Origin of the sequence: Dyadobacter alkalitolerans DSM 23607 (assembly GCF_000428845.1) — a bacterium.
Taxonomy (GTDB): Bacteria; Bacteroidota; Bacteroidia; order Cytophagales; family Spirosomataceae; genus Dyadobacter; species Dyadobacter alkalitolerans.
On the sequence record NZ_AUAS01000012.1, the window covers coordinates 115,343 to 173,013 of the forward strand.

Consider the following 57,671-nt stretch of genomic DNA (forward strand, 5'->3'; position numbering starts at 1 on the left):
TGGCTCATAAACCGGTCACGGTCCTCCTTCATGGAGTAGGCCGTCATGGCCACAATCGGCGGCATAGTGTCCCGGAAACGTTTTTTCAACTCCTGGGAAGTCTCCACGCCATCCATATCAGGCATTTGGATATCCATGAATATAATGTCGTAACTCACATCCGAAACTTTTCTTTTCGCTTCAACCATTTCAATCGCCTTAAACCCGCTCTCTGCCAGATCCACGTAGCACCCCGATTTTTTCAGGATTTCGTTCGCTACTTTCCGGTTTACCGCATTATCGTCCACCAGCAGAATGGTGGGATGATAGTCTGTGAAAACATTCTCAATCGGCGTTTCCTCCATTTGCACAATGGTGCTGGCTTGCGCGATGGAAGTTTCTTTTGTTTCAAATGTAAACCAGAATGTGCTGCCCTCTCCCACGGTCGATTCCACACCAATTTCACCGTGCATCAACTCGCACAGCTGCTTGGAAATGGCCAATCCAAGACCTGTTCCGCCAAAAGATTTACGGGAAGAATTATCGAGCTGCGTAAATGAGGTGAACAGGATCTGCCGGTCCATCGGACTGATCCCTATGCCCGAATCCTGAACCTCAACTTTTATTTTATGAAACAATCCGTCCTTCTTAACTAATGTCAGGAACACGGTAACTGCCCCGTGTTCGGTGAACTTCAATGCATTGGAGGTCAGGTTCGACAAGATTTGCAACAACCTGGTTTGGTCCGCAATGATGAACTTCGGAATGTCAGGTGCAATCTGATAGGTGAGCGTATTCCCCTTGCTTTTGGCGGTCTGTCCGAAAAGTGATACGAGTTTGAGCAACAGTTCTTCCGTCGCAATCGGCGCCTCGTGCAGTTCCATCTTTCCGGCTTCGATTTTGGAAAGATCCAGAATGTCGTTCAGAATGTTCAGTAATGTTTCCGACGAGCGCTTGATTGTCAGCACATAATCCTTTTGCTCCACATTCAGCGGCGTCTCGCCCAGCAAGTCGATCATTCCGATCACACCATTCATCGGCGTCCGGATTTCGTGGCTCATATTGGCCAAAAATCCTTCCTTCACCTTTAATGATCGTTCTGCATGCTCTTTTGCTTTCAGTAATTCCTGCTCATTGCGCTTCAATTCGGTAATGTCACGCGCCAGCACAGCAATTTCGGTTGGCTTGCCTTTGTCGTTGGTGAACATCAGCATGTTGATCATAAACTGCCTTTCGGTGCCGTCTTTGCGGTAAAGCGAGATCTCGAAGTTACGCAGGCTCTTGCTCCGCCTCAACCGAATCAATGCAGAGTGTATCCGTTTTTTATCGGGGAAAAATTCAATGATTTTGTGCCCGATCACTTCGCCCGGCAGGTAACCAAGCCTTTTCAACACAGATTGGCTAATCATGGTAATCTCACCCAGGCGGTTAATGCGGCAATAAATGTCTTGCAGGTTTTCAAATATTCCCCGGAAAAGCTCTTCACTATGCCTTAACGACAGTTCAGCCTCCTTACGCCGCGTAATGTCGCGCGCAATGCCCGAAACCTCCTCAATAACACCATCCGCATAATGAATAGGGTTAAGGTAAAATTCGAGCCACATTTCGCCGTCGCCTTTCCGGTCTATTTTAAATTCAAAATATTGCGGCTCGCCTTTTAAAGCCTGCCTGTATTTTGTTTCGAGCGTCCTGCGATTGCTGTTACCCACCATTCGCCAGCCGAATTTCTCCGCGCTGGACTGCAATGAAGGCCTTATACCAAGCTGATTCTGAATGAGATCCGCGTAATTCCTGTTGAATGAGGTCAGCTGCAAAGATTTGTTAACCGACCAGATCAGGTGAGAACTGCTGTCAAAAATCGCGTTAAGACGCGCCAGATATTTGCTTAGCTCTTCTTCGCTCTGTTTCCGCGCAATCGCCATCGCGACCTGCCCTGAGATAAATTCCAGCAACTCTAAGTCCCTCGCGTCAAACATGTTAGGGTCATCGTAGGATTTTACACCAATGATCCCTGTAACACGGTCTCCTACGCGTAAGGGCACGCACAGGAGCAATTTTGGCGTTACGCCGTATAAATAAAGGCTATTGGTTTTAGCCAGTTCTTCTATTTTCTCTCCCGACAAGAAAAGCGGCTTGTTGGACGCAATGGCATATTCCGTAACTCCATTACCCAGTTTCCTCTTGGTAAACTTTACATTTCCCTGGAAATATTGATCAACATAATAAGGGAAATAAATGTAGCTTTTGCTTGGATCGTAAAGCGCGATAAAGAAGTTTTTTACGTCAATGATCTTCCCAAGTTCTTCATGAATGCTGTGGTAAAAATCATCCAGATTCTGTGTGTTAACAGTCCAGTTAGCAATGCTATAATACAGGTTCTGCGCCTTTTCAGCCCTTATTTTTTCAGTATAATCATTTAAAATACAACGGAAAGCAGTTGGTTTACCATTATCAAAACGGCAATTGACGCTTCCTGCCACAAAGACCTTTTTGCCCTCCCTACTAAGGAAAACCGTTTCAAAATTTGGATTGGAATTGCCTTGCTCGATCAGTTTCAGCTGCGCCAATGCCTGCTCTTTATGCTGCGGATGCAGAATATCTTCCATCCGCATGGACGCAATTTCGTCGAGCCCGTAACCCAGCACTTCGCGCCAGGCTTTGTTTACGAATATAAATTTCCCGTCAACCGCAACCAGCTGGATCAGATCACTCGTGTTGTCCACCAAATCCTGCAACTGCGAGTTGGATTTGGCAATGGACGATTCCATTCTGCGGCGGCGCGTAATGTCATCGCCGACCAATGTCACACATTCCACCTCGTCGTGCTCGCTGTGCATGAGCACGCTATTGATTGAAAACGTCCTTAATGTTCCTTTTTGAGCTAAAAAGGGCACTTCTCTTTGTTCCAACTTCCGCTTTCCCTGAATGCCTTCTTCCAGCATCTGCCGGATTTCATCTTCTTCTTCCTTGGGAATGAGTCTGTCAAAAATACTGTGTCCCACCAGCTCCGACTCCTGCCAACCTGTTTTCATCAAAGCGTGCGCACTGATATTCCGGATGATAAAGTCCGGGGAAAAGGTAATTCCAATCAGTTTGAGATGCTGAAGTGTAGCGTGTATAGTCTGCCAATCGGTTTGGGACAAGATCATTTCCATATTATCTCGATAATCGCACTTTTAAGATTCCTTCCTATTCTTTATTCAATAAATCTACGAATTAAGCCGTAATTTTGGTTCGTGAAAACAAATTATAAAAAGCGCGACGATTCCAAAGTAAGGGCCAAAAAGCATTTGGGCCAGCACTTTCTGAAAGACTTAAATATTGCTCAGCGGATCGTTGACGGACTCTCCGGACATAACGGTTACAGCACGGTTTTAGAGATCGGCCCGGGGATGGGCATTCTCACCCAGTTTCTGATCACGGAAGATGCATTCAGCACACATGTGATTGAAATCGACACCGAATCGGTTGCCTATCTGAAGAAACATTACGAAGACCTCACGCCCAGGATCATTGAAGGCGACTTTCTGAAATTCAATCCGGCCGATTACTTTTCAGGGCCTTTCGCCATCATTGGCAACTTTCCTTACAACATTTCCTCTCAGATTTTTTTCCGTGCATTACAAATCCGCGATCAGATCCCCGAGATCGTTTGTATGCTCCAAAAAGAAGTGGCTATACGCATTGCTTCGCCTCCGGGAAATAAGGATTATGGTATATTAAGCGTTTTATTGCAGGCATTTTATGATATAGATTACCTGGTTTCCGTGCCTCCGGGTGCATTTGATCCGCCTCCCAAAGTGCAGTCCGGCGTAATCCGGTTGCGAAGGAATGCGGTCGCAGCATTGGATTGTGATGAAAAAATGTTTTTCAGAGTTGTGAAAACGGCTTTTAATCAAAGAAGAAAAACACTTCGCAATGCATTGAAACCTATCGGTGAATTTCCTGAAAATCCGCTGCTGACCAAACGGGCGGAGCAGTTGAGCGTGGCGCAGTTCGTGGAGCTAACCAGACTTGCCCAGGATTTGCAGCCGCAAATCTGAAAGTGCCTTTTAATAGTATATAATGTAGCTAGGAGCCATTCTGCTAATGCTAGAAGCTAAGTGACCAATGACGTTTGAATTAACCAAGGATTACGTAGAGCACATTCAGGAACTGATTGAAAAAAAGGATTCTGCATCCATCAGAACGGAAACGGAGAGCCTTTTTCCTGCAGATATCACCGGTCTTTTGTCAGAGCTGGAAACAGAAAGTGCCAAATTCCTGATCACGCAGCTCAATGTGGAACGCGGGGCGGAGATCCTGGCGGATATGGATCCCAATGAACGCCGTGAGTTTTTGAAAGCATTCACTTCAGAGGAAATTTCTCATTTCGTCAACCTTTTCGATTCTGATGATGCGGTGGATTTGCTGAACGAGCAGCCTATCCGTGTTCGCGAAGAAGTGATTGCCTTGCTGGAAGACCGTGAACAAGCGCGTTTTATCCTCGATCTGCTGCATTACGACGAAGATGTGGCTGGTGGATTGATGCAGAAAGAGTTGGTAAAAGCAAATGTCAATTGGAATGTAAATCAATGTATTGAAGAGCTCCGTAAGCAGGCAGAGGATGTTGGGAAAGTGTATGCGGTTTACGTTGTGGATGATTTTGGCAAATTGCTTGGTCTTCTTTCACTGAAAAAAATCGTCCTGGCACATAAAAATACGCGCATTGAAAGTCTGTATGACAAAGATGTGATTTTCGTGGAAACATACCGCCCGGCCGAAGAAGTAGCGGAGCTCATGCAGCGTTACGACCTTGACGCACTGCCTGTTGTGAATGTGCAGGGAAAACTTTTGGGCCGGATCACCATTGATGACGTGATCGACGTGATCACAGAGCAAGCCAGCTCGGACACATTGGCCATGGCGGGTATAACGGGTGATGTGGAAGAGGACGATACGATCTGGCAGCAGACCAAAGCGCGTTTGCCGTGGCTTCTGGTGGGCATGATGGGCGGGATTCTGGCAGCGAAGTTTATCAGTTTTTTTGAAGGAGATTTGAAAATTATCCCTGCTATGGCCGCATTCATTCCTATTATTGGATCAACCGGCGGGAATGTGGGCATTCAAACCTCTTCTATTATTCTTCAAAGTCTGGCTGATAAAACTGGTCTGGACACAACGGTTGGGCAGCGATTGATCAGAATGTTTGCCGTTGCATTTATCAATGGCATTATCATCAGCACCATTGTTTTCGGCTTTAATCTTTTGATTGGCAACGATGTACAATTGGCGTTAGTCGTTTCCGCAGCGTTAATGTCCGTCGTTTTTCTCGCCTCGTTTATGGGAACCATGACACCGATTTTACTTGAAAAAATAGGCATTAACCCCGCAGTAGCATCCGGCCCCTTCATCACCACAGCCAACGACCTTATCGGCTACGGCGTATACTTCGGGCTGGCACATTTGCTGCTGAATCTTTAACATTCACTCAAACTAATCGGGATATTTACCGCTAACCCGCCTTCCGAAGTCTCCTTATAGCGATTGTTCATATCCAGGGCCGTCTCCCACATGGTATGCACCACATTGTCCAGCGAAACCTTTGCATTATCCGGGTTACTTTGCAGTGCCAGCTGACAAGCAGTAATCGCCTTGATCGCTCCCATTGTATTCCGCTCGATGCAGGGAATCTGCACCAAACCTCCCACAGGATCGCAAGTAAGACCCAAATGATGTTCCATCGCAATTTCAGCAGCCATCAGACATTGTTCAACCGTGCCACCGGAAACCTGCGCCAATCCAGCAGCAGCCATAGCCGAAGACACGCCTATTTCGGCCTGACAACCGCCCATAGCAGCCGAAAGTGTAGCTCCTTTTTTAAAAATACTCCCGATCTCACCGGCTGTCAGCAAAAACCGAAACACATCTTCATCCGTCCCTCCGCAAAAAGTAAGATGATACTGAATCACTGCCGGAATCACTCCTGCCGACCCGTTTGTTGGCGCAGTAACCACCCTGCTATATGACGCATTTTCTTCATTAACTGCTAAGGCAAAGCAACTTACCCAATCCAATGTATAACTAAACCCAGCACCGCTGCGGCGGATCGCGTCCATCCAGTCGTCACAGCCAGCACAGACAAAGTCTTTCAATAGCTTCTCGTTTAATGCTGCCGCCCGCCGCTGCACATTCAAACCACCCGGCAAAACACCGTTCGTCTGGCAACCATGGAAAATGCTTTGCTGCATCACGTGCCAGATATTCATTAAATCGCTTCTGACCAGCTTTTCGTCTTTCCAAACTTTCTCATTTTCTAAAACAATCTCCCAAATAGGCTTTTGTGAAGCATAATGCCATTTAAGCAAGTCCGCAGCCTGGTCTATTGGGAAAGGAAGATCTACGCATGGCTTCACCTCGTCCCCAGCCTTGCCTTCCTGAATCACGAAACCGCCGCCTACCGAGTAATATGATTCTTCAATCAAGCCTTTGGATTCGCAGTTTGCGATGAACGTAAGGCCGTTTGGATGAAATGGAAGTGTTTCGTTTTTATGGAAGATAATGTTCTCCTTTGGAGAGAAAACCACCTGTAAGTCACCGGGGAGCACGATGCGTTCCTTTGTGGCAATTTCAGCCAGGATCTCATCAATATGTTCCGTCTTCACCGTAACCGGATCGTAACCGCTCAGACCCAGGATCACCGCAATATCCGTCCCATGCCCCTTACCTGTTTTTGCCAGTGAACCATAAAGATGGATATCGACCGCCCGCACCTCATCCAACCCATCCTTCGCCTGAACCACCTGCAAAAACTGCTGAGCCGCCCGCCATGGCCCAATCGTATGCGAACTGGAAGGCCCAATCCCAATCTTAAAAATATCAAAAACGGATATGCGTTCTTCTTTCATTTGGAAGTATGGCTCTCGATCTCAAAAGAGATCATGTGGAAGAAGAATTCAAAAGCTTGCCTTTTCGTACTGGAAGGCTGGTCTTAGACAATGTAGCTTTTGCAATTGCGGTTTTGGCAGGAAACAAGTCTTTGTCTTCCAACCTGTCGAGACTGGCGTCATAGGAACCTTCTGCATTGCTTTCAGAGACCGATCCGACTTTCATAGCTGATTTCATGTTGGTAAAGTTATAACAATTTCAAAATGAGGAATGATTCATAATTTACATTTTTCAGAAACCGCTTCCACTGCTCTTGCTGGAAGCCATATATTTCAAAATGTAAAGCTAAGTCGTCATAGTGGCTGCTGATTATGATTTGATATAATCTTGTTCTTGATGGTGTGCTGCCTGTGAGGAAAATTCGCACTTCAGGATTTCTCTTAATGAAGTGCTCCATAATAGCAATAACGGTTGCCAGGACTTTTCCATATCCCCGTTATCTGTAACGACCTGATCATCTAATGTACCGAACTCCTCAGAATAATCTCCGAAACCCAGGTTGTAAACGTTATTTTCAATAAGCCTGAACTGGACAATTTTCTTAATTCGGCCACGCTTTCCAAGGCTAATAAATGAAAATGTATTCTTCTTACTTCCGTATTTAAATACGTAATGCGGATGATTCATGTATTGTGATAATGTGTGTTTCCTTTCAAAAGAATCGAACAAATAAAAGAAATTCGTTCGTGCTGCAATGTACAATCGTTCATTCAAGTGCGCTAACTTTGCCGCATTCTTAAATACTTAATCCAAATGATCGCAGTAATTCAGCGTGTGAGCAGTGCTTCTGTTACAATTGAGGGGAAGATTGAAGGGGAGATACAAAAGGGCTTTCTGATTCTTCTGGGCGTTACGCACCTGGATAGTCAGGAAGATATCGAGTGGCTGGGAAAGAAGATTGTTGGTTTGCGGGTGTTTGGAGATAGCGATGATAAGATGAATCTTGACCTCAAATCTGTGGGCGGAGACATTCTGCTTATCAGCCAGTTCACGCTGCATGCAAGCACAAAAAAGGGAAACCGGCCCTCCTTCATCGAAGCAGCCCGCCCCGAGATAGCAACCCCACTGTACGAAGGAATGATCACCTTCCTGGAAAAAGAATTAGAAAAACCCATCCAACGCGGAATCTTCGGTGCCGATATGAAAGTAGCATTGCTCAATGACGGGCCAGTAACCATTATCATAGATTCAAAAAACAGGATTTAAGATAAAAGGCAATCAGCAACCACATCGTCAAAATCAAATACCAGATTACTCAAACATCCACTAATTCAACATCACTCATTTAGTCATTCACCCGTCAACATTCACTCACTCAATCATTCACTTATTCAAAATTCACTCATTAACCCATGACCATCGAAGAAGCCCAAGCCCAAGTTGATAACTGGATTAAAACCTATGGCGTCCGTTATTTTTCTGAATTGACTAATATGGCGATCCTGACGGAAGAAGTAGGAGAACTGGCCCGCATTATGGCGAGGACATATGGTGATCAGTCATTTAAAAAATCGGATCTAGGCAAAGACCTGGGCGATGAAATGGCGGATGTGATGTGGGTGCTGATTTGCCTTGCTAATCAAACTGGCATTAACCTGACCGAGGCTTTTGAAAAAAACATGGCGAAGAAAACGGAACGGGATAAGGACCGGCATAAGAATAATGAGAAGTTAATTGACTAAATATGCTTGTAGTGTTGATTCTAAACTTCTCCTAAAAACAAAAAGAGAGCCCGGTTGCCCAGGCTCTCTTCATCACTTATACTGCAATGCTTGAATTACATATCAAGCAATAATCTCATTGGATCTTCCAGAAGCTGCTTCACGCGAACCAGGAAGCTTACCGAATCTTTACCGTCAATGGTGCGGTGGTCATAAGAAAGTGCCACGTACATAATCGGACGAACAACGATCTGACCGTCAACCACAACTGCACGTTCAACAATGTTATGCATTCCTAGAATTGCTGACTGCGGTGCATTGATGATCGGTGTTGAAAGCATCGAACCGAATGTTCCTCCGTTGGTGATCGTGAATGTTCCACCGGACATTTCATCCAGTCCAAGTTTTCCATCACGGGCGCGAACGGCCAAGCGAACAATTTCTTTTTCAACTGCTGCGAATGACAATGTTTCAGCATTGCGGATCACAGGCACAACCAAGCCGCGAGGCGTAGAAACTGCCACCGAAATGTCTGCATAATCATTGTAAACCAGCTCATCGCCATCCATATAGGCATTGATAACCGGGAAGTCTTTCAACGCAACGGTTACTGCTTTCACAAAGAATGACATAAAGCCTAATCCAACTTCATGCTTCTCTTTGAATTTATCTTTGAATTTCGAACGTACGTCCATAACCGGCTTCATGTCCACCTCGTTGAACGTGGTAAGCATGGCCGTTTCATTTTTTACAGCAACCAATCTGCGTGCGATGGTCTTACGCAGCGAAGACATTTTCTCACGACGCTGACCTCTTGCTCCGGCTGGTGCTGGCGCTGCGGCAGGTGCAGCAGGTTTCGAAGCAGCTGATTGTGACGGTGCAGCAGTTTCAGCTGGTTTGCTGCCTGCTTTCAATGCATCGTCTTTCATAATGCGTCCGCCTGATCCTGAACCATTCACGTCTTTCGGATCGATTCCTCTTTCCGCTAAAATTTTCGCAGCAACAGGTGAGGCGTGTTTTTCGCTGTATGCTTTATCTGATCCGCCTGTTTCCGCGGCTGGTGCAGCGGCTTGCTGAGAAGATCCTGCGGATGCTTGCGCGCCGCCGGCTCCCGGCTCAATGGTGCAAATGATCGCACCAATGGACAATGTTTCACCTTCTTTTCCAACGATCCGCAACGTTCCTGCTGCTTCTGCCGGCAATTCAAATGTTGCTTTATCCGATTCCAGTTCGCAAAGGATCTCGTCAACTTCTACGTGATCACCGTCTTTTTTGCTCCATGAAGCAATGGTAACCTCCGTAATAGACTCTCCTACTGCCGGAACTTTCATCTCATATGGTTTTCCACCTCCGGCAGGAGCAGCAGCAGCTTGTGCTGGCGCAACAGCGGCGGGTTCACCTGCTTTGTCTTCAATTTTGTCGGCAGCTGGTTCCACAGCGGCAGACGCAGCTGGTGCAGCGGCGTTGGCAGCTGGGGCAGCTTCCTGTTTCGGAGCAGTATCTTTCGATGCACCGTTCGCAGCTGAATCGATGGTTGCAATCAGGTCGCCAATGTTCAGCGTATCGCCTTCCTGCGCTTTAATGTGCAGGGTGCCTTCTGCTTCTGCTGTTAATTCAAATGTCGCTTTATCCGAATCAAGTCCACAAATGACCTCATCCATTTTCACAAAATCGCCATCATTTTTGAACCAATTCCCTATTGTAACCTCTGTAATGGACTCGCCAACGGGCGGTACTTTTATCTCAATTTCAGCCATTTTATGTGCAATCTTGTTATCGAACTAAGTGTCTAAATTTATAGGAATATCATTCAAAAGCTCTGCTAATAATCTCTGCCTGCTCTTTCGCGTGGATTTTCGAGAAACCGGTCGAAGGAGAAGCGCTTGATTCGCGGGCAATTACCTGCAATGGATTTGCGCCTTTGTACATTCTCAGCATGAATGTCCAGCCACCCATATTGAAAGGTTCTTCCTGCACCCAATATACTTTCGCATTGGTATATTGTGCCAGATGTGCGTCAATCTGCGTCTGCGGGAACGGATGCATTTGTTCAAGACGGATAATGGCAACATCGTCACGCTTGTCTGTCTGCTGCTTTTCGTAAAGCTCATAATAAAGCTTTCCTGTGCATAGCAACACTTTTTTCACCTTTTTCGGATCTGCAAAAGTGTCTCCTATCGTTTCCTGGAACGAGCCGTTAACGAGGCTGTCGATCGGCGAAACGCACAATGGATGTCTCAGCATTGATTTTGGCGACATTACTACCAAAGGCTTACGGAAAGGGAACTTCAACTGCCTGCGCATTAAATGGAAGAAGTTCGCAGGCGTTGTTACGTTTGCCACAATCAGGTTGTAATTAGCAGAAAGCTGCAAATAACGCTCCGGCCGTGCATTGGAGTGCTCCGGTCCCTGGCCTTCATATCCATGAGGCAGCAGCATTACCAACCCTGTCCAGCGATCCCATTTCGTTTCACTTGAAGTAACAAACTGGTCGATGATCACCTGCGTACCATTTGCAAAGTCACCAAACTGCGCTTCCCAGATCACCAATGCATTAGGGTTTGCCATGGAATACCCAAATTCAAAACCCAAAACGCCGTATTCTGAAAGCAGCGAGTTGTAGATCATGAACGGCCCCTGACCTTCCTGAATATGCTGTAAACTATTATAAGCTGCATTCGTTTCCACATCCCTAAGCACCGCATGACGGTGAGAGAATGTTCCGCGCTGCACATCCTGGCCGCTTAACCTGACAATGTTCCCTTCAGTAAGAATGGAACCGTAAGCAAGCAATTCGGCTGTTGCCCAGTTTACTTCTTTTTTATCAAAGATCATTTGCTCACGATCTTTGAGCAACTTATCGATCTGTTTCAGACGGCTAAAATTCTCGGGCGTGCTGATCAATGCTTTCCCGATTTTTTCCAATGTTTCCAACGGAACACCGGTTTCAGGCGATTTTTCAAAATCCTCCGGCCGCGATTTGCGCAATGTATGCCATTCCTGTTCCAGTTTCGGCATGATATATGGCAATGCTTTTTGCTTCACCATATCCAAGCGCTCCTGCAAAAGCTGCTTGAACTCTTTGTCCATGTTAGCCGCCAGTTGCGCGTCTATATCACCGCGATCTGAAAGCGTTTTTTGATAAATCTCCCGTGGATTCTGGTGATTCTCAATGGATTTGTAAAGAACAGGCTGCGTAAATTTCGGTTCGTCCGCCTCGTTGTGACCATGACGGCGATAGCAAACCATATCAATGAAAATGTCCTTATTAAACGTCTGACGATATTCGACAGCCAGTCGCATACAAAACACAACTGCCTCAGGATCATCCCCATTTACGTGCAGAACAGGCGCATCCACGATCTTTGCAATGTCTGTACAGTAAATGCTGGACCTTGCGTCAATGAAGTCTGTTGTAAAACCAACCTGGTTGTTGATCACAAAGTGAATAGTCCCACCTGTGTAGTAGCCATTTAAGGCAGACATTTGGGTCACTTCATAAACAATCCCCTGACCTGCCACTGCTGCATCACCGTGAATCAGAACCGGCAGAACGCGGTCGTAATCACTGTCGTACATGCCATCGGCACGTGCGCGGATGTAGCCTTCAACAACTGGGTTAACCGCTTCAAGGTGAGATGGGTTAGGCGCTAGTTTGAGATGTACTTTTTCACCATTCTTGGTTGTGATCTGGCTAGCAAAACCCATGTGGTATTTCACGTCGCCGTCTCCCCAGACCTGATCCGGCAAGTTACCTTCAAACTCGTTGAAGATCTGGCCATAAGTTTTTTGCATCACGTTGGCAAGCACGTTCAGACGGCCACGGTGTGCCATCCCGATCATCACTTCTACAACGCCCATTTCAGCAGCCTTGTTGATCATCGCGTCCAATGCAGGGATGGTAGTTTCGCCACCTTCCAGAGAAAAACGCTTTTGACCTAAATATTTTGTGTGAAGGAAATTTTCAAAAACAACCGCCTCGTTCAGCTTTGAAAGAATATGTTTTTTCTCATCAATTGAGAAACTCATATTCAATGCTTCCTTCTCAATTTTCTTGCGCAACCAGCTTTTTTGCTCGCGGTCACGGATGTATAAATATTCGAAACCAATGTTTCTTGTATAAATCGTTTTAAGCGAATCGACGATTTCACGCAGTGATGCCGGACGACCGAAAAGCTCAACGCCTGCTTCAAAAACCGTGTCCAAATCTTCATTCCCAAGATTAAAATCAACGATATCTAACTGAGGCTGACGATCCTTGCGCTTTTGAATGGGGTTGGTAGTTGCCAGTAAGTGGCCTCTTGACCTGAAACCACGGATTAGGTGGACAACTTCCATTTCCTTGCGGATACGGGAGGGATCAGTTTTCGAAATTGTGGCTGCTTCCTTACCATTAGCAGCGCCGTTCGCATGGCCGTTGCCGTTGACAGGATACTTTTGTGAGAAGTCAAAGCCTTCAAAAAATTTCTGCCAGCCTTCGTCTACTGAAGCTGGATTCTGCTTATAGGAATTGTACAATTCCTCTATGTAAGCGCCGTCGGAATTTGCTATATATGTGTATTTATCCATCACAAAAGTGAGTAATTCATTTACCGCACAAAGGTACGAGACTTATTAAAACATTACGAATAAATTATCCTTTTAACTTAGGCCAAAAACGATCTCTGACCGTCCAGCCGCACTAGTTTTTCTGAAACCCGTTCGGACTCGGGACAAATTTCAGCATTAGTTCATGTATGCCTTTCGGGCCGGAATAGTTGGCGTAAAGTTGCTCAACCTGGCGCGTGCTGTAAAAATATCCCAATCTGATATTCTTTCCTGCCTGCACTTCTGCCGAGATCTGCAAATAATCCACTTTTTGCGAAAAAGACTGATATCCGCCCCCAATCCGGTATGACGCCCCTATGCCGACTTTTTCATTAAACCAAAACCTGCTACCCAGGTCAAAACGCAGTGCATGGTCCTTTTCCTGGACAAACAGAACGTGCGGCAATATCATGAGATCATCATTTAAATAGTAACTGCCACCGGCCATTATATATAAGGGACGACGATAAACGCTGGTTATTGCCTGATTGCCGAAATTCTGTGTTGATAGTTCCGGTTTTGATATCCCAAAATACAGACGATCCGAACGCAGCCACGCCCCGATTCCAAAGCTTCCGAGCACAGTATTATTCCTGGGAGAGCTCAAATCCACAACCGGAAGCACATTAATTCCACCCTGCGCACCAAGCCCCAGCTTCCAATTATCCGAAATTCCGAGATGATAGGCAAACGAGCCTGAAAAGCCCGTGGTAGTGAAAAAACTCGTCTGGTCATTCAATGCCATAAAGCCTATTCCAAACTTGCCATTGGCAATGGTTCCGTCTGCGGTGAATGTCTGACTGGATGGCGAATTTTGAATGTTAAACCATTTTCTGCGGAACATTGCTGTCATATTGAAAGTCTCCCGAACACCCGTGAAGCCGGGGTTAATGGTCATCGGGCTTTGCACATATTGTTCGTAAAGGACTTCTCTTTGAGCTAAAAGAGGCTGGAAACTTGCGGCTGCCAACAGCGAAAGGCAAACATTTAATCTGATCCGGAAAAGTTGTGTGTTCATGAGATTCATTTAAATCAATTATTAACTAAAAATGGCAAGAGAGGTTATCCCTTGCCACCAATAAGAACCGTGATTTTAAAATTTATACTGATTTTTAATTAAAAATCATAGCCTAATGTCACATAAGGAACGGCCTTGTTTGTATAACCGTTGTCGACACCCCAGGCGTAATCAAACTTGGCATAAAAGCCGAATAACGTCGTTCTGGCGCCAACTCCATAACCCATTAAATACGGATTTTTGAAGTTGGTAACCGTTGCGCGGAAAGGATCTTCCTCGCTTCCAATGATTTGTGTATTCAAGCTGTTGTTTTCGCTGAATGGCCCCTTACCCGTCCATGCAGTTCCGATATCGCCAAAACCGACGATCTGGAAGTTGCGCAGGAAGCTGGAAGTGATTGCACCGCGGTAAAGATATTTTACCAATGGGATTCTCAATTCCGCATTCAACAACATATAGCTTGTTCCGGATAACCGGTTCAGTTTGAAGCCTCGCAAATTGGTTGCGAAATCTGCAAAGAAAATGTCGCGGTTGTCTTTTTGAAAATCAAGCGGGTTGTCCCCGGTGCGTACTTCCTTTTTATTTCCGATCCAGTTTTCCATCCCGCCCAGAATGTTCTGTTTTGGCGCCTTACCGCCCGAGTGACTCGCCGAAGCACGAACCGCCAGGATCAGGTCGCGGTGGATTTTTTGGTAATGACGAAAATCGAGACTTACGCGGTTGAAACTTTCATTACCATTTGACAAGCCTTGTTGCAGGTCATAACGGATCTTGAAACGCGTTCCTTCCATCATATTCATGCCGTTTACCCGCGTGTTATCAAACACATATTCACTCCGCAAACCGCCATAGCTCGATGCCAGGTCAGGATTTGGCAGTAAATACACGTCAATCATACGCGTGGAGCTAAACATCGGGGAAAGCGAGAAGCGGCTCGTCGTTGAAAATGGATAGGATGCCGTGAACATCAGCTGGTTAAACCGGTATTTCTGTGGCGCTCCTTCCGAATCAACGTAAAGGCTCTTTCTGTCTATACGAAGCCCGAAATCAATGCGGTAAGTATTATTGTTATATTCTGCAAAAAGATCGCTGTTCCGGAAGTTTGAAGAAATGAAAAGTCCTGCTTTGATGACATGGTTTTCAAGCAGATCATTCATCGAAATGGACTGAGCGTAACCAAATCCCCTGATCGGGTCGATGCGCCAGTCGGAACTGGCGTCGTTGGTAATGAATAATCCTTTGTATGGATATGGCCCTTTGATAGCAATGTTCTCCCTTGTTGCTTTCGATCTCGACAATGTGCTTGGCGATGTCGGGAATGTTCCCCGGCGCTGTTTTGATTCGAAAGCTTTCAAAACATCCTCGTCAAATTCGTAATTATCGGTGTCCACTTCGCCGTCTTTCAAAGCAATTTTAGGCGTTCCCGCAGGTTTTGCCTGCTGTGTCGAATCTGCCCGCTGGCCCGTTGTCGCACCAGCAGCTGATATTCCAGCCGGGGCAGCCGCCGCAGCACCATTGGTCAATGCCGGTGTGTTTACTGTTGCATTGATATCAAAACCATTTTTGAAAGCCGCTGTGTAATAACCGTCGTTCAAATAAGTGTAAGCCAATCCTCCACCCGATTTGGTCGTCAAATCCGCATTTCTGATGCCTTGAATGTAGTTGGTGAGCTGGGAATTTGTATTGCTTGCGCGGTTAAATTTAAACAGGTTGCTTACTCCTTTCTCATTGGAAATGTAAACAATGTCATTTTCGTCGGCGTAAACCGGCAGGATCTTGGTTTTTCCATCCGCCTCAACGAGTTTCAGCAGATTGTCCGACTTGGGCGTTCCATCATGCTCGAAAATCGTAAACGACCCCGAAATTGATTTGTAGTTTCCCTTATCGCCGGTTCCGAGCGAATCCACCGACCGGTTTGAAGAGAAAACCACCCTGCGCGACGATCCTTGCACGAAACGTGGGGAGAGATCATCATAAAGATCGCTGGTTAGTGGCAATGCAGAAGCCCGTGCAACGCTGATCAGATAAAGGTCATTTTGTCCACCCTTATCCGCACTTACGGCAAGCATTGTTCCGTCATGCGAAACATCCATATCCACGATTTGATCCAGACCACGAATATTTCGTTTCAGCTTCACCTTAACCTTTTTCGTGCCCAGGTTTTCATACTGATAAAAATTCTTACGGTCATTTTCCGTAGCCAGGATCGATAAAACATTATTACGGGACCAGCCTAAAAGCGGCGGCTGCGTTTTCACCCTTCCACCTATGAAATCAAGCTTGCCCTGACGAACAATTTTCTTGCTACCAGTCTCACTATCAAACAAATAAACCCGGTAACGACCATTCTTGATCTCACTAACGGCAGTAAATTTCTTATCCGGAGACACCTTAATTACAGCGCTTGCATCGGAAACGCCGAATTCGTTCAGCTTATATTTCCAGGTTGGAGCCGGATCAGCGTAAAATTGTTCGGCGTTTTTGTTTTGATTTAAATAATACGCCTTCCAATCGCGTAGAAAACGGTTGTAAGACTGAATTCCCAACGTACTGGTAATGCTGGTTTGCTCGGTCCTGATAATGCGGGTAAGGTTCAGGATATCTGAAATCTTGTCTTTTCCGTAGCGTTCAGCAATGTAATTCCAGATGGAGTGACCGATCAGTGTAGCGTCATTGCCAGTCATTAATGTCGGCTTACGCACATTGCGATTTTTGAAAAAATCACGCATGTAGTCGTTCAATTCCGGAGACCAGCCTTCTGCAATGTAAGCCGCGGTTCCCGACATAAACCATTCCGGGAGCGTCAGCAGCAATGAACTTTGCAGCGCTTCCTTCATATTTCCGCCATAAAGCATGTCGTAGACAAACAAAAGGCTGATGTCTTTTACCAATTTCTGGCGAAACGTAACCTGGTTTCCGGTATATGCAACTTCGACCCGTGACTGGGAAAGATCAAGTTTTTGCTCATTAAGGTTATCCAATGTGGACAGCCCCATGTTGCTCTGTTCCAGCTCGGCAGGAGAATTGTAGAGAAAGATTTTTACACGGCTATATGGAGTCCAGCCCAGGATATCGGTGATCTTATCAAATTCACTTTCAGCATATTGCGCAGTCAGCTTGGCAAGCGCAGTTCCGCCCTGGTAATGATAGATTTCGAAATTGGTTGTTCTGAATATTTTCCAGTTAAAGGTCTTGTACTGGACCCTGTTCTTTCCAAATGTTTCCTGGGAGGGGTAGCGCTGCGCTACTGATTCGGTAAATAATCCTAAAACCGCTAAAAGACCGACCGAAAAGGTTAACTTGTATATAGATTTTATGCTCATAGTGCTAAGGCTGACTTCAACGGAAATATAACGAAAAATACCGCTGAATATTAACTAGCGGATTCAATTCTTTACCGTTTTCCAAATGTTGGGCAAGCTCATTTGCGAAAAATGGCGCCAGCGTAACACCCTTCGTCCCTAATCCATTGAAAATAGCAACATTATGGTATGCAGGATGCACGCCGATCAGCGGTCTGCGATCCCTTACAGACGGCCTGATCCCCGCCACTTCCGAGCGAATATGATACCGTATTTTCAGCAGCGCACTGAGCTTTTCTTTCAGTTCAGCAGTGGCTTCTTCTGTGGGGTCCCAATCCAGCGGATCCCAGGAATAGGTGGCCCCTACCCGGCTCACTTTTTCAGCCACCGGAAACATAAAAATCCCCTGGTTTACAATGTACTCCTGCAAAGGAACTTCGGTTTCAATTTCCAGAATTTGCCCTTTCACCGGCGTAAAAGGAAGCCAGTTGAAAAAGTCATTTTCCAAAGCCTTGAATCCCTGACATAAAACCAGCTTTCCGAATGTCTTGTCTTTCCAAACTATCCCATCCGTTGAAACAGACAACGCATTGATATCGAACGCTTCATCAATAAGCATTCCGTATTCCAGAAAATAATTTTTGCTTTGATCCAATAACACAGGCAGGTCAATCCAGCCAGACCGGATCACTTCCAAACCGCCGTAATCGGCATGGATGTAATCGGATAAATCGGCGGAATCTCCGTCCTGCTTTATATAGGAAGCGATTTTCGGATCGGCTGTCTGGGCGAGATAAGTGTTTTGTTCGGCTATCGAGCGAAATGGTCGATAAATAGGTGCGGGATGCACAAATTTCTCACCAAATATTGCTTCAAGATAACCGTAAAAGCCCTTTGCATAGGGAAAGAGGTCGTCCGCGAGCCAGGTTTTTACCAGCTTTTTACCGGTTAAAGGATTAAATATCCCCGCCGCAACTTCTGAGGAAGAAGGTGCTTGTGAATCGTTTACTATTAAGATTTTTTTACCAAGATCCAACAAATGCATGGCCAGCGAAGTGCCCGCAATGCCTTGTCCAACAATCAGATAGTCGTAGTCGTGCTCTTCCATATCAGGCCCGGCTCGCCCTCCGGCGGAGTGACAACCCGATCTGCTCATCGGCCAGCCTGACAACCATTTCAACCTGCTCGTCCAGCGTCATCAGGGAATTATCGATGTAAACAGCATCTGCTGCTTGCCGCAGCGGACTTTCTGCACGGGTAGTATCAATATGATCGCGCATTCTCAGGTTTTCGGCAATTTCCGGAAGCCCTATCAGCTCTCCCTTTTCGAGTAATTCAAGTTGCCTTCTTTGCGCGCGGATCAGGGGATCAGCGGTCATAAAAATCTTCAATTCCGCTTGTGGAAAAACGACGGTCCCGATGTCCCGGCCATCCATAACAATGCCTTTGGTTTTGCCCATGCGCTGTTGCTGCGCCACCAGCGCGTGTCTTACTTCCGCAATCGCACTCACATCGCTCACCTTTTCAGACACATACATTTTGCGGATCTCATCTTCTACATTGAGCCCGTTCAGGTAAGTGTCGTTACGCCCCAGTTCGGCATGCCTGCGGAAGGAAATGTGAATGTTGCTCAGCGCTGTTTCAGTTTCTTTGGGATTGGTAAGGCTAACGTGATTTTGTATAAAATACAGTGTAACAGCCCGATACATAGCACCGGTGTCGATATAGGGGTAATTCAGCTGCTTTGCAACCAGTTTCGCAGTTGTGCTTTTGCCACAGCTGGAATAGCCATCAATCGCAACAATTATTTTGGGCATATGGATGAATCTTGTGTTTGCAAAAATAGAAGAAAGAATGGGCTGGAAGCCGTTTTTACGCAATTTTTTCCTCCGGTTGCAACATTACCCACTGCATATCAGGCTCCTTCCAGCAGAAAGATAACCAAACTTCTCGCGCCGTGTGCACCTATGACGAGCGATTGCTCAATGTCAGCCGTTTTGGAAGGTCCGGAAATAAAACAACCCCAACCCGTCGTTTCGGTTAAGCGCTCGTATGCGTCGTGCATGTTGTTCACAATCGCTTTTCTTGGAATAACAAAGGCCAGATTCTGCGTAATAAAAGGCAAAGCACGATGCGGCAAGTGCGCATCCGAAATCCAGATCGCACCATTTTCAGCCACACCAAATTCCGCTTGCAGGATTGCAATTTCAATCAGTTCCAATGCGTGCGGGTCCGGGTTATTGAGACTAAAATCGGCCCAGTTGCTCAATGCTGGAATGGTGGTTGCGCGGTTAACAACGGAAGCGTAAAGCTCGTCGGCCTTCCGCGCAAGCGCTGCTAAATCCTTCACCACGATTACTTCGGTGTAGATGGCGGTGAGCGTTTCTATGAACTTCTCTTCTGTATTTTCATATAAACTGTCAAAACGCGTCGCTTCCGGAAACGGCGTTTCGGCTGGTTTATTCAGTTTTATTTGCTGTAATATTTTTTCCCGTGACGTCATTATATTATTCTTTTCGATTGCGGATATACCAGTCGCGGAAACTTTCCTTAGGCGGCTCGGGCATTTCGCGTTGTTTGAACCAGGGATTCATTCCATTATTCACTACAAAAGGGATTGTCCGCATCAGGGAGCGCCCTAACCTGCCCGACCATTGGTAAAACCTCGGCTGAGACAAAACGACAGACATGGCCTTGATGCCCAGTTCCTTTGCTTGCGGCACATGCCCGCCTTTTACCAAAACCTGCCGCCATTTATATAGCTGATCATGAATGTCAATTTTAACCGGGCAAACATTGGAGCAGCTGCCGCATAATGTGCTTGCAAACGGCAGATCCGCATTCTTGGTCATATCCAGATTTGGCGCCAGGATTGATCCGATCGGGCCTGCAACGGCATTATGATAACTGTGCCCGCCGCTTCTGCGGTAAACCGGACAAGTGTTCATACACGCGCCGCAGCGAATACATTTCAGTGAATTTCTGAAATCGGCGCGGCCGAGTTGTGTCGTGCGGCCATTATCGACGATGATAATGTGCATTTCCTGACCTTCTCGTGGTTTTTTGAAATGGCTGCTGTAAGTGGTGATTGGCTGGCCGGTTGCGCTTCTTGCCAATAGCCTGAGAAAAACGGCAAGGTCTTTTTGTTTTGGGATTATTTTTTCAAAACCCATGCTCGCAATGTGAATGTCGGCCAGATGTGCGCCCATATCCGCATTTCCTTCATTGGTGGAAACCACAAAACCGCCCGTTTCGGCGATGGCGAAGTTTACGCCTGTTAATGCTGCTCTTCTGGTTAAAAACTTGTCGCGCAAATGTTGCCGGGCTGCTTCCGTTAAATATTGCGGATCCGTGGCGCCGGCTTCCGTTCCTAAATGCTCGTGGAAAAGGTCGCCGATGTCTTTCTTTTTCAAATGAATTGCCGGAAGCACAATGTGGCTTGGCGGTTCATTTCTTAACTGCACAATCCGTTCGCCCAGGTCCGTATCGATGACCTCAATCCCGTTCTTAGACAAAAACTCATTCATATGACATTCTTCCGTCAGCATGGACTTGCTTTTGACCATCTTGTCGATATTATTTTGCTTCAAAAGATTGAGGACGATTTCGTTATGCTCCGCAGCGTCGGCGGCCCAGTGAATGTGGACGCCGTTTTCTTTCGCCTTTTGTTCAAAAGCAATGAGCAGCTCATCCATATGCGACAGGACATAGTTCTTAATGCCCGACGCCGTTTCCCTCAATTGCTCCCATTCCGGCAATAATTTCGAGGATTTATCCCTTTTCTGGCGCACAAACCAGAGCGTCTCATCATGCCAATCTACATAGGGCTCGTCCTTGTTAAAGGTCTTTGAAGCCACCGAATGCTCAATTATCGCCTTAGACATAATTTGCTTAACAATTTGATAATAGTATTTTATAAAGAATAAGAATTGTACTTTTCACATTCATTGCACTATTCCAAGTTTGCTATTTGTTTAATAAACAACTTTTTACTTAACCTAAAAAAGCTATTTTATTGTAATGCAATATCTTATACTTTTGAATCACAAAGTTATTCGATCAGGGCATCGGAGTTTGGAACAAGTTTAGTTTAACTTTTTTTAGACACAATTAAATTTTCACTCTTATGAAAACTAAAAACACGCTTCTCATCGCAGCCTTGACTGGCTTGCTTTTATCAGGTTCAGCATTGACAGTTCATGCACAAACCGCCATCGCAACTGAAAAAACGGAAACAGTTTCTAACAAACTGACTGTTCTTCAGATCAGACCAATGCAATTCCGCGTTTCATATAATAATCCAGTTTCTAAAAATGTAGCAGTTCGCATTTTGGATACTGATAACAATGTTCTTTTTTCAGAAAACAGACGCGTTGACAACAGCTATTTGAAATATTTCGACTTATCGACTTTGATGGATGGAACTTACACATTCGAAATCACGGACGGTAAAGAGAAGGCTACACAATCGTTTGATATTCTGACTACAACGAGCCGCGTTGTTTCTTCTATCAACTAACAACAAAGCGCTTCTCAGATTCTGTGCCTCTTTGGCAAGCCTGCAAACCCTCCTTTGCGACGCGCCACCCATAAACTTTGTAAATGCCGGTTCCTATGCGGGGATCGGCATTTGTTTTTTTACGGCGCTGTTCAAAATCTCTGCGATATGCTTCACCTGCACATTGCTTTTGCTTCTTTTCAAAATCCCTTCCAAATGCAAAAGGCAGCTCATATCCGAGCCCGTAATGTATTCGGCATGATGGCGAATGTGATCAGAAACGCGATCCTTACCCATTTTCACAGAAACCGCTTCCTCACTCACGCAAAAAGTCCCTCCAAAACCACAGCATTCATCAGGCCTGTCCAGGTCAACCAATTCCAATCCTCTGACATTTTTCAAAAGTGAAACCGGTTTGGAAAACGGTGCCGCATTCAACTCCGACATTTGTGATAAATGCAGCCCGCGCTGGCCGTGACAACCCTGGTGCAAACCCACGCGATGCGGAAATTCAGCTTCGATAAAATCAACTTTTAAAATGTCGACAATAAACTCCACCAGCTCATACACTTTCTTACGCAAAACCTTGGACTCATCCGGCTTGTTTTCCACCTTCAAATGATCCTTAATGTGCAGCACGCAGCTTCCGGACGGTGACACAACATAATCACAATCAGCAAATTGATTATAAAACAACCTGTCGCAATCCTTTGTCAAATGTTCGAAACCTGAGTTAGCCATCGGCTGGCCGCAGCAAGTCTGGCTCAACGGGAATGTTACATTACAGCCCAGTTTTTCAAGCAGTTCGAGCGTTGCTATGCCCACCTGCGGATAAAATTGATCGACATAACAGGGGATAAACAATCCGATTTTCAAATCCGAGTGATTCATTTTTACCAAAATTCAATGGTGGCAAGTATGGGGTAGTGGTCCGAAACCTGCGGGTAATTCCTGATTACCTTGTAATTTCTGATCCTTACTTTATTGTTCAGCAAAGCAAAAATATAGTCGAGCCGGTCGCCGGGCAGTCCCTCGTTCCAAGTTTCCAACTGTGAACCCTGCGCGGCATCCTGCCAGTTTTTCCGGAAAGAAAAATAAGGCTGTTCATTGGGTCGCGCACCCATATCCATGCCCAGTAACACCGGCTGAACGCTGTTGACGAGCATTTGGTTGATATAGGCTGCCTGCAAAGCCCTGTCCATGACCGAGGCGTACTCTAACCGCGCATTACAAAACCGGAATGTGAGTCCTCTTGCTGGTTTTACCAATCCACACAACAGCACTTTGGGGTCCGCGCCTGCTGTTTTCGGCAGATCAATGGTTTGTGTTTTTTCAAATTCCCAGGTGGATAAAATTCCTACGCCCTGCGAGCCGTTTTCAGACTTGTCCGCAACACCATATAAATAATGCATCCCCGTCTGAACGGCAATTTGCCGGAGCTGAAACTGCACTTTCCCATCACCAACCAGGCTATCAACCGCTTGCAAGGCGATCAGGTCCGGCTTATGTTCCTTGATAATTTTCAGGATATCCCTCAGGTTCGATTCCTCGCTCCGGTTCAGCCCATGGCGGATATTAAAGCTCATCACTTTGATTTCCACAGGCTTGCGCGGCCGGGAAGAAAACAATGTGCAAGACAAACTGGCAATTAGTAACAGATAAATTAATTTACTCAAACCATTCAGAACGCTAAGTCACCAATCTTTCCTTCTTCTTTTTTATTTGAGGGCAAATATTTTATCCATTAACACCCATTTTTCGCCTGGTTTGGCGGATGGAAGGGCTTTTTGGTACTTCCACATGAGCTGTTCCCATTCCTGGACCTGCGCATTTGCGGCGTCCATCCGGGCTTTATTTTCAAAACTAAAATCGTCTTCCGTTTCCATGATCATGAAAAGGCGCTCCCCGATCCGGTAAATCTCCATTTGGCTGATCCCGGCATCCAGGATGCTTTTTTCAATTTCAGGTCTGGCTTTTTTGTGATATTGTTCATACTCGGCAATCATCACCGGATCATTCACAAGATCCACCGCAAGACAGTATTTTTTCATAAATCAAACATCAAGACTATAAAATTCCACTGCATTTTCACCCATCACTTTCTGCAATTCCGAATCCGAAAACATGCTCAGATAGTCGGTCAAAATACCCTTTGCACCTTCATACTCAGCTGCAACGAGGCAGACCGGCCAGTCGGAACCATATATTAATCTGTCCGTTCCGAATGCTTCGAAAACAACATCCAGGTAAGGCCGGAAATCTGCTTTTTCCCAGTTCTTCCAATCGGCTTCGGTGACCATTCCGGACACTTTGCAGCTTACATTGGAAAGTTCTGCGAGCTCGTGAATATCCGTTGCCCAGGGCTGCATTTCGCCGTTTTTGATCAAAGGTTTGGCAATGTGGTCCAGCACAAAATGCACATTAGGCAGCTTAACCGCGAAATTGAATGCTTCCTTCAACTGGTCCTGACGGATCAGAATGTCATAGGTAAAATCAAAAGCAACCAGCTGACCAACGCCTTTAATGAATGCAGGTTGCAGCATAAATCCTTCCGCCTCACCTTGCACCACGTGTCTGAAACCCCTCAGCTTCTCAAATTGTGAATACTTTTCAAGCTGATCATATAAATCTTCCGCCTGCAAATCGACCCAACCCACCACGCCTTTGATAAAATCATTAGCGTCAGCAAGCTGCAACAGAAATTCCGTTTCCGACCGGGACTGCGACGCCTGCACAGCCACGCAGCCATCCACGCGATTTTCTTTCAAAACCGGTTGTAGATCTTCGGGCAGAAAGTTCTTACGGATTGCCTGCATCTCAGGCGTGATCCATGCATCGCGTTCAGCGTCAAAAATCCAGAAATGCTGGTGTGCGTCGATAACCATATTATAGTGGCTTCCAGGCGATTGCTTCCTGTTTTTGCGAACCTAATTTTTCAATCCCGAGCTCAACAACGTCACCTGCTTTCAGGTAAACCTGTGGCTTCATGCCCAGGCCCACGCCTGCTGGTGTTCCGGTTGTGATCATATCGCCCGGCAGCAATGTCATGAACTGGCTCAGGTAACTGATCAGGAACGGAACCTGGAAAATCATGTCCGAGGTGCTGCTATCCTGTATTTTCTTACCATTCAATGTCAGCCAGAGTTCGAGGTCATTTGCATTGCCCACCTCGTCAGCTGTCACCAGGTAAGGCCCCAATGGTGCGAATGTGTCATTGCTTTTTCCCTTCACCCATTGTCCGCCACGCTCCATTTGGAACGCTCGTTCTGAATAGTCGTTATGGACTGCGTAACCCGCTACATAGCTCAGCGCATCTGCTTCTTCTACGTAACTTGCTCTCTTGCCAATGATCACAGCCAGCTCCACTTCCCAGTCCGTTTTCTCCGAATTTCTTGGGATAATCACCTGATCATTAGGTCCGCACAGTGCAGAAGTGGATTTAAAAAATACGATCGGCTCCTTCGGCAATTCTGTCGCGCCCGATTCGTAAGCGTGCTTGGCGTAGTTCATGCCTATGCACACGATTTTAGACGGGCGCGCTACGCAAGAACCGTAACGGAAACCTTCCACGACTTCCTGGCAGCTTGACTGATTGGCACTTAGCCATTCTGTAAGGCGAGTTAACCCGTCGGTTGCAAAAAATTTCTCATTGTAATCTTCACCAAATGCAGACACATCCAGTTTCTTACCATCGGGAAGTTCCACACCCGGTTTTTCCTGCTCAAAAGCACCAAATCGAAAAAGTTTCATAAGTTTTATATGGCTCGCAGCGGTTTGCTTTACGCCTTTTTTTAGTTATTTCTCAATGTTTCAAAAGCGTGTCGAAAACAGTCGCTTAATTATTTAGCTTCTCAAATCCCCCATCAATCAAATAGTCGCAGCCCGTGATAAATCCGGCTTCGTCTGAGCAGAGATACAATGCCATGGCACCGATTTCCTCAGGCTTGGCCATTCTGCCAATAGGCTGTGTTTTGGAAAGTTTTTCGAACATTTCCTCTTCTTTACCAGGATAATTTTTGGAAATGAATCCATCCACAAACGGCGTATGCACGCGCGCCGGCGAAATGCTGTTGCAGCGAATGCCATCCGCCAGATAATCACGGGCAACCGATAATGTCATGGAATAAACCGCCCCTTTGGCCGTAGAGTAAGCAAACCGGTCCGGAATGCCGACGGTGGCTGCAATAGATGCCATGTTCAAAATAACACCTCCGCCATTGGCTCTTAAATGCGGAATAGTCGCCATGAGGCAATTGTAAACGCCTTTCACATTGACATTAATAACGCGGTCAAAATCAATTTCAGCCGTGTTATCCGCCCTGCCTACATGCGCAATGCCTGCATTGTTAACCAGAATGTCGATTTTGTGATTGGTCGCAATGGCGTTGATCACGTTGACCACGTCGGCTTGTTTGGAGATATCGATGGCGTGTGCTTCCGCCTGACCGCCATCTGCAATGATCTGGTTTACAACCTGGTTGGCCAGATCAAAATTGAGTTCAAGAATATGGACAAATGCGCCCTGTTTCGCAAAAGTTTGAGAGATCGCCAGGCCAATGCCGCTCGCGCCTCCGGTTACCAATGCTGTTTTTCCGCTTAAATCAAACATGAAATTTTTGAATGTTATTGAAACAAAAGGGCCTTTTCAGCGGCCTTTACTTGCATTATTTCTTCTGATCTGAATTTTAATCTATTCCAACTGATATCAAATCTATTTCAATTAATCTTAAATCTATTTCTATTAAAGATCCCCGGGTTGAAACCCGGGGCAAATGATTTTGTTGATTATAAAGTCTTTTTAAATTCTCATCAATCAGCATTGCCCCGGGAGCAAAAGATTTTGTTGATTATAAAGTCTTTCTAAATTCTCATCAATCAGCATTGCCCTAGGGCAATGATTTCGTTGATTATAAAGTCTTTCTAGATTCTCTTCAATCAGCATTGGCCGGGGCAAATGATTTTGTTAATTATAAAGTCTTTCTAAATTCTCATCAATCAGCATTGCCCCGGGTTTCAACCCGGGGATCAAATAAGAGTAAATATTTTTGATCTTTGATTCTATTATTCAGTTAAGAAAATTTAGAGGGAGACGCCTCTTTTCCAGGGGATAAAATCATCCTGGCCTAGTTGCTGTGCTTTGGTCAATTCTCCGCTGGCAACCCTAATTACATATTCCAGCAATGCTTCGGCGTTTTGTTCGAGGCTTTGCGTGCCGTCGACAACCGGTCCGCAGTCAAAATCGATGACGTCGGGCATGCGGTTGGCTAATGTGGTGTTGGTTGCGACTTTGGCAACGGGGCAGATCGGGTTTCCGGTGGGCGTTCCTAATCCGGTTGTGAAAAGGATAATGTTGGCTCCTGCGGCTGTCTGCCCGGTCGTTGCTTCTACATCATTGCCTGGCGTGCACACGAGTTGCAAGCCTGATTCTGTGGCTCTTTCGGTGTAGTTTAGCACATCCGAAATGTATGCATTACCGCCTTTGCGGGCTGCTCCGGCTGATTTTATGGCGTCTGTAATGAGGCCATCTTTGATATTTCCGGGTGAAGGATTGAAGGCGAATGCGGAACCGACTGCTTCTGCCTTGCCTGCGTAATCGCGCATTAATTTTTCAAATTTTGCGGCCTTCTCTTCGGTCACACAGCGGTTAATGAGCTCTTGTTCGACGCCATTGAGTTCGGGAAATTCTGCTAATAATGTCTGTCCGCCCAGGCCAACAACGATATCCGAAAGATGTCCCAAAACCGGGTTCGCAGAAATGCCTGAAAATCCATCTGAACCGCCGCATTTAAGGCCAACGGAAAGCTTGGACAAAGGCGCGTCGCTTCTTTCGAACTCATTGATCTTGGTAACACCCATGAATGTTTCCTTAATCGCACCCGACATTAAGGAATATTCCGTGCCTTTCTGATGCTCGAATGCGAAGAATGGTTTGTTGAAATTCGGATCACGTTTTTTGATTTCGTCTTCCAGTGTCTTCAACTCAGAATTCTGGCAACCCAGGCTCAAAACCGTAATGCCGGCAACATTAGGGTGAACGGCATAGGAAGCAAAAAGAGCACAAAGCGTATTGGCGTCCGTTCTTGTGCCGCCACAGCCGCCTTCGTGGGTCAGGAATTTAATGCCGTCCACATTCTGGAACGGACGTTCCGGTTTCCTTCTTACGGGTTCGCGCTCGGTGAATGCTTCCATGCTTCTGATGGTGCGCAAGTCGCCGCTTTGATATAAATGCAGGAAATCCCTGACGTGTTCTCTGTAAATATCAGTCTGCGCATAACCCAGCTCCCGCTCGAATGCATCCTTCATAATCAGCACATTACGGTTTTCGCAAAATACCAACGGCACCACGAGCCAGTAATTATATGTGCCAACGCGGCCGTCTTCGCGGTGATATCCTTTGAATGTTCTGTTCTGCCATTTCGAGACATCCGGCTGAATGTAAGAATAAGGCTGGCGATTGGCCGTGCTGTAATCCTGAGAATCGTGTTTGAGATTGAATGTCGTGATGGGCTCGCCCTTGCGGATGGGCTGCGATGCGCGACCTACGAGCACGCCATACATAATAATAGCGCCACCGGTTTCAATGTCTTCCGTCACAAACTTGTGCTTGGCCGAAACGCCATATGGCAGCGAATAATGACTGCCTGCCCAGGCCACGTCGGCATTTACGGGCAAGTCGCGCAATGCAACGATCACATTATCAGAAGGATGTATTTTTAAAAGCTGTGACGCCATAATTAGTTTCAAATTGGTTTTATTTCGCCGGGTATTTTAAATAGAATTTATCAACAAATGAACTGAAATATTTCAATACATTGATTCGCAATACTAGCAAAGTTTTCAACTATATTGGCATATATTTCCTCTTAATAGAATCTTTTTGTAATTATTTGTGAAACCGCAATTACTAAAAGTCCCCAAAGGCCTGCAAAAATCGTTTAGTATCCGACGCGATGTGGTCCTTTACTTTTACAACCGCTGGCATTACCATCCCGAGCTCGAACTGATCCACATTGAACAGGGCTCGGGCACGCAGTTCGTGGGTGACAACATTCAGAATTTCCAAAGTGGCGACCTGCTTCTGATCGGCGCTAACCTACCCCATTACTGGCGCTGCGACGAGAAGTACTTCCAGCGCGAAAGTCAGTTGTATGCCCAAGCCACCGTCGTGCATTTTTCGCTAGACTTGTTCGGCAATGCATTTCTGGATTTGCCGGAAAACAAGGCCATTCGCAAATTACTGCTCAAAGCAAAGTTTGGAATGAAACTATTGGGCGAAGGGACGGAAAATGTGAAGAAGCTTTTGCAGGATTTATTGGATCAAAAGGGCGGGAATGCGGTGATTTCGCTTTTACAAATCCTTGAAAACCTGGCACATTGCGCTGAAACGAAAACATTGTCCCACACGCATTACCAGGAGGAATACGATCAGTACGACACGGACCGGATCAACCAGATTTACCAATATTCGATCAGTAATTTCCAGAAGAAAATTTCCATTGAAGAGATTTCGGAGATTGCGAACATTAGCCCGCATTCATTCTGCCGGTATTTCAAAAGCCGCAGCCGCAAGACTTACTCGCAGTTTTTGCTGGAACTAAGGATCGGACATGCATGCAAATTGCTTTCTGAAACCAAGCTGCCTGTTGCCCAGATCTGCTATGAAAGCGGTTTCAACAATTTCGCCAATTTCAATAAATATTTCAAAATCCACACCGGCAAGAGTCCTTTGGCTTACCAAAAGGAATTCCGAAAAATTGCCGTTCACCGGCCTAACCTGGAAGTCGCATGATGAAAATCAACCTTGTCAATATTTTTGAGAAAACCATTTCTGAGGCAGAACTGCATATTGCGGATGGAATCATTAAGGAAATCAACATTACCGGACCCGAAAATTCGTCTTTGCCTTACGCACTGCCCGGCTTCACGGACGCGCACGTACATATAGAGAGCTCCATGCTTACGCCCGCGCAATTTGCCCGCCTGGCGGTGGTGCACGGGACCATTGCAACGGTTTCGGACCCGCATGAAATCGGGAATGTGCTCGGCATAGCTGGCGTGGAATTCATGATCGAGGATGGCAAACGGGTGCCTTTTAAATTCTGCTTCGGAGCGCCCTCCTGTGTTCCGGCGACGGTTTTTGAAACGGCTGGGGCAGTGATTGATGCGGAACAAGTCGGGCAGTTGCTGGCAAAGGACGACATTGGTTACCTGGCCGAGGTTATGAATTTTCCGGGCGTGATCAATGAAGATCCGGACATGATGGTGAAGATCAATTGGGCTAAACATTATAATAAGGTTGTCGACGGCCACGCGCCCGGCCTGCGCGGGGAAGCGGCCCGCAAGTATGCATCGCATGGCATCACCACTGACCATGAATCCTTTACCTATGACGAAGCCAGAGAAAAAATCGATTACGGTGTCAAAATCCTGATCCGGGAAGGCAGCGCCGCCCGGAATTTCGCGGCATTGATCCCTTTAATAGATGAATTTCCGGAGCTGGTGATGTTCTGTTCGGATGACAAGCATCCGGATAACCTTGTGGCGGGGCATATTAATGTATTGGTTAAAAGGGCATTGTCGCTGGGTTATGACATTTGGAACATTCTGCAAGCGGCTTGTATCAATCCTGTGCTGCATTATAGTTTGAATGTTGGTTTGCTGAGATTAAATGATCCGGCCGATTTTATTTTGGTTGACAACATGAGTGATTTTAATGTAAAGGAAACCTGGATTGATGGGGCGCTTGTGGCCAAAGATTCAGTTTCAATGATTCCGGACCTGCGAAGCGCGCATCCCAACCGGTTTGTGTGCGCCCCAAAGACAGCTGCTGATTTTGTTTTAAAAAATGAAAAAAATTCTGAATCCCAGATAAGGGTCATTAAAGCATTAGAGGGTCAACTGATTACGAATGAAATCATTGCGAATGCAAAAGTGCAGGGCGGTGCAATCATGGCCGATCCGGACAATGACATCCTGAAAGTTACCGTGATCAACCGCTATGAAAACGCGCTTCCATCCATCGGATTTATGAAAAATTTCGGTTTGAAACAAGGCGCTATTGCTTCGTCCGTTGCGCATGATTCACACAACATTATATGTGTCGGCTGCGACGATGAAAGTATAGCCATGGCCGTGAATATGATCATGGAAGCGAAGGGCGGAATTTCGGCGGTAGGGAATGGAAAAACGCAATTAATCGCATTGCCGATTGCAGGAATTATGACGGATTCGGATGGCTATGGAGTGGCGGCGGCTTACACATTGCTCGACAATTTTGTGAAGGAAGAATTAATGTCATCGCTGCAATCTCCGTTCATGACGCTGTCGTTTATGGCACTGCTCGTGATCCCGCGTTTGAAATTGAGCGATAGAGGGCTTTTTGATGGAGAAAACTTCCAATTTGTTCCGATAAGTCTCTAAATGGTGACATATTTAACGAAATAGTAACATTAACCTTTGAAATAGAATTTTCTGACGAAAATATTTTTTAAATACGTTTTTTTATAAATATATTTACAAGTGTAATAATGACCCTTATTACAAATATCAATTCCTAACCCCAATCAAAATCCTTTCCAAACAATGGCTCACCTACGCTACAAGCAAGAAGAAGAACTCTGTTTTTGGGATCAGTTCAGAAAAGGCGATGAAAATGCTTATGCATGCCTGTACCGCTCTTACGTTCACATTTTGTATCAGTATTGCTCACAGTTTACTATTGACAAACCACTGATTAAGGACTGCATTCACGACTTATTTGTTGAACTATGGAAAAACCGAATGACGCTGGGTGACACCACTTCCGTTCGGTTTTATCTTATGGCGTCAATTAAAAGAAAGTTAGTTCGCCATTTGAACGCACAGCAAAAGCATACAAGCAACGAAGATATTCCGGTAGAATACTGGCATATCAACACGCCTTCTCATGAAAATCACCTGATTTCCGAAGAAGAATTTGAATCAACCAATCAGCATTTAAACGTAGCGATCAACGGGCTCCCACGCCGCCAGCGCGAGGCCATCTTTTTGAAATTTTACATGAATTTGAATAACCACGAAATCGCAGACCTGATGAAAATCAACATTCAGTCCGTGTACAACCTGGTTTTTGGTGCATTAGGCAACCTTAAAAAGCAAATGACGCTCGACAGACTGACCTTCTAACATTTCTTTATATCATTGCATTGCAAAAAGCGTGGCGAACTAAGCCACGCTTTTTTTGTTAAATATTTACGATCATTAACAAACTGAAATAAGACCATTTGAATGTCGCTGAACTCCACGCCATTAGCTGAACGCCTGCGCCCGAGGACCCTGGATGATTTTGTTGGCCAGGAAAAACTGTTAGGCCCGAACGGCCCGTTGCGCAGGGCTATTTTGCAAAATACCATCCCTTCGATGATTTTCTGGGGACCGCCCGGCGTCGGAAAAACAACATTGGCATTACTCATTGCCGAAACCACCAAAAGACAATTTTATAATCTCAGCGCCATCAGTTCGGGCGTGAAAGATCTGCGCGAAGTGTTGGCAAGACCCTCCGGTTTGTTTCCGGCAATCTTGTTCATTGACGAAATTCACCGTTACAACAAAAGTCAGCAGGACGCATTGCTGGGTGCGGTGGAAAAAGGACAGGTGACATTGATCGGTGCGACGACTGAAAACCCTTCATTTGAGATCAACTCAGCTCTTTTATCGCGGAGCCAGATTTACATCCTGGAAGCATTTGGTGAAAAAGAATTGAAACAACTGATCGAAAGGGCGCTTACCAAAGATCAGTTTTTAAAGAATAAGAATGTCACTTTCGAGTCGTATGACGCACTGATGCGCCTTTCGGGCGGAGACGGGCGCAAGCTGCTCAATCTGCTTGAACTCGTAATTTTGGGAAAAGGCGAGGAAAAAGACATTGTCATTACCGACGAATGGGTAACCGAAGTGGCGCAGCAGAACATTGCGCGTTACGACAAATCGGGTGAGCAACATTATGATATTATTTCTGCTTTTATCAAATCATTAAGAGGAAGCGACCCGAACGGCGCGGTTTACTGGATGGCGCGGATGATCGTGGCCGGTGAAGATCCATCTTTTATCGCTCGCCGAATGCTCATTATGGCATCCGAAGACATTGGAAATGCAAACCCTACGGCGATGATCATGGCCAATGCGTGCATGCAGGCAGTGAATGTGATCGGCTATCCCGAATGCCGCATAATTCTCTCACAAGTAGCCATTTACCTGGCTACTTCACCCAAAAGCAATGCGAGTTACATGGCCATTGGCGACGCTATTGAGCTCGCCAAAAACACCGCCCATTTGCCGGTTCCGCTGCACTTGCGCAATGCGCCTACCAAACTCATGAAGCAGATCGGTTATGGCAAAGAATACAAATATTCACACGAATTTGAAGGGAATTTTGCCAAGCAGAACTTCATGCCGGATGAGCTGAAAGGCAAGAAAGTGTTCGAGCCGGGATTGAATGCAAGGGAAGAAGAGATCCGCAAAAAATTGCAGCACTGGTGGGGCGACTGGTATGGTTACTGATCTTTGCTTTTGAGCTTTTCCTCAAATTTAGAAAATGACAAATCAGGAACTTTGTCCGTCTCTAACGGCTTATTCCATTCTTTTGTAAGCTTTTTCGCCATTTTTTCCAGATTTTCATCTGACTCTTTCTCGCGGACAGCATTGTTTTCGTCAGATATTGGTTTGATCTTTTTCATAAGCTGAGAGCCAAAAAGCAATACTAAAATGACAGATTGTTTAAATTACGCAAAGATGGTTTTGATAGATCAAATATCAGAAACATTGCCAAACTTTATAAGCAAATATTAACCTAAATGACCCTAAATGACTAACAACACTACTATTCCAGAAAGTATTCCATTGATTGAGCGCCAGTTACTGATCAATCAGTGCAAGATACTTTCAATTATTTGTGATGAAAAAGAAAGGGAGATTAACGAAAAACGAATCGAGATCCTGGAAAAAGGTTATACGGGTTTGTATCCGAAAGTGTTCAACTCGCTATATGAAGAAGTGCCTATTAGCGTATATGCTGAAATAACCAGTATCATGAAAATGTATGGGCGCATCAATGAGTCTATTAAAATGTTGTCAAATGAGGAGAGAGAACTGCTGGATCTTGCAAAAATCGAGTTCGAAGGTTTTGACGAAGACAGCGGCATGCACTATTATATGATGTCTTACCTGGTAGACCGGATGGACGAGCACGGAGAATATAAGGGCCGACAGCTCAAATCACATAATAGTTCATGTATGATTAAATATAACAAGATGCTTTCTGTGTACTCGGAGCTCGGAAACACGGCGGATAGTCACTTTGCACTATCTGACTTACAGCGGTTTATAGAGAGTGTTTTAGATAGCAATGAATGATCTGCGTCGCGTTAAAAACCCAATTGTAGTTCAAAACCTTGATTGAGTATGCTTTATTTAATACCCTAATTATAAAAACATATTTCTGTGTTAAAAAATAATGTTTTAAGTAAAGATTTCGTTAAATTTGTGTTGATAACCAGGCAACTGATTATCAAATAACGTTGAGTAAAATCAGACATCCCGGATACCCTGTATTTGGGATGTTTTTTTGTACCTGTCGCCAAAAAAAATGCACAGCCGGGCTGTGCATAGGGTATATAGTGTCAAGTATGAATGTCTTATATCGGGAAGCTGATCAATGCCATTCCACCTTTCTCAGCCTGGCTGCATTGCGTTTGATAAACATATGCTCGTCTACCATATAACGATCATGACCTGGTGACTTTCTCAACTGAGTGATCAGCCACACGGCACAAAATGTCGCGCCTATCAGTATGGCAATAAAAAGATATGGTCCGATTGCGTATATACTTTGAAGTAGCTGAGTCATAATTTCCAGTAGTTAGTCAGGTTTCTGATATCTTGACTGGAAATAAAAAATAATCGTACCAGACCGTCGTAATTGCCTTCCTGCGCGTAGTCGGGTGTATTTTGGCAAACTTGTAGAATTGCAGGCAGTTAAGTGGTGAAAAGTGTGGAATATCAGCCGCTACTTTCAGCGTTTCAGTATGTTTTCCTCTTTCAGATGACCGAGATATTCGCGGAATTCATAGCCCGTCATTTCAGAGATCTGCTTCGAAAAAAGCTTGTGTTTTTTGTCAGGTTCCAGTTGCGACAGGGCGTCGGAAATGAGGAATGTCAGGATGGGATTCCACCGGTTCAGGGTGTCTTCAAATCTGATTTCCGGATCGCTTAATTCTTTGCTTATAAAATGCAGTCCCTTGTCTTTTGCCAGCATTCTGAGAACTTGCAGATATACCTGCTGGTTCTCGTCATACTCAGGCTTCTTGCCGATTCCTTCATATTGAAATAGAAAATCCTGGATCTTGTAGAGATCCTGCATCGTTGAAGAATGGTCAGTCATGATTTTAATGTTAGCAAAGCGTTGGTACTTACTAACAATTAAAATCATGCCTTATTTAGTGTAATCGAAACTGCCCTGCTATTGCTGATAATTGCGGAAAAGCTTTCAGATGACGGCGTTCACCACTTTTGTATCGCAGCCTACAACGGAATTGTTGACATAGCCCACGCTGATCCCCGAGACTTTCGTAGCCTTTTTGGAAGGCAGCGGCGTCTTGATGGTTACGATCTTGGAGGTGATTACCGCCTGTGTATCGGATAGATATTTGAATTCTACCTCAATATTTTTGATGGCCGTAGGCGAGTTGTTCTCGATCACCATGCTGTGAATTGCGATCCCACCTACCGAATGCCATTCGTTTTCGAGGATTTTAATTTTGCCGATCAGCTTTTCCTTGTTTTGTGAACCCGCTGCGTTGAGCGAGTCCGCCTGGCTAATTACTTCTGTTTTAGATTTAACAACCGGCTTTTCTTTGAGGAAATCAAATTGCTTGTAATAGTAGAGGATGTAAATGAATGCGCAAACGGGAACTATGGCGCTGACCCATTTTAATAAAGGAATAAAGAACTTCTTGAACTTGGCTTTTTTGCCTCTTCTTCCTGCCATATATGTTTTGTTAACGTGTACTTAACTTTTTTGTGGTGCTGTTATACGCAAATATACCGATCCGCGGCTGCAATTTTGTTCATGTCGTTTTTTTTTGACAAGATAGTGGCATAAACAAAAACAAACCGCTGGTTTTGAGCCAGCGGTTTGTATGTGTATCGTGTTGAACAGGACTATTGTCTTACAAATCTGTGCGTCGCAATCGTGCCATTATTATGGATAATTTGTACCACATATGAGCCTGAGCTTAAATTTCTTGTGCTGATACCCGTGCTTAATGCATTTGATGCTTCAAACACCGTTTTGCCAAGTGCATTGACAACCTTCACCTGCTTAATATCAGACCAGTCGGTCAGGTTAAGGTTGACGTTTTCCGCATTACGAACCGGGTTTGGATACAGGAACGCAGTGCTTGCAAAGGAAACATTTTCGATATGCTGTAAGCAAAAGTCTCGTCCAAATCAACCATTTTCAATCTGTAAAGATTTTGGCCATTCAAAGGTTTCGCATCCTGGAAAGAATAGAATTGCTGGGTAACACTTTCATGGTTCGACTTTACAGAACCGATTTTATCCCATTTCTTACCATTCTGGCTGCGTTCGATGTCGAAACGATCGCTGTTTGTTTCCGAAGCAGTAGACCATGACAAAGAAGCCGTGGAGCCTTCGCTCGCCGCTTTGAAGCTTACCAATGTCACCGGCAGAACAGATTCAATTATAATTTTAAAAGTGGTAACCGCAGTTTGTCCAAAAGCATTTGTTGCTTCAACATCGAAGAAATAAACACCTGTCTGACTCTCATTAGCGCCTCCCGATAGACGTCCTTCCAATGATAGCGTGATGGTATTGGGCAGCGTACCAGCAGCTGTCCTTCCATTGACTGGCGTAACATTGCTAAGTCTATATGTGTAGTCAGTAAATCGTCCGCACTCAATATCAAAACCAGGCTGGGCCGGGAACTCAGGATAAGCTGCATCGAAAGAGAAGGCATCTGCACTTGAAAGATCAACCGAGATCACATCATCCGTATCGTATACGCCCAGGTCACCCCCTGTAAATGTGATGGGTGTGCGTGCACTAACTTCTAACCATAAAAATAATTCGTTTAACATTGCTTTGGTGGATCAACTCACGCTCCTTACCGATGCTTTGCGAAATGTTTTATGTCAGATACAGGAAGTAAATGCAGTAGTGTCCTACACGGACGGGAAGGAATTTATGGCTGATCATGCTATGTTCTTGCCGGACATTCTGATCATGGATTGGGCTATCAATGGCATGACTGGCCTTGAACTGCTGAACACCGCCCGAAGCGTTGTATCCAAGGACCTGAAAATCATCATCATTTCCTCGGTTACGGATGTGCAAACGATAAAACATGCGATCAGAAGGGGCGCGAATAGCTTCCTGCCAAAATCAGCTTCGCTCGAAGAACTGAAAGAAGCCATCGTTTCTGTGATAGCGGGAAAGCAATATATCGGGAAAGGCATCCGGGATAATCTTATCAACAGCGTTTTTACCGATGAGCAGGTTGTACTGCATCTATCGCCGCGTGAAAAAGAAGTGTTGCAAAAGGTGTGCAGCGGCCGGACGATCAAGGAAATTGCTTACGATCTCAAACTCAGCGCGCATACAGTCCAATATTACCACGGGTGCGTTATGGATAAACTGAAGGTGAAGAGGACCACCGATTTAATCGTTTACGCCATGCAACACGGACTCTATATACCGGAAATGAAGCAGCCGGCAAATGTTTAATTTACCGGCCGGTCCGGATGATATCAATTTTTAACGGTTAAATTTTCCGTAGAAGTCAGGCAGCGGATTCAGTGCTGTGTTTTTACGCTGATGCCAGTATGGATACGTAGGCGACTTGTCACTTGCAGCATCCAGTTTCTTGACCTGTTCAAGACTCAGGTTCCAGCCCACGGCCCCCAAATTTTGTTTCAGCTGTTCTTCATTTCTTGCTCCAATGACCACATTACTAACAGTGGGCCGTTGTAAAAGCCAGTTAAGGGCAACCTGCGCAACCGTTTTGTCCGTTTCCGCGGCTACTTCGTCCAGCACATCAATGAGGTGAAAAAAGAATTCTTCCGGGATCTCCGGTCCTTCTCCCCCGCCCTGCGCGATGCGGCCCTCAGACGGCATCGGCTGGTTTCTTCTGTATTTCCCGCCTAATCTTCCGGCAGATAAAGGGCTCCATACGATTGTCCCGATATGCTGATCCACCGCCAGTGGCATCAATTCCCACTCAAACTCGCGGCTAAGCAATGAGTAATGTGCCTGATGCGCAATGTATTTGGACCAACCATATTTTTCCGAAACAGAAAGGGATTTCATTAAATGCCAGCCTGAAAAATTTGAACAGGCAATGTATCGCACTTTGCCGGCGGTAATCAGGTCATTGAGAGCGCTGAGCGTTTCTTCAACAGGCGTATTCGCATCGAAACCGTGCATGTGGTAAATATCAATATAGTCTGTTTTGAGCCGGCGGAGGCTGTCTTCACAAGATCTGACAAGGTGAAAACGCGACGACCCGAAATCGTTTGGCCCGGTTCCCATTTTGAAAGTTGCCTTGGTAGAAAGAATGATCTTGTCCCGCAAACCGATGATGGCTTTCCCCAGAATTTCTTCCGAAAGTCCTTGTGAATACACATTAGCTGTATCAAAAAACGTAATTCCGGCATCCATACAAAGGTTCACAAGACGTGCCGCTTCGTCAGTTTGGGTGTTTCCCCAAGCTTTGAAAAAATCGCCACCGCCTCCGAATGTGCCTGTTCCAAAGCTTAACACAGGAACTTTCAGCCCCGATGCGCCCAATTGTCTGTATTCCATATTAGTAAGGTCAGTTGTCTGATTTTGAACATTGTTACAATCGAGCCAAAATTTACAAGATTATATTCTCATACAAAAAAAATGGCGTCCCTCCGGAACGCCATTTTCTCAGCTTAATTGATCCCTATATCAGCTCAATGTCGAGCAGGATTCTTTTGAAAACTTTCCCGGTCGTTTCGAAAATACCTTTGAAAGCGCCAAGAAAAACACACAAGGGAAAAATTACAGGCAGATATATAAACCACCTCAAAGCCATCGATCTGTTAAATCTTTTCATGATAACACCTCTTCAACATTGCGTAACAATCAAACCCACTAGAAGGAATTATACATGCAATATAGAAATAGTTGTGTAAAAAGTCAAGATGTAATGTCTTTTTATCATCCAGTGAAACTAGTTAGGAACGTTTGTTCCAGCTTCTTCCCGATCTTTTTTCTTACGTTTCTTGTCTTTTTTACCCGACTTGTCCTTCATCTGATTGTCGTTCATGTTGGAATTCAATGTGCTTGTTCCAGTGCTTGAATTAGCCTCAGATGGCTGTGTTGTAGTCGACTGCGATGAACCCTGCGCGTTGTTTTGATTGGTAGAATCTGGTGTTACTGCACCCGTTGTACCTGTGCTTTGTGGCCAGGCAGAAGTGCCGCCAGCGCTGCTTCCCTGCGATTGAGAGCCGGTTGTGCTTTGCGATCCGGTTGTTCCTTGTGAACCGGTTGTTCCCTGTGAACCAGTTGTTCCCTGTGAACCAGTTCTTCCCTGTGACCCACTTGTTCCCTGTGAACCACTTGTTCCCTGTGAACCACTTGTTCCCTGTGAACCACTTGTTCCCTGTGAACCACTTATTCCCTGCGAACCGGTTGTTCCTTGTGAACCGCTTGTTCCCTGCGAACCGCTTGTACTTTGTGACCCGGACGTGCCTTGCGATTGTCCGGTGCTTTCGCTGGTTCCGGTTCCCTGCATTTTACCATTTTTCCCGGTAGTATCCATGCCAGGTCTTGCTGCTCCTGCTGTGCCTGTGCTTTGTGGCCAGGCCGAAGTCCCTCCTGCACTATTTCCTTGGGGCTGAGTCGATTCCTTGGTCGATGAGCCAGATGACTTCGTGCTTTGGTTCGTTGTTTGCGCATAGGCAGTTCCGCATAATGTCAGCATGAACAGTGCTACGCTTATTTTGAGCTTTTTCATTGTATTGATTTGTTGATGAGTTAATTTTTCCCACATCATATCAATAACTGTTCCAGCAGCGCTGCTCCCCGACGTAATTACCTGACGTATAGTAAGCTCCGCTTCTCAACTGCGGCGCTTCTCGTGTCTTTATTTAAAAATTTCCCCTTCAATTTTGTAATGCGAAAATATTCGGGCGTAGCCAGGATATCGGCTTTCATGCCGGCGTTGAGCAAACTGTCGGCGAGTTCGGGGGAAGTGTAAATGTAGCACGGCTTCTTAGCTAGAAAGGCATCCAGATCCTGGCCTGTACGCACAAGCCGGACATCCGCAGGAGCATAGAATTCAAGCGAATACGAAAACGATTTGTAAGCGGCAATGGGAAGTTCAGGGTTATTTGCCCGGATCGCCCTGGCTGCACTTCTGCCCGATTGGTATTGAAGTAAAAACGGATAGAAAAACAGGAAAAGGAATATGTAAATGATGGCGGCCATTGCGTAACCATTGTACAAAATACGCTGCAACGGATTCTCAAACCGGATAATGTTGACTACGGCTACAATAAAGCAAGTCAGGCCGGTGGCGAGCCATTCATTTTTTAATCCGGTCCAATATAGTAAACCGATGACTGCTATGGCGACGAGGAACACCAGAACCTGCTGCACCTTCGCTAAAATCGAAAGCTTTATGTGCCTTGCTTTTTGATATAAAAAATAACCGGTAATGATCGAAAAATAAGGAAACAGGATTACGATGTAATGCGGAAGCTGAAACCTCGACAGCGAAAAAAGCATGAAAGTGAGTAATGTGCTGCCGTAAATAATCCAGCGTAGTGGCATTCTGTTCGTATCAAAACGGATGAGATAAACAATAGCGCTTACCAGACCCACAGACCACGGAAGAAACGCCCAGAGGGTTGTATGCATGAAAAAAGTAACATTCCCACTCCCTTTGATGGGCCCGGTGTTGAAGAAGCGGCCGAACTGGCTGTCCCAGAAAAAGAATTTTAATCCTGAAACCCCGGTTTTACCGAATACGACTTTCTCAGGATGCAGGTCAAACTGCGCGTAAAGACTGTACAACTCCGGGGTAATGAAAACGAAGCAGAGTATGAGCATTACCCACCAGCGGTAATTCAGGAACTGCCGCCACTGGGAAGTAAAAATCCAGAAAAGCACCCAGCCGCCACCGATCGTAAGCAGCACAAAAATTCCCTTTGTCATGATAGCACATGCCGCAAAAAAAGCCGCAGCAACGATATGAATGCCACTCTTTTTTTGATATACACCCAACATATGCCAGACAGCCGCAATGATACAGGTGGTGAGATAAGGTTCCGCCCGAACGTCAAAATTGGCGAGTGTGCTGTGCAGCGCTACTGCCGAGATCAGCACCGAAGTCCTGGCTACGGTAATATTAAAGAGGTCCCTGGCTGTCAGAAAAGTGTAATAAAGACCCAGAAGCCAGAAAAGGAATGCCGGGAATTTATAAGCAAAACTCGTGATACCAAAAAGCTTGTAGCTAATCGCAGCCATCCAGAAAGGGAAATGCGGCTTATCGAGCCAGTCGTGGCCGTCGCCCCACAGATTGATCCAGTCGTTGTGCTGGACCATGTGCTTGGCGATTGTAGCATAAAGCGCCCCGTCCGGCTCAATAATTTCTAGCCATAAGCCCGGAACATTCAATGCAATGCCAATAATCAGTAACCAGGGAAAATAACGTTGCAAAGCACGCTCCACATCATGCATAATTGTTTCTTTACGTGCCAGAATACCTAACGCTTCGTGAGAATGTTGCAAACATACGAAACGGCGGCATTAATTTGTAACCGGCACCTCCGGAAAGAAATCTATCTGGCAATCTGATTCTCGAAGAAGCCTTTCAGCATTTCGCTATTGACAATTTTATTGCAGCTCTCAATACTCAGCGGTTTTTGCTGGTAATCAATCACCTGGCTATAAGTGGTTGCCCTTTTCATTTCCGATTCCTCTGTGGCCGAGCTGACCATAACAACATGGACCCGATTGAGATAAGGACGGTCGCCAATTGCATCCAGAAATTCCCAACCATTCATAATGGGCATATTAATGTCCAGTAACACGAGGAAATTAGTTTCCTGCGAAGGGTAACTGTCCAGATACTGCAGCGCATCTGATCCATTGTAGCACAAGACCGTATCGTTTAAAATTCCGGACTTTTTAAGAAACATTTCATGGAGGAACAACATGATCTTATCATCGTCTACCAAAAGGATTTTGAGGTCATTAATCATGTCTTCTAACTTTATCTGCCTTATTCATCAGGTGTCAATTATGTTTTTGTCTAATCACGTTATCAGCGCCGTTGCGGACTGAAAGAGGTGCGTATTTGTCTTTCCCCAAATCCCCATATTCCCCATTTTTCTGCTTCCAGTATCATTTAAAAAAAATGATCCGCGCTTAGCAAGCCTCATTTTCCGTTGATTGGCACAATTATTACCGGCCTCCTCTTTCTGAATCAACAGCATTATTGCCAATATAACTTATGAAGCGTACAAAATTCTTTTTCCTTGCAGCAGCACTTTCTTTTGCAACCGTAGCCTGCGACGACGATACAACCGGGACCAATGCACCCGCCGAACTCGATAAGCAATTCATGCTCTCTTCATCCGATGGGGGCCTTTTTGAGATCAATGCCGGCCAGGTGGCATCGTCAAAAGGCACAACCCAGACCATTAAGCAATTCGGGCAGGAAATGCTGGATGACCATACGAGCATCAGGCAAGAGCTCATGAAAATCGCGAAAGATGCGAATGTGGACCTGCCAACAACATTGTCGAGTGAGAAGCAGCAGAAACTGGATTCACTGTCGGGACTTTCCGGAATCGCATTTGATACGACGTACATTAAAATGGTGACCATTTCGCACGAAGAAGCGGTGAACCTTTACGAAATCCAGGACAAGTCTGCCAGCAATGTTCAACTGAAAACCTTTGCTGCCGACAAGCTTCCCAGGTTAAAGGCACATCTGGAAAAGGCGAAAGCCATGAGAGATTCGATTCAGTAAGGTTTTAAAAGTATTAACCAAAAATATTATGTTCCAATCCATCATCGCTATTTTCGAGACCAACGAGGAGGCTCAGAAAGCCAAGCATGCCCTGATCTCACACGGATTTGATTTAAGCCAGATTGAAGTGAATTACAATGTGGATGTGGAAGATGACCGCAGCACTGACGGCCAGCAAACTGCTACTACGGAGCACGATGCCCTAGAAGAGGATTCCGGATCAGTTGTTACGGTCCGCACCAACAATATGCAGGAGTCGCTGGATGCAACCACCATTCTCGAAGATTGTGGCGCACTGGATGTAAACGAATTTTCCGCAAAGCCCGCCAGCGATCCCGATCCATTATTTGATCCGGAAAATCTCTCTTAGGAAGATTATTTAGGAAAACTCAAAACCAAAAGCCGATCTGAAACGCGATCCGGGGCTTTTCTTCCTTTTTTTCCTTTGGAATAAATGCTCCTACGGCAAATGTGAGAATATCAACCGGTGCAAACCAGACACCACCGCCGTAGTTATAATGCAAGGCTTTGGATTCCTCATCATCTAGCCACACACGGCCGTAGTCAAAGCTTCCAAATACGCCATAAGTGAGCGGTAATGTTGGGTTATAGCTGCTGCCAAGCCGGATACGAAGGTCTGTATCGTGCCAAATGCTGCTATTCCCGTAAAAGCGCTCCGTCCGATAGCCACGCAATCCCTGCTTTCCGCCCAATGTTGGCATTTGAAAAAATTCATAGCTATCCCCAAAGATCAGCCCCGTTCCGACTTGCGTTGCAAGAATAATGTTTTCCCTGGCGTCAAGGCTGGTATAATAGGCGAATCTGGCCCGGAATGAGCCAAAGTTATTCTTGTTTTCCAGGTTTGTGGTCCAGTGGAAACCGGCGTTAAAACGTATTCCCGTATGTGGCGCAAAAATGTTATCAACGCTGTTGAAGTCAAACTGAAACTTGCCGCCAGCAAACATTTTTGTTTCAAAAACATCATCGGATAACTCGTTTTCAGCACTTGTAATGAACCTGCCGCTAGTGGGTTGAACGTCTGAAAGCTCAAAGGTTGGCCCCAGGGTAATAAAGCCGGCTGTCCCGGCGAAACGTTTTTTCAATGCAGGATAAATGTGTAAAAAGCTTTGTCTTACCCGATAAAAATCAGGATCGTCGACCGGCCTTTCCGTGTCATTTCCTAATCCGGCATAATTAAATGCGTAAGTAGGGCCGTGGTAATAGGTGTCGAGATAGAAGTCAAATTTTTTAAAGGCATTGATAAAATCACCGGTATAATTCACTTTAAAACCCTTGGTAGCAAAGGCATAACTGGCACCAAAAGCGTGTAATGAAGCATAAGGTTCCTTTTTAAACCCATATTTCATCCACGTGGCGCTTGCGCCGAGCAAAAGTCCATCATCCGGGTTCACGCCGAGGATGGGCGCCGGAATGGCAATGTCGTAATTGCTGTCAGTGCTGCGCCGGTCATATACATTATAGCGGTAAAGGTTTGTGCGCTTGTCCTTTGTATCAGCCCCTGCAACAATTGTGTTCGTTCGCAGGTCGTCGTAGACGAGTGTTTTCTTTTTTCCAGCACTTGTGCCCGTGCTGTCGGCAAAGAGATCCGTTCCCAATCCGCCTATCAATCTTACTTTAATGCCCTTTCCGGCGTCTCCTTTAACTATAAATTCATCGTCATCACCATTGCCATACACATTGATTGTCTTGGTAACGTCAGCATTAAAAACACGCTCGTAATTTAAATGTTTGATGCGGCCGTCCTTTCCGGTTTCGTAAACAGAAATTTTGGTTCGCCTTTCATCCAGCCTTTCCACTACCACCCTTTCTTCCTCTTCCGTCCCGATGACATTCACATTCTCGCTCACAAATTCATAATGTGTCCTGGCGATTGTCAGCAGCTTATCCCGACGGCTTTTCATGTTTTGTATCAATGCAGCAGCGGATTTTTGCCTGGCTTCCTCCGGCCAGCTGGCAAAAGCATTGCTAATGACTTCGTCGGTCAGGTTGGTTTGGATAAATTTCGCCTGCTCTTCCCATTGCTCCCAGGTAAGCCGGGTGAGGAATGTCCGGTCAAAAAGCCGCGCGCTCCACGTAGTCCATTTCATGCTTTGTATTTCCGGGCTGAAACTTTGGAGTTGGCGTAGAAACGGCAATGTCAGCCGCGCAACGCCGGTCAGCAAGCCATCATACATGGAAAATGCCTGGTCACGGTCTCTCGGGATCGGACGATACAATGTGGTCCCGTCCTGCTGCTTCACCGACGACCACGCCCATTGATCGTCATGCCTGTCCCAGTCACCCACAACGAAATCAAAAAGACGCGTCCGGATTGCCCACGCTTCGTCTACTTTATTTTTACCATTTTCGAGCAGGCTTTCGACCAGTTCGGGCGTGCTTACAATTTTATCAGGATTTCCAAAAAATGCTGCCTGCTTCCACCTTTTTCCGTCGGGGCGCTCTTCCAGCAAGTTCATGGTGCCGCCAAAAAGCGCATTATAGGTGGCCAGCCCGGGTTGGGCAGGAACATAATATAACTTTGGATTGGTATGGTAGACATTCACCGCATCCGCTAATACAGGCATACACAGTGGCGCAAATGGATTGGTCGACAGAAAGTTATCTTCCACCAAATATTTCGCAGCGATCATTTGATTAAAAGGAAATGGCAAAAACCGGCTCACATCCTTCGTTAGTCCGCGCAGTGCATATTCTTTTCCGTCTTTGTCCCGCAGGCGCAGAGAGTTGGTCTGGTTACCACCACCTTGCTTCACGGGCGTCACGCCGCCTTTGAATTTATTCAGGTCTAAGACAGGGAATGTATATTTTTGAACGTAAAGATCCCGGTTGTGCTGACCAAGCAAAAATTGGTGGAATCCGCCCACGGGTTTTACCTCGTTACTCGTCACATAGCGGCTCGTGGAATCATTATGCTGGTTATATTCGGTAAAAGCGATTGTTGAATCCGGTAATTCAATGGTTTGCTTATCCTTTATTTTTTTGCGAAAAACCAGCTTCGCCTCTTTTCCGTCCGCGGTTACTTCCCAGAAACTGGTCCAGGCTTCCCCGCCTTCATAAAAGTTGATGGTTGAATATCCCAGCCGCGACGAAGCGAACTGCGACCCCTTACCCAGGCTCACCGGACTATTTTTACTCCCGCTTCCGCTGACAATAAATTCCTGATTGTCGTTTTCTATAAACTGCAATGCATGCTCGTGTCCGCTGGCAAAAATGAACTTACCATTCTTCCTGGCGCCAGCCATAACAGCTGTTCGCAGGTCTTTGTAATGCTTGTTGGCAACATCCTGCTTCGAGCCGATCGTTGCGCGGAATATGGCGCTGATGCTTCCCAAGACCGGCAGCGGGATCCATAGATCAGGATTTAGCTCGGTAAGAGGAAAAATGTGTTGCTTAATTGTGAACCTTCCCCCGTGCGGCCCGTATGTGTAAGGCGGATGATGCATGGCGAAAACCACCTGCTTATTACGGTATTTGCGCACAACATTCTCAAAAACAAACCGGAACTGTTCCCTGTTTTTAATCTCACAGCCGTCATTGATCTTCGAATCCTTGTCCCAATCCGTAAGCCACCATTGCGAATCCACTACAATAACCACCACATTATCATTGAGTTCGATCACTTCCGGGCCTGAGCAGCCATCTAATGGAAGAAAATAATTTTGGTAATCATCCTTATTGCTTACCCCTCGTTTTTCATTGATATATTTATCAACAAATTTTTCCTGGCGCTTCAAACCCTTCACGCCCCAGCCGCGCCAGTCGTGGTTTCCTGGCAAGAAAATGGGCGTTCCTTTGAAGTTATCCAGCGTTTCGAGCTGTGAAATGATCCTGAATTCGGCTACTTTCCGGTCCGCAGAATCCTCCGACGGCGGCATACCGTGCTCATAAATGTTATCTCCTAAAAACAATGCAGAACTATGCTTCGACTCCGTTTCAAGCTTTTTTTTGAGATATTCCAAAACAGGCGCACGGCTTTCCGGCGAGTCGTTTCCGGCGTCGCCGATCAGATACATGGTGTGTTTCAGGACGAGATCAGGGCTCGGCGCACCCCGTTCCCAATTGACCGCTTCTTTTGAAAACTGGGTCTTATAGCTGGCGCAGGAAAAAATCCCGACCAGCAAAACAAAAAAAGTAATAACCCGCAACACGCGCTTCATCGGTTTTTCTTTTTAAACTTTAAAATATTGCCCGAAAAAAGATCGTCACCTTCATTGGAAATGTACAGGTTTCCCTGCTTGTCGAAAATAATGCCCTCGGGCTGGATAAACTGGTTTCCATTCAGCGTATAAGCCTCTTTTACCTTCCATTGATTATCGGTCACAACAAGGAGTTTGTTGACAGCAGAGATGATATACCAGTCGTTCGTCAACGGATTTTTGGCCAGGCCCGACGGACGGAAACCGCGCTCTACTTTGCCCGTGATCGCTTTGATCTCGTCGACCTGAATCGAGAATGTTCCTGAAATTTTCGCAGAATCCTTATCCGGCTCTAAAATATATCCCGTAACGCTGCTCTTGGAATTATCCTGCTCACAATTTTTGCAGAGAATATAGATCTTCCCCGAAGCCTCGTCACCAAACATGCCTTCGTATTCTCCTTTCGGCAATATTTTCTTCATTTCACGAATCTGCTCCACTTCCTCAAAAACCGCCTCGGTCAATGGAAAATTATATATAGCACCATTGCTTTTGAGGACATACACATTGTTTCTGATAATGGTAACATCCTCGTAATCACCTTTTTTGGAAAACTTAGCATTCAACTGCTTCGGCTCATCCCAGCCCAGCCGGTAAAGCCGGCCGTCTTCGTCCTGGATCGCGTAAATGGTGTCTGAATTTCCCTGGTTTAATGTAATACCCGAGATCTCAAAGAGGCTTTCCGGCATATTAAACTTGTCGGGCTTGCCCAAGTGATAATCTTTGTAAACAACCTGTTCTTTTTTTGTGGAGTCGCACCCGCCCAACGTGAGCAAAGCCAGCATACCAATGTGCTGTAAGAATGTTGCCATATTTTTTAATGCGTTTTTAGCTCAGCGATGCCTTTTGACAACAGCCTGTAAATTTCCTCCTGTGAACGGATTCCTTTGTTGTCCGTTTTCAGGGAAATGTTGTTTAATTCACTGTCGATCAGGACAGCTTGTTCCGTATCCTGCCATTGCAGCTCGATGATATCCATCATCTTCGTTTTGAGCTTTTCGCTGTAAATCGGGAAACAGACTTCGATACGGCGGTAAATGTTCCGGTTCATCCAGTCCGCCGAGCCCATAAACAGCTCGGGTTGACCATCGTTGTGAAAGATAAAAACACGGCCGTGTTCCAGGTAACGGTCTACGATCCGCTTCACTGTGATATTTTCGCTTTGCCCCTTCACGCCCGGCACTATCCGGCAGACGCTGCGCACGATCAGCCGGATGTTAATGCCTGCATTCGACGCTTCGTAAAGTTTGTTGACCAGTATTTCTTCTTCGAGGTTATTCAGCTTAATGGTAATGCCTGCCTCCCTGCCACTTTTTACATGCGCGATCTCGCGGTCGATCAGTTCCAGGAATTTAGTCTGTAAATTGAACTGTGCCACCAGTAAATGCTGGAACGCGATGATATCGGAGCTGTCCGGCTTTTTCTTTTTACTTAAAAATCGGAAAAGCGTTTCTGCTTCCAGGAGCACGGGCTGGTGGGCTGTGAGGAGGATGTGGTCTGTGTAAAAACGTGCCGTTCCTTCATTGAGATTACCTGTCGCCAACAAGCCCAGATATGGGCATGACGCATGCTTTCTCTTTACCAAAGCCAGCTTTGCATGCACTTTCAGCGCATTCACGCTATGCACGATCTTCACGCCGGCAGATTTCATTTTTTTCGCCCAGCGAATGTTATTGGCTTCGTCAAACCTGGCTTTCAACTCCACCAGGACCGTGACTTTTTTGCCATTCTTGGCCGCGCTGATCAGTGCAAATGCAATTTTGGAATCATGCGCCACACGGTACATGGTGGTGTAGATCTCTTCAACCTGCGGATTAATCGCCGCCTCATTGAAGAACCGCAGGATGGTGTCGTAACTCTGGTATGGCGCGTGGACCATCAAATCCCGTTCGAGGAGGGAGTCAAACAGCGAAGTATGCGCATTCACACCTTCTATTCCTTCCACAGCCGGCCATTTGGGATATGTCTCGGCAGGCGGGCTCACCGGCAGTGACGCCAGATCTTTGAGATTATGGTAACGGCCTCCCTGCACAACGGAGGCGCTTTTGAGATCAAAAAAGGAGACAATGTGCTCCAAATGCCGCAAGGGCAGCCCTGGCTCGAAGAGCAACCTCGTAGCAAAACCCAGCTCCCGCTTGATCAGCTGTTCTTCAAATTTTTCGGCAATGTCGTCCCCGTCTTCATCCATCATGTCCAGCTCGGCATCCCGCGTCACTTTAATGTTGAAAGATTGTATACTGACAGCTTCCGGAAAAAGGCTTTTCAGGTTGCGCTTGATAATGTCTTCGAGGAAAATAATGTAATTCTGCTTTTCCCTTGTGATTTTAAGGAACCGGCTCAGGTTACCCGCAGGAATGTTGACCAGCGCAATCCGCTCCTTATCAGCCGGATATTGCAAAATAACTACGAGATATAGCTGATTGTTTTCGGGGAAAAAGGCTGTGCTTTTTTTCAGGACAACAGGTTGTAAAAAACCCGCAACCTGCGAAAAGAAATAGTTATCGGCAATGTTCGCAATGTCTCTGGGAATTCCATTCTTGTAACAAAAATGTACGCCGAGTTGGCTCAGCGAAGGAATAACCGATTCGCTTAATATCCTTCCGAACTCGTCCTGCTGCTTGTTAATGATCGTCCCAGCCTTGCTGTAAGCATCCTCGTTGCGGTCCAGGATCTCCTTTTTTTGCAGGTAAGGCATCCGCACACGGTAAAATTCGTCCAGATTGGAAGAGAAAATCGAAAGGAACCGGATACGCTCCATCAACGGAACAGCCTCGTTGGCAGCCTCTTGCAAAACACGTCCATTAAAGGAAAGCCAGCTGATATCACGGTTGAAATAGCGGTACTTTTCCATAATTGATCAATGTTCAAAAAGTGCGGAGGCAAACACAAAAGCTATGACGGACACGACTATACCGAACATAAATACATTATAAGCAATGCGCAGCAACCTGTATTTCCGGCCCAGCACAACGCCCTGGGAATATACATCCTTGGTCAAACTTCCATACAAAAACTCGCGGTCGTTCATCATGCGCTGCATTCCATTGGAATAATCATTATACGACATCCGGTAAAAATTTCCGAAAAAGAGCAGGTTCACGTTTTTGGTATCAATATCCTCTTGCGTGAATGTGCCATGCGGGATCGTCGGACGTGTAGAAAGGATGGAAAACACCATGGTGATCATACAAATCGTCAGCAAAAGCATGGTGGGAATGATCAGGTAAGTGTTGTCTTCCAGCTTCCGGATGAGGACACTCAGCAGGACGGAGATAATGATAGACGTGGTCGTGATCATGATATGTGCCTTATTATCAGCCATATCACTTAACCTTTGATGGTTATTTGAGCTGATCCGGAACATCGTTTCAATGCCTTTGTCCGGCCGGTCATTTTTTATCTTTCTGAGGTCGGTGATTTCCGGTGCGGTTGCGGGAGTGAATGTATCGGCAACTGTTTCAGTAACCGGCTCTTCCGCCACAGGAGACGATTCCAGCTCCTTTTCTTTCAGCTTTTCAATGTTCTTGCGCTTCTGCTTGTCCAGCATATCGCGGCAGTAGTCGGTTTGGAATGTGTGCGATTCCAGCAATGCAATGGTGCTTTTGCGCCATTGCGCTTTGTCTATTTTTTTGCCGGCACGCTGCTCTGCTTCTTTCCTTACCAGCTTGTTCCAATCCGAAAATTCCGGCGTTCCGAAATGGAACAGGTCGGCGTCACAAACCACTTGTTGCAGGAAATTCTTCGGATTTTGTGGCCATATGGTCGCCAGAATGCAGCCTTCCACTTCTGCAATGACGCTCTCTTCCATTTCCTCCGACCGCAGAAACTCGGCCGCAAGTGCAGCTCCGCGTTGCTCATGACCAGCCGCATCGCCGGTGCTGTAACCCGTATCATGGAACCAGGCCGCGGTAACGACAATGAATGTTTCCTTGTCCTCCAACCGGTAATGATTGGCAATTTTGACTGCATTGGATACAACGGCTTCGGTATGCACCAGGTTATGGTAACTGAGTTGCGCCAGTTCTTTTGTACCAAAAAAATGATGGACATAATGCCTCACCTTGTCAAGCCGATGATTGTAATTCATAGAGGTTCAGAGTTTTATTACTGCATTCCTTATTGCATCAGAGCCACTCAGAGTCGAGGTTAACCCCCACCCTGAGCGCCTTCAATCCTGTAACGCCCTGCAATTCTTCCAGATCGAGAAATTCAAGGTCATTATTTAAAGTCTTTTTCTCCTGTAAATACCGGATATAACCGACATATTCTTCGGCGGATTTACTATTAAAATAAACCAGCGCTATTTTTCCGGGTTGTGTAAGGCGCTCGCCGGTCCCTTTTACGTGGACTTTGTCAATGCGTTTTTTAATAACCTGATAACGGATGTTGTACGCACCTTCCACATCAAAACGTCTCTCATCGTCGCGGAAACTGATATCAATGCTGCTGGAATGGATGAAAATCAACTGCGTGGTTTGCAGCGGCTTCTCCATCTGGGGAATCAGCGAATTCGTGATTTTGGATATAGCAGCCATGGAAGTCAGCTGCCAGAGCCTGATGTTCTTAAGATACAGCTCGCTAAACTTCTTTTCAGGCTCTATCGACTGGCCTATATAGATATCATATTCGATTCCATCCGTCCTGAATTTTTCAAAATAGCAAGGGTAGGATTGTTGAATTTCCTTTCTGAACAGGTCCAGATACAGGTTTACAGACGAGTTGACCGTTTGCATAGAAGCTTCAAGCGCACGCCTGTTCGAAAAAGCAGCACCAGTATGTTCGTCTGTTATTTCAAAATATTTGTCAATAACATCCACCAATTCCTCCTCATCATCATCCGGCACACCGGAGGCCGATTGAAAAGCCCGGGCTTCCTTGAAATGCAGCAGAAAAGGATGTGCTTCGTATTCGAGGAAATCCCGCACACGCATTTCGTCGCTGTCCGTGGAGTCACTGTTGATTTCTTCGATCCATTTTTTACATTTATAGATCATCTCATCGGCCAGCCCAAATCCCAGTTTCTGCTTTAATATCGTAAAGGTTTCTATCAATAAGTCAAATTGTAAGTGCAAATCATCCCGTAATGCTGCATTTCTCTCGAGTGTAGAATTTCTGATATCAATGGCCCCGTATAGCGGATACACATTCCTGAACTGGATATTCTCAATGGCTGGCGCAGGCAGGCTAAGGGATTTGTCACGCAGATAATGCCACGCCGTTTCCCGGAACCGCCATTGCACGGCGGGCTGCAACGAAGTGAATTTCTCCCGGATCACATTGTCGATCTCAACATTGAATTCATCAATGTAATATTTCATCATTTGCCCGATGAACGGAAGCGCTGCATCCAGCCGCGCCAGCACGCGCTCATCGATTGCCTTCTGTGATTTGGAATACACTTCCAGTACACCAATGGCTTTACTATCATAATATACTGGCAGCAAGGCATATGATTCTACGCCATCAGCTTTGAGTGTGCGGATAAAATCCATCTTGCTTTCATCTTCCAGAGCCAGATTTCTCATAAACACCACCTTAGGGGCCTGAAAATACTGATTGGCCATGGACAAATACATATCTTCGGCCTTATCGTTTTCGAGCGCCGCGGTCATCAACTTGCTGAAAAGCACCGTACTGCGGTCAAAAACCAGTTTCTTGTTTACCCGCAGCACGGGTAACAAGCCAAAATCAATGTCTGAATTGCATGCGAGCATTTTCAGCGCATTGGTAACATTGCTGAAATAAGTGTTCGCGTCGTAGGATGCGCGGTCCAGGATCGCACTTTTAATGCTATCAACGGCATGCTCTGCCGTTACATCCGTGAATGTAATAACCGAAAAGCCCTCGAACCGGAACATGGTAAGGGGAAGCAACTGGCTCAGGACATCTATTTCATTGGATTCCTGCCACTCCTTCCGGATTTCTTCCACGTCAATTTCAGGAAGGCTTCCCTTGGCATATACGTCTGCAAAACGGGTGTCCAGATTGGCACGGTAATATCGTTTCAGACCGGTCTTGTCGTCGTTCAGCGCAATGATCAGGTCGTTTTCATGCATGGGCGGAAAATGGTAAAGCCGTTCGAGGATGAACGAGTAAAGCTTTTTCATCTTCTGCTTCACATTGATCGCGGTTTTATCCGCGATCTCGCACCGGACGCAGCCGGAATTATCCGTCATCAGCTTATAAAAGCCTGATGTGCCGTAAAATACGACCGGGCTTACAGGGGTGCTCAGCGCCCAAAAAACTTCATCTTCATTCGTAACGGGCGGCATCAGCATGCCATAGACCAAACTCAGTTCTTCTTTGAAATCCGCAATGTTGTTGAGATCAATGTCCGCGGAAAAAGCCGGATTAGACCGAAGCCTGTCCAGCACCATGGAGAAGAATGTTTTTTTGACTGTTTGTTCCTGACCTGCTTTCTCTTCCAGAAAGTTTATAAAATTCCTGAATGAGACGGAAGAATCGATTTTCTGGAGACCGTATGGTGCATCTTGGATTACATCAATAATCTTCGGTTCCATTATAATTATTTTTAAAAAGCGCTCACTTACAGACGGTCGCCAAAAGTCCGCGTTTTTTGTTAAACTCCAATGTTAAATATTAATTACTCTTTTAAAACAGGCTCTTTAACCTTCTCTGTGACAGACGGCTTAATGATCATCCGCAGCGACTGGTCTTTGGTGAAATAAGCCACCATCCAGTTATACAGTGTCTTGATCCGGTTCCGGTGGTTAATCAGCGAGACAAGGTGTATAAACAGCCAGGCAAGCCAGGCGATCACGCCTTTAAAATGCAGCTTAGGCGACGGCATATCCACAACGGCCTTCGCGCGACCTATAATGGCCATTGAGCCTTTATCGTGGTAAGTAAATGGTCTTAAAGGCTGGTTTTCTGCGGCTCTTCTGAAATTTTGGGCCAACGCTTTACCTTGCTGTATGGCGACTTGCGCAACCTGCGGGTGCCCGTTTGGAAAGTTCGGGTCCGTTTGCTGTAAGCTGGCGTCACCAATGGCGTAAATGTTATATGTGCCGACAAGTTTGTTATATGCATCCACCAGCATTCTCCTGCCACGACCATAAGCTTCCGGCGGGATGCCCTCGAAAACCTTGCCCGTCACACCTGCCGCCCATATCAACGTTTTCGCTTCAATGCATTCACCTTCACTGAAACACACCTTATCGTCAACAAAATCCGATACGTGGGTGTTCAGTTTAATCTTCACGCCGAGCTTTCTTAAAGCCTCGTAAGTATCTTTTTGAGAAGCAACGCTCATCGGGGAAAGCAATGCATCGCCGCCGTCGACCAGGTAGATTTCGCTTCCTTTTCCGGCCAGTTCGGGATATTCTTTTCTTAAAATACCGTTGCGCATCTCGGCAAACATGCCCGAGATTTCTACGCCGGTAGGGCCGCCGCCAGCGATTACTACGGTCAGGAGCTTTCTGACTTCTTCGGGATCTTCTGAAATGGTGGCCTGCTCCATTTGCTGTAAAAGTCTGTTACGCATGCCTATGGCATCCTCCACCGTTTTCATCGGCGTAGCATTGCGCTTGACATTCTCCATGCCGAAGAAATTCGTTTCTGCGCCGGTCGCAAAAACCAAGTAATCATATTCCAGCTCGCCGTTTGAAAGGATAATCTTGTTGTCGGTGGTAACCACGCTTTGCAGCTCGCCCAGCCGGAAAAAAAGATTTGGTTTCCCCCTGAAAAGCTTGCGAAATGGATAACTAATGCTGGATGGCTCCAAAAACGCTGTGGCGACTTGATAAATCAGCGGCGGGAAGAAGTTGTAATTGTTCTTATCTACAAGGGTTACTTCAAACTTATTGCTTTTGGCCAGGTCAAGCGCCAGGTTGACACCGGCAAACCCGCCTCCTACGATTACAATTTTCATAATACTTACTGTTTATTAGGGGGTATCGTTTCTTAATTATTTGTGTCGCGCTGGTCGGCAAACAGTCTGCAAGCTTACCCCAAGTAAGATTATCAAAAGAGGCACGCTAGGCCAGGCTGTCGGTCATTTTTCCCGATTTTTTCAAATATTTGATATAACCATAAACCAGGGCGAGAAAAACACCTATGCCTATGAAAAGTTTGATGCGCGTATCGCTGTCCGGCGTCAGCTCAGGATATCTGAACAAAATGATGGCAGTGATCCCCATTAACCAGACGAACAACGTGTTATATTCCTTTAAAATCCATCGCTTATAATTAAAACGCATGTCATTGAATGTCTCCGACATGCCGCTGAAATTGATGATCCAGCGATTCACTTTCCTGCAATAATTGGCGAAATCGGCGCCAAACTTATTGCGTAAAAAATTCTCTTCTGCCAGCACGATCGCTTGATATATGAACAAAAAAGACGGCATAACAATGCCCACATAAACCAAAGAATTTGACAAAATACCGACCCCCAGCAACATTAGGATATTTCCAACATAAAGTGGGTTTCGGCAATGCTTAAAAATACCTTCCGTAACAAGCTTTTCCGCGTAAACCCTCCTGTCGCGTCCGCCGCGGATAATGTATGCAAGGCCAATCGTAATGCCCCGGATTATTTCACCAGAAAATGTCACTAACAAACCCAGAATGATTGGAAACAAATAATATTTCTCTCCAAAATGCTCCGGCTTGAACAGCAAGGGCGAGGGCAAGAATAAAAGCAGGTAAAGAAAAATGAACAAAATGTTTCTGAACCTGAAAAAGAAATTGCCAATAGTGACCATCATTTTTTGTAAGCGATTAGACCTGAAAAATTATACCATTTGAAGAAAGTTTCACAATCTCCAAAGCCCGTTTCCTTTAATAAGAGCAAGTTTTCAGACAGCTTATAAGGAATCAGAACATTTTCCAGGGCCTCCCTTTTCTGCGAAATTTCCATCTCGCTGTAATGGTTCCGGCGCTTATAATTGTAATAATATTTGATAAAATCCCGATTGAAAACCGTACTCTCTGCAAGCACTTTTTCCACTAAAAGCAACACGCCGCCGGGGTTAAGTCCTTCGTAAATGTTGCGCAATAACCGCTCTCTGTACAGCGGCCTCACGAATTGTAATGTAAGGCAGAGGATCACAACGGACGCATTCTTGATCGGCAGCTTTTCGTGTAAATCGCCTGTTAACAGCTCATAAGGACGAACAAAACCCGCTTCCTTTAACTTTACATCGCATTTATCCAGCATTTCTGTCGACTCGTCGATGCCGATGAACCGGATGTCCGAAGGAATGAGCTTGTCTACCTCGATCATTGTGGTGCCCGTAGAGCAGCCCAGGTCGTAAACTGAACTTCCTTCTTTGGCGTGATCCGCCGCAATTTCACCTAACATGCGCTGCATCTCGTTATAAAACGGGACGGATCTGCTGACCATGTCGTCAAAAACTTTTACAACTGTTGTACCGAATTTAAAATCGGATACTCTGGTAATTTCATCTTCAAAAACATTGTCGCGCTCGGGATGCGGAGATTCGGTCATCGTTAGGTTTGCGTTATTTAGGTTCGCTATCAGTTAGCTCCAACAAATATCCTGCCATCGGGCAGGGAAAAAGCAATGGAGTGGAATTCAGCCATAAAAATGGTAAATAAAAAATAAATTCCATTCACTAACCGTGCACTTGCCAAATATAAACCGCATTAAACCGGCTTAATCCGCTGCACTACCGTCTTGCCGGTAGCCGTCTCAGTTCCTTTGAGTTCAATATAAAGTACATTGGGAGACCAGAACGTTCCCCCGTCGATCCGGATAAAAACCCGGCTCAGGATGCATTCTTTCTTGTTGATATTTGCATAAACGTGATACTCGTTCTTGCTGTCTTTCCTCAGATAAAGCGGCAATTTTGAGTAGGCCACAGACCGCAGCTCGTAAGTAGCATTTCCGATGGCCTTGGAATTGATTCCGTATGCAAATTTTCTTTGCAGGTAATTCAGATCCTTCTTCTCCCCGCCATCGGCGTACTTCATCCAGAACGCATCAACAGGATTCTTTTGACTTAACCGACCCTGTTCGTCCATGTTAAGGTGGTAAATAATTGTATTCGCATTTGGATCACGCTGAATGTAGAAAAGTAATCCGGGGATGTTCTTTGGTACTGGAAATTCATCGGGCTCCGCAACGGCTTCCTTTGAATATTTATTAGCAGAATGACTTCCTGAATACGAACACAGCAGCAGGCTCAAAGCCAGCATGATACTAACTGCGTTTTTCATGACTATTGTTGAGTACTATTGATAAATTGCCTGGGCAATCATTTCACGGTCACATTCTCCATATTGAAGCACTTCTTCAACCATTGCGGCATTTCCCGAAAATGGCCCGGACGACTGGATCTTCAAAGTGGCCATCGCCGCTCCAAATTCACCCGCTTCCTGTACGCCTGCTCCCTGAATTCTTTTGCTCAGATAACCAGCCATATACGTGTCCCCGC

At 45.8% G+C, this 57,671-nt stretch carries 51 protein-coding genes and 1 pseudogene (2 of these 52 running past the window's edge); 13 read left to right on the forward strand and 39 right to left on the reverse strand.

The annotated features are described in order from the left end of the window. Positions 1-3,134: the 5' portion of a PAS domain S-box protein gene (locus G395_RS0119630; protein WP_026631629.1), read on the reverse strand. It extends 481 nt beyond the left edge of the window; only the first 3,134 of its 3,615 coding nucleotides appear in the window; it begins with the start codon at positions 3,132-3,134; its stop codon lies off the left edge, out of view. 81 nt (positions 3,135-3,215) lie between these two features. Between G395_RS0119630 and rsmA the strand changes: the two genes are divergently transcribed. Together rsmA and mgtE are read left to right on the forward strand one after the other, a co-directional pair. Next, a complete protein-coding gene (gene rsmA / locus G395_RS0119635) occupies positions 3,216-4,022 on the forward strand; it encodes a 16S rRNA (adenine(1518)-N(6)/adenine(1519)-N(6))-dimethyltransferase RsmA (protein ID WP_026631630.1) in 807 nt (268 codons plus the stop codon). Between the two features lie 67 nt (positions 4,023-4,089). Continuing rightward, positions 4,090-5,442 (forward strand): magnesium transporter, encoded by a 1,353-nt coding sequence (mgtE, locus tag G395_RS0119640; RefSeq protein WP_026631631.1) that lies wholly within the window; start codon positions 4,090-4,092, stop codon positions 5,440-5,442. On the opposite strand, the gene G395_RS0119645 is transcribed toward mgtE, so the two are convergent. The 3 genes and pseudogenes from G395_RS0119645 to G395_RS29820 all read right to left on the reverse strand — a co-directional run bounded on the left by G395_RS0119645 (position 5,439) and on the right by G395_RS29820 (position 7,533). Further along, positions 5,439-6,866, reverse strand: a complete 1,428-nt coding sequence (locus G395_RS0119645; RefSeq protein WP_026631632.1) for an L-serine ammonia-lyase — start codon at positions 6,864-6,866, stop codon at positions 5,439-5,441. The two genes, mgtE and G395_RS0119645, sit on opposite strands and share 4 nt — an antisense overlap. A gap of 31 nt (positions 6,867-6,897) precedes the next feature. Continuing rightward, positions 6,898-7,083, reverse strand: coding sequence for a hypothetical protein (locus tag G395_RS0119650; protein WP_026631633.1), 186 nt, complete (start codon positions 7,081-7,083; stop codon positions 6,898-6,900). A 10-nt stretch (positions 7,084-7,093) separates the two neighbouring features. Further along, positions 7,094-7,533: pseudogene (locus G395_RS29820) on the reverse strand (DUF6934 family protein). Positions 7,534-7,659: 126 nt separating this feature from the next. On the opposite strand from G395_RS29820, the gene dtd reads away from it, so the two are divergent. Continuing rightward, positions 7,660-8,112 carry a D-aminoacyl-tRNA deacylase gene (gene dtd, locus G395_RS0119660; RefSeq protein WP_026631634.1) on the forward strand — a complete coding sequence of 151 codons (453 nt, stop codon included), beginning with the start codon at positions 7,660-7,662 and terminating at the stop codon, positions 8,110-8,112. Between the two features lie 146 nt (positions 8,113-8,258). Next, positions 8,259-8,588 carry a nucleotide pyrophosphohydrolase gene (locus tag G395_RS0119665; RefSeq protein ID WP_026631635.1) on the forward strand — a complete coding sequence of 110 codons (330 nt, stop codon included), beginning with the start codon at positions 8,259-8,261 and terminating at the stop codon, positions 8,586-8,588. Positions 8,589-8,683: 95 nt separating this feature from the next. Here the strand turns inward: G395_RS0119665 and odhB are convergent, their stop codons facing one another. The 8 genes from odhB to G395_RS0119705 all read right to left on the reverse strand — a co-directional run bounded on the left by odhB (position 8,684) and on the right by G395_RS0119705 (position 21,358). Continuing rightward, on the reverse strand, positions 8,684-10,324 hold the full coding sequence (odhB, locus tag G395_RS0119670; protein ID WP_026631636.1) for a 2-oxoglutarate dehydrogenase complex dihydrolipoyllysine-residue succinyltransferase: 1,641 nt from the start codon (positions 10,322-10,324) through the stop codon (positions 8,684-8,686). 49 nt (positions 10,325-10,373) lie between these two features. Continuing rightward, the gene (locus G395_RS0119675) at positions 10,374-13,136 is read right to left on the reverse strand and encodes a 2-oxoglutarate dehydrogenase E1 component (protein WP_026631637.1); all 2,763 of its coding nucleotides are present in this window, start codon (positions 13,134-13,136) and stop codon (positions 10,374-10,376) included. Between the two features lie 112 nt (positions 13,137-13,248). After that, complete coding sequence (locus G395_RS0119680; protein ID WP_157486748.1) at positions 13,249-14,172, reverse strand: PorP/SprF family type IX secretion system membrane protein; 924 nt, start codon at positions 14,170-14,172, stop codon at positions 13,249-13,251. Positions 14,173-14,270: 98 nt separating this feature from the next. Further along, positions 14,271-17,495, reverse strand: coding sequence for a hypothetical protein (locus G395_RS0119685; RefSeq protein ID WP_026631639.1), 3,225 nt, complete (start codon positions 17,493-17,495; stop codon positions 14,271-14,273). A gap of 16 nt (positions 17,496-17,511) precedes the next feature. Continuing rightward, positions 17,512-18,582: an NAD(P)/FAD-dependent oxidoreductase gene (locus G395_RS0119690; RefSeq protein ID WP_026631640.1), complete on the reverse strand. Its 1,071-nt coding sequence runs from the start codon at positions 18,580-18,582 to the stop codon at positions 17,512-17,514. A gap of 1 nt (position 18,583) precedes the next feature. Further along, a complete protein-coding gene (cmk, locus tag G395_RS0119695; RefSeq protein WP_026631641.1) occupies positions 18,584-19,291 on the reverse strand; it encodes a (d)CMP kinase in 708 nt (235 codons plus the stop codon). A gap of 98 nt (positions 19,292-19,389) precedes the next feature. Continuing rightward, a complete protein-coding gene (locus G395_RS0119700; protein WP_026631642.1) occupies positions 19,390-19,977 on the reverse strand; it encodes a LutC/YkgG family protein in 588 nt (195 codons plus the stop codon). A 4-nt stretch (positions 19,978-19,981) separates the two neighbouring features. Next, entirely contained in the window at positions 19,982-21,358 is a 1,377-nt protein-coding gene (locus tag G395_RS0119705) for a lactate utilization protein B (RefSeq protein ID WP_026631643.1), read from the reverse strand. 242 nt (positions 21,359-21,600) lie between these two features. On the opposite strand from G395_RS0119705, the gene G395_RS0119710 reads away from it, so the two are divergent. Continuing rightward, positions 21,601-21,993: a T9SS type A sorting domain-containing protein gene (locus G395_RS0119710; RefSeq protein WP_026631644.1), complete on the forward strand. Its 393-nt coding sequence runs from the start codon at positions 21,601-21,603 to the stop codon at positions 21,991-21,993. Between the two features lie 93 nt (positions 21,994-22,086). On the opposite strand, the gene G395_RS0119715 is transcribed toward G395_RS0119710, so the two are convergent. The 7 genes from G395_RS0119715 to G395_RS0119745 all read right to left on the reverse strand — a co-directional run bounded on the left by G395_RS0119715 (position 22,087) and on the right by G395_RS0119745 (position 28,704). Further along, positions 22,087-22,863 carry a (Fe-S)-binding protein gene (locus G395_RS0119715; RefSeq protein WP_026631645.1) on the reverse strand — a complete coding sequence of 259 codons (777 nt, stop codon included), beginning with the start codon at positions 22,861-22,863 and terminating at the stop codon, positions 22,087-22,089. Positions 22,864-22,865: 2 nt separating this feature from the next. Next, the gene (locus G395_RS0119720) at positions 22,866-23,648 is read right to left on the reverse strand and encodes an endonuclease/exonuclease/phosphatase family protein (protein WP_229204231.1); all 783 of its coding nucleotides are present in this window, start codon (positions 23,646-23,648) and stop codon (positions 22,866-22,868) included. A 42-nt stretch (positions 23,649-23,690) separates the two neighbouring features. Beyond that, positions 23,691-24,023, reverse strand: a complete 333-nt coding sequence (locus G395_RS0119725; protein ID WP_026631647.1) for an L-rhamnose mutarotase — start codon at positions 24,021-24,023, stop codon at positions 23,691-23,693. A 3-nt stretch (positions 24,024-24,026) separates the two neighbouring features. Beyond that, entirely contained in the window at positions 24,027-24,857 is an 831-nt protein-coding gene (locus G395_RS0119730) for an amidohydrolase family protein (protein WP_026631648.1), read from the reverse strand. Between the two features lies 1 nt (position 24,858). After that, positions 24,859-25,722: a fumarylacetoacetate hydrolase family protein gene (locus G395_RS0119735; protein ID WP_026631649.1), complete on the reverse strand. Its 864-nt coding sequence runs from the start codon at positions 25,720-25,722 to the stop codon at positions 24,859-24,861. A gap of 85 nt (positions 25,723-25,807) precedes the next feature. Beyond that, positions 25,808-26,581 carry an SDR family NAD(P)-dependent oxidoreductase gene (locus G395_RS0119740; RefSeq protein WP_026631650.1) on the reverse strand — a complete coding sequence of 258 codons (774 nt, stop codon included), beginning with the start codon at positions 26,579-26,581 and terminating at the stop codon, positions 25,808-25,810. 470 nt (positions 26,582-27,051) lie between these two features. Then, positions 27,052-28,704 (reverse strand): UxaA family hydrolase, encoded by a 1,653-nt coding sequence (locus G395_RS0119745; RefSeq protein WP_026631651.1) that lies wholly within the window; start codon positions 28,702-28,704, stop codon positions 27,052-27,054. Between the two features lie 157 nt (positions 28,705-28,861). Between G395_RS0119745 and G395_RS0119750 the strand changes: the two genes are divergently transcribed. The 4 genes from G395_RS0119750 to G395_RS0119765 all read left to right on the forward strand — a co-directional run bounded on the left by G395_RS0119750 (position 28,862) and on the right by G395_RS0119765 (position 33,510). Further along, the gene (locus tag G395_RS0119750) at positions 28,862-29,761 is read left to right on the forward strand and encodes an AraC family transcriptional regulator (RefSeq protein WP_026631652.1); all 900 of its coding nucleotides are present in this window, start codon (positions 28,862-28,864) and stop codon (positions 29,759-29,761) included. Beyond that, positions 29,758-31,392 carry an adenine deaminase gene (gene ade / locus G395_RS0119755; RefSeq protein WP_026631653.1) on the forward strand — a complete coding sequence of 545 codons (1,635 nt, stop codon included), beginning with the start codon at positions 29,758-29,760 and terminating at the stop codon, positions 31,390-31,392. The genes G395_RS0119750 and ade overlap by 4 nt, the downstream gene beginning before the upstream one ends. 162 nt (positions 31,393-31,554) lie before the next feature. Beyond that, positions 31,555-32,136, forward strand: coding sequence for an RNA polymerase sigma factor (locus G395_RS0119760; protein WP_026631654.1), 582 nt, complete (start codon positions 31,555-31,557; stop codon positions 32,134-32,136). A gap of 102 nt (positions 32,137-32,238) precedes the next feature. Next, a complete protein-coding gene (locus tag G395_RS0119765) occupies positions 32,239-33,510 on the forward strand; it encodes a replication-associated recombination protein A (RefSeq protein WP_026631655.1) in 1,272 nt (423 codons plus the stop codon). On the opposite strand, the gene G395_RS0119770 is transcribed toward G395_RS0119765, so the two are convergent. Continuing rightward, positions 33,504-33,686: a hypothetical protein gene (locus G395_RS0119770; protein ID WP_026631656.1), complete on the reverse strand. Its 183-nt coding sequence runs from the start codon at positions 33,684-33,686 to the stop codon at positions 33,504-33,506. The two genes, G395_RS0119765 and G395_RS0119770, sit on opposite strands and share 7 nt — an antisense overlap. A 127-nt stretch (positions 33,687-33,813) precedes the next feature. On the opposite strand from G395_RS0119770, the gene G395_RS0119775 reads away from it, so the two are divergent. After that, a complete protein-coding gene (locus G395_RS0119775; RefSeq protein WP_026631657.1) occupies positions 33,814-34,362 on the forward strand; it encodes a YfbU family protein in 549 nt (182 codons plus the stop codon). A 298-nt stretch (positions 34,363-34,660) separates the two neighbouring features. Here the strand turns inward: G395_RS0119775 and G395_RS32170 are convergent, their stop codons facing one another. The 5 genes from G395_RS32170 to G395_RS29825 form a co-directional block, all read right to left on the reverse strand. Continuing rightward, the gene (locus G395_RS32170; RefSeq protein WP_157486749.1) at positions 34,661-34,855 is read right to left on the reverse strand and encodes a hypothetical protein; all 195 of its coding nucleotides are present in this window, start codon (positions 34,853-34,855) and stop codon (positions 34,661-34,663) included. A 165-nt stretch (positions 34,856-35,020) separates the two neighbouring features. Next, a complete protein-coding gene (locus G395_RS0119780) occupies positions 35,021-35,389 on the reverse strand; it encodes a hypothetical protein (protein ID WP_026631658.1) in 369 nt (122 codons plus the stop codon). A 105-nt stretch (positions 35,390-35,494) separates the two neighbouring features. After that, positions 35,495-35,995, reverse strand: a complete 501-nt coding sequence (locus G395_RS0119785; RefSeq protein ID WP_026631659.1) for a hypothetical protein — start codon at positions 35,993-35,995, stop codon at positions 35,495-35,497. A gap of 173 nt (positions 35,996-36,168) precedes the next feature. After that, complete coding sequence (locus G395_RS31770; protein ID WP_084439734.1) at positions 36,169-36,429, reverse strand: T9SS type A sorting domain-containing protein; 261 nt, start codon at positions 36,427-36,429, stop codon at positions 36,169-36,171. Then, positions 36,348-37,106, reverse strand: a complete 759-nt coding sequence (locus G395_RS29825; protein ID WP_026631660.1) for a putative Ig domain-containing protein — start codon at positions 37,104-37,106, stop codon at positions 36,348-36,350. The genes G395_RS31770 and G395_RS29825 overlap by 82 nt, the downstream gene beginning before the upstream one ends. A 7-nt stretch (positions 37,107-37,113) precedes the next feature. On the opposite strand from G395_RS29825, the gene G395_RS0119795 reads away from it, so the two are divergent. Beyond that, positions 37,114-37,752: a response regulator transcription factor gene (locus tag G395_RS0119795; RefSeq protein ID WP_229204232.1), complete on the forward strand. Its 639-nt coding sequence runs from the start codon at positions 37,114-37,116 to the stop codon at positions 37,750-37,752. A gap of 30 nt (positions 37,753-37,782) precedes the next feature. On the opposite strand, the gene G395_RS0119800 is transcribed toward G395_RS0119795, so the two are convergent. From G395_RS0119800 to G395_RS0119820, 4 genes are all read right to left on the reverse strand, one after another. Further along, entirely contained in the window at positions 37,783-38,829 is a 1,047-nt protein-coding gene (locus G395_RS0119800) for an aldo/keto reductase (RefSeq protein WP_026631662.1), read from the reverse strand. A gap of 394 nt (positions 38,830-39,223) precedes the next feature. After that, entirely contained in the window at positions 39,224-40,009 is a 786-nt protein-coding gene (locus G395_RS29830; protein WP_157486750.1) for a hypothetical protein, read from the reverse strand. Between the two features lie 77 nt (positions 40,010-40,086). Continuing rightward, positions 40,087-41,736, reverse strand: a complete 1,650-nt coding sequence (locus G395_RS0119815) for an ArnT family glycosyltransferase (protein ID WP_026631664.1) — start codon at positions 41,734-41,736, stop codon at positions 40,087-40,089. Between the two features lie 101 nt (positions 41,737-41,837). Beyond that, positions 41,838-42,260, reverse strand: coding sequence for a response regulator (locus tag G395_RS0119820; RefSeq protein ID WP_026631665.1), 423 nt, complete (start codon positions 42,258-42,260; stop codon positions 41,838-41,840). Between the two features lie 251 nt (positions 42,261-42,511). Here G395_RS0119820 and G395_RS0119830 point away from each other — a divergent pair, with 251 nt between their 5' ends. Then, a complete protein-coding gene (locus tag G395_RS0119830; protein ID WP_026631667.1) occupies positions 42,512-43,033 on the forward strand; it encodes a DUF4142 domain-containing protein in 522 nt (173 codons plus the stop codon). Positions 43,034-43,061: 28 nt separating this feature from the next. After that, positions 43,062-43,403 (forward strand): hypothetical protein, encoded by a 342-nt coding sequence (locus tag G395_RS0119835; RefSeq protein ID WP_026631668.1) that lies wholly within the window; start codon positions 43,062-43,064, stop codon positions 43,401-43,403. 19 nt (positions 43,404-43,422) lie between these two features. Here the strand turns inward: G395_RS0119835 and G395_RS0119840 are convergent, their stop codons facing one another. From G395_RS0119840 to G395_RS0119885, 10 genes are all read right to left on the reverse strand, one after another. After that, positions 43,423-47,211 (reverse strand): metallophosphoesterase, encoded by a 3,789-nt coding sequence (locus tag G395_RS0119840; protein WP_026631669.1) that lies wholly within the window; start codon positions 47,209-47,211, stop codon positions 43,423-43,425. Further along, the gene (locus G395_RS0119845; RefSeq protein ID WP_026631670.1) at positions 47,208-48,062 is read right to left on the reverse strand and encodes an SdiA-regulated domain-containing protein; all 855 of its coding nucleotides are present in this window, start codon (positions 48,060-48,062) and stop codon (positions 47,208-47,210) included. Before G395_RS0119845 ends, G395_RS0119840 begins: the two co-directional genes overlap by 4 nt. A gap of 5 nt (positions 48,063-48,067) precedes the next feature. Beyond that, on the reverse strand, positions 48,068-50,101 hold the full coding sequence (gene ppk1 / locus G395_RS0119850; protein ID WP_035361807.1) for a polyphosphate kinase 1: 2,034 nt from the start codon (positions 50,099-50,101) through the stop codon (positions 48,068-48,070). A gap of 6 nt (positions 50,102-50,107) precedes the next feature. Next, the gene (locus G395_RS0119855) at positions 50,108-51,337 is read right to left on the reverse strand and encodes a Pycsar system effector family protein (RefSeq protein WP_026631672.1); all 1,230 of its coding nucleotides are present in this window, start codon (positions 51,335-51,337) and stop codon (positions 50,108-50,110) included. Positions 51,338-51,374: 37 nt separating this feature from the next. Next, positions 51,375-53,771 carry a hypothetical protein gene (locus G395_RS0119860; protein WP_026631673.1) on the reverse strand — a complete coding sequence of 799 codons (2,397 nt, stop codon included), beginning with the start codon at positions 53,769-53,771 and terminating at the stop codon, positions 51,375-51,377. An 83-nt stretch (positions 53,772-53,854) separates the two neighbouring features. Then, positions 53,855-55,141: an NAD(P)/FAD-dependent oxidoreductase gene (locus G395_RS0119865; RefSeq protein ID WP_026631674.1), complete on the reverse strand. Its 1,287-nt coding sequence runs from the start codon at positions 55,139-55,141 to the stop codon at positions 53,855-53,857. 106 nt (positions 55,142-55,247) lie between these two features. Continuing rightward, a complete protein-coding gene (locus G395_RS0119870; RefSeq protein WP_229204233.1) occupies positions 55,248-55,979 on the reverse strand; it encodes a methyltransferase family protein in 732 nt (243 codons plus the stop codon). Beyond that, positions 55,976-56,722: a carboxy-S-adenosyl-L-methionine synthase CmoA gene (gene cmoA / locus G395_RS0119875; RefSeq protein WP_026631676.1), complete on the reverse strand. Its 747-nt coding sequence runs from the start codon at positions 56,720-56,722 to the stop codon at positions 55,976-55,978. Before cmoA ends, G395_RS0119870 begins: the two co-directional genes overlap by 4 nt. Positions 56,723-56,880: 158 nt before the next feature. Beyond that, positions 56,881-57,453 (reverse strand): DUF4833 domain-containing protein, encoded by a 573-nt coding sequence (locus G395_RS0119880; protein ID WP_026631677.1) that lies wholly within the window; start codon positions 57,451-57,453, stop codon positions 56,881-56,883. Between the two features lie 15 nt (positions 57,454-57,468). Beyond that, a protein-coding gene (locus G395_RS0119885) for a PfkB family carbohydrate kinase (RefSeq protein ID WP_229204234.1) crosses the window boundary here: on the reverse strand, positions 57,469-57,671 show its end. Its footprint extends 706 nt past the window's final position; the window shows 203 of its 909 coding nt (coding positions 707-909); its start codon lies beyond the right edge, outside the window; the stop codon is at positions 57,469-57,471.

Bases quoted from the DNA above. Each gene is read 5' to 3' on its own strand.
- mgtE (WP_026631631.1), top strand. From the start codon at position 4,090: ATGACGTTTGAATTAACCAAGGATTACGTAGAGCACATTCAGGAACTG.
- G395_RS0119645 (WP_026631632.1), bottom strand. From the start codon at position 6,866: ATGAAAGAAGAACGCATATCCGTTTTTGATATTTTTAAGATTGGGATT.
- G395_RS0119650 (WP_026631633.1), bottom strand. From the start codon at position 7,083: ATGAAATCAGCTATGAAAGTCGGATCGGTCTCTGAAAGCAATGCAGAA.
- dtd (WP_026631634.1), top strand. From the start codon at position 7,660: ATGATCGCAGTAATTCAGCGTGTGAGCAGTGCTTCTGTTACAATTGAG.
- G395_RS0119665 (WP_026631635.1), top strand. From the start codon at position 8,259: ATGACCATCGAAGAAGCCCAAGCCCAAGTTGATAACTGGATTAAAACC.
- odhB (WP_026631636.1), bottom strand. From the start codon at position 10,324: ATGGCTGAAATTGAGATAAAAGTACCGCCCGTTGGCGAGTCCATTACA.
- G395_RS0119675 (WP_026631637.1), bottom strand. From the start codon at position 13,136: ATGGATAAATACACATATATAGCAAATTCCGACGGCGCTTACATAGAG.
- G395_RS0119680 (WP_157486748.1), bottom strand. From the start codon at position 14,172: ATGAACACACAACTTTTCCGGATCAGATTAAATGTTTGCCTTTCGCTG.
- G395_RS0119685 (WP_026631639.1), bottom strand. From the start codon at position 17,495: ATGAGCATAAAATCTATATACAAGTTAACCTTTTCGGTCGGTCTTTTA.
- G395_RS0119690 (WP_026631640.1), bottom strand. From the start codon at position 18,582: ATGGAAGAGCACGACTACGACTATCTGATTGTTGGACAAGGCATTGCG.
- cmk (WP_026631641.1), bottom strand. From the start codon at position 19,291: ATGCCCAAAATAATTGTTGCGATTGATGGCTATTCCAGCTGTGGCAAA.
- G395_RS0119700 (WP_026631642.1), bottom strand. From the start codon at position 19,977: ATGACGTCACGGGAAAAAATATTACAGCAAATAAAACTGAATAAACCA.
- G395_RS0119705 (WP_026631643.1), bottom strand. From the start codon at position 21,358: ATGTCTAAGGCGATAATTGAGCATTCGGTGGCTTCAAAGACCTTTAAC.
- G395_RS0119710 (WP_026631644.1), top strand. From the start codon at position 21,601: ATGAAAACTAAAAACACGCTTCTCATCGCAGCCTTGACTGGCTTGCTT.
- G395_RS0119715 (WP_026631645.1), bottom strand. From the start codon at position 22,863: ATGAATCACTCGGATTTGAAAATCGGATTGTTTATCCCCTGTTATGTC.
- G395_RS0119725 (WP_026631647.1), bottom strand. From the start codon at position 24,023: ATGAAAAAATACTGTCTTGCGGTGGATCTTGTGAATGATCCGGTGATG.
- G395_RS0119730 (WP_026631648.1), bottom strand. From the start codon at position 24,857: ATGGTTATCGACGCACACCAGCATTTCTGGATTTTTGACGCTGAACGC.
- G395_RS0119735 (WP_026631649.1), bottom strand. From the start codon at position 25,722: ATGAAACTTTTTCGATTTGGTGCTTTTGAGCAGGAAAAACCGGGTGTG.
- G395_RS0119740 (WP_026631650.1), bottom strand. From the start codon at position 26,581: ATGTTTGATTTAAGCGGAAAAACAGCATTGGTAACCGGAGGCGCGAGC.
- G395_RS0119745 (WP_026631651.1), bottom strand. From the start codon at position 28,704: ATGGCGTCACAGCTTTTAAAAATACATCCTTCTGATAATGTGATCGTT.
- ade (WP_026631653.1), top strand. From the start codon at position 29,758: ATGATGAAAATCAACCTTGTCAATATTTTTGAGAAAACCATTTCTGAG.
- G395_RS0119760 (WP_026631654.1), top strand. From the start codon at position 31,555: ATGGCTCACCTACGCTACAAGCAAGAAGAAGAACTCTGTTTTTGGGAT.
- G395_RS0119765 (WP_026631655.1), top strand. From the start codon at position 32,239: ATGTCGCTGAACTCCACGCCATTAGCTGAACGCCTGCGCCCGAGGACC.
- G395_RS0119770 (WP_026631656.1), bottom strand. From the start codon at position 33,686: ATGAAAAAGATCAAACCAATATCTGACGAAAACAATGCTGTCCGCGAG.
- G395_RS0119775 (WP_026631657.1), top strand. From the start codon at position 33,814: ATGACTAACAACACTACTATTCCAGAAAGTATTCCATTGATTGAGCGC.
- G395_RS32170 (WP_157486749.1), bottom strand. From the start codon at position 34,855: ATGACTCAGCTACTTCAAAGTATATACGCAATCGGACCATATCTTTTT.
- G395_RS0119780 (WP_026631658.1), bottom strand. From the start codon at position 35,389: ATGACTGACCATTCTTCAACGATGCAGGATCTCTACAAGATCCAGGAT.
- G395_RS0119785 (WP_026631659.1), bottom strand. From the start codon at position 35,995: ATGGCAGGAAGAAGAGGCAAAAAAGCCAAGTTCAAGAAGTTCTTTATT.
- G395_RS29825 (WP_026631660.1), bottom strand. From the start codon at position 37,106: ATGTTAAACGAATTATTTTTATGGTTAGAAGTTAGTGCACGCACACCC.
- G395_RS0119800 (WP_026631662.1), bottom strand. From the start codon at position 38,829: ATGGAATACAGACAATTGGGCGCATCGGGGCTGAAAGTTCCTGTGTTA.
- G395_RS29830 (WP_157486750.1), bottom strand. From the start codon at position 40,009: ATGAAAAAGCTCAAAATAAGCGTAGCACTGTTCATGCTGACATTATGC.
- G395_RS0119815 (WP_026631664.1), bottom strand. From the start codon at position 41,736: ATGCATGATGTGGAGCGTGCTTTGCAACGTTATTTTCCCTGGTTACTG.
- G395_RS0119820 (WP_026631665.1), bottom strand. From the start codon at position 42,260: ATGATTAATGACCTCAAAATCCTTTTGGTAGACGATGATAAGATCATG.
- G395_RS0119830 (WP_026631667.1), top strand. From the start codon at position 42,512: ATGAAGCGTACAAAATTCTTTTTCCTTGCAGCAGCACTTTCTTTTGCA.
- G395_RS0119835 (WP_026631668.1), top strand. From the start codon at position 43,062: ATGTTCCAATCCATCATCGCTATTTTCGAGACCAACGAGGAGGCTCAG.
- G395_RS0119840 (WP_026631669.1), bottom strand. From the start codon at position 47,211: ATGAAGCGCGTGTTGCGGGTTATTACTTTTTTTGTTTTGCTGGTCGGG.
- G395_RS0119845 (WP_026631670.1), bottom strand. From the start codon at position 48,062: ATGGCAACATTCTTACAGCACATTGGTATGCTGGCTTTGCTCACGTTG.
- ppk1 (WP_035361807.1), bottom strand. From the start codon at position 50,101: ATGGAAAAGTACCGCTATTTCAACCGTGATATCAGCTGGCTTTCCTTT.
- G395_RS0119855 (WP_026631672.1), bottom strand. From the start codon at position 51,337: ATGAATTACAATCATCGGCTTGACAAGGTGAGGCATTATGTCCATCAT.
- G395_RS0119860 (WP_026631673.1), bottom strand. From the start codon at position 53,771: ATGGAACCGAAGATTATTGATGTAATCCAAGATGCACCATACGGTCTC.
- G395_RS0119865 (WP_026631674.1), bottom strand. From the start codon at position 55,141: ATGAAAATTGTAATCGTAGGAGGCGGGTTTGCCGGTGTCAACCTGGCG.
- G395_RS0119870 (WP_229204233.1), bottom strand. From the start codon at position 55,979: ATGATGGTCACTATTGGCAATTTCTTTTTCAGGTTCAGAAACATTTTG.
- cmoA (WP_026631676.1), bottom strand. From the start codon at position 56,722: ATGACCGAATCTCCGCATCCCGAGCGCGACAATGTTTTTGAAGATGAA.
- G395_RS0119880 (WP_026631677.1), bottom strand. From the start codon at position 57,453: ATGAAAAACGCAGTTAGTATCATGCTGGCTTTGAGCCTGCTGCTGTGT.